Origin of the sequence: Bradyrhizobium sp. (assembly GCF_036735945.1) — a bacterium.
Taxonomy (GTDB): domain Bacteria; phylum Pseudomonadota; class Alphaproteobacteria; order Rhizobiales; family Xanthobacteraceae; genus Bradyrhizobium.
This window is the reverse complement of sequence record NZ_DAINNI010000038.1, coordinates 1-41,158: the sequence shown is the minus strand read 5'-3', so window position 1 is coordinate 41,158 and position 41,158 is coordinate 1. Positions and strand designations below refer to the sequence as shown.

The 41,158-nt window shown below is 64.3% G+C and carries 40 protein-coding genes; 16 read left to right on the top strand and 24 right to left on the bottom strand.

Features of this window, described 5'->3' with window-relative positions:
- On the bottom strand, window positions 1-1,183 hold a 1,183-nt coding region (atpA, locus tag V7E26_RS15130; RefSeq protein ID WP_324417345.1), incomplete at its 3' end, for a F0F1 ATP synthase subunit alpha.
- The gene (locus V7E26_RS15125) at window positions 1,183-1,743 is read right to left on the bottom strand and encodes a F0F1 ATP synthase subunit delta (protein WP_324417343.1); all 561 of its coding nucleotides are present in this window, start codon (window positions 1,741-1,743) and stop codon (window positions 1,183-1,185) included. The genes atpA and V7E26_RS15125, both read right to left, overlap by 1 nt.
- A 655-nt stretch (window positions 1,744-2,398) precedes the next feature.
- Between V7E26_RS15125 and V7E26_RS15120 the strand changes: the two genes are divergently transcribed.
- On the top strand, window positions 2,399-2,896 hold the full coding sequence (locus tag V7E26_RS15120; RefSeq protein WP_324417339.1) for a septal ring lytic transglycosylase RlpA family protein: 498 nt from the start codon (window positions 2,399-2,401) through the stop codon (window positions 2,894-2,896).
- Window positions 2,897-2,967: 71 nt separating this feature from the next.
- Here V7E26_RS15120 and V7E26_RS15115 read toward each other — a convergent pair whose 3' ends face one another.
- Entirely contained in the window at window positions 2,968-5,178 is a 2,211-nt protein-coding gene (locus tag V7E26_RS15115) for a primosomal protein N' (RefSeq protein WP_324417337.1), read from the bottom strand.
- A 123-nt stretch (window positions 5,179-5,301) separates the two neighbouring features.
- Between V7E26_RS15115 and V7E26_RS15110 the strand changes: the two genes are divergently transcribed.
- Window positions 5,302-6,267 (top strand): tyrosine recombinase XerC, encoded by a 966-nt coding sequence (locus V7E26_RS15110; protein ID WP_324417335.1) that lies wholly within the window; start codon window positions 5,302-5,304, stop codon window positions 6,265-6,267.
- Window positions 6,268-6,473: 206 nt separating this feature from the next.
- Complete coding sequence (locus tag V7E26_RS15105) at window positions 6,474-7,064, top strand: DUF4337 domain-containing protein (protein WP_324417333.1); 591 nt, start codon at window positions 6,474-6,476, stop codon at window positions 7,062-7,064.
- 155 nt (window positions 7,065-7,219) lie between these two features.
- Here V7E26_RS15105 and V7E26_RS15100 read toward each other — a convergent pair whose 3' ends face one another.
- The 14 genes from V7E26_RS15100 to V7E26_RS15035 form a co-directional block, all read right to left on the bottom strand.
- Window positions 7,220-7,750, bottom strand: coding sequence for a hypothetical protein (locus tag V7E26_RS15100; RefSeq protein WP_324417331.1), 531 nt, complete (start codon window positions 7,748-7,750; stop codon window positions 7,220-7,222).
- A 139-nt stretch (window positions 7,751-7,889) separates the two neighbouring features.
- Window positions 7,890-9,290 (bottom strand): dihydrolipoyl dehydrogenase, encoded by a 1,401-nt coding sequence (gene lpdA, locus V7E26_RS15095; protein ID WP_324417329.1) that lies wholly within the window; start codon window positions 9,288-9,290, stop codon window positions 7,890-7,892.
- Between the two features lie 35 nt (window positions 9,291-9,325).
- A complete protein-coding gene (locus V7E26_RS15090) occupies window positions 9,326-10,075 on the bottom strand; it encodes an SDR family oxidoreductase (RefSeq protein ID WP_324417327.1) in 750 nt (249 codons plus the stop codon).
- A 54-nt stretch (window positions 10,076-10,129) separates the two neighbouring features.
- A complete protein-coding gene (locus V7E26_RS15085; RefSeq protein WP_324417325.1) occupies window positions 10,130-10,441 on the bottom strand; it encodes a pentapeptide repeat-containing protein in 312 nt (103 codons plus the stop codon).
- Window positions 10,428-10,835: a hypothetical protein gene (locus V7E26_RS15080; RefSeq protein WP_324417323.1), complete on the bottom strand. Its 408-nt coding sequence runs from the start codon at window positions 10,833-10,835 to the stop codon at window positions 10,428-10,430. Before V7E26_RS15080 ends, V7E26_RS15085 begins: the two co-directional genes overlap by 14 nt.
- A gap of 15 nt (window positions 10,836-10,850) precedes the next feature.
- On the bottom strand, window positions 10,851-12,089 hold the full coding sequence (gene odhB, locus V7E26_RS15075) for a 2-oxoglutarate dehydrogenase complex dihydrolipoyllysine-residue succinyltransferase (protein WP_324417321.1): 1,239 nt from the start codon (window positions 12,087-12,089) through the stop codon (window positions 10,851-10,853).
- Window positions 12,090-12,246: 157 nt separating this feature from the next.
- On the bottom strand, window positions 12,247-15,204 hold the full coding sequence (locus V7E26_RS15070; protein ID WP_324417319.1) for a 2-oxoglutarate dehydrogenase E1 component: 2,958 nt from the start codon (window positions 15,202-15,204) through the stop codon (window positions 12,247-12,249).
- A gap of 135 nt (window positions 15,205-15,339) precedes the next feature.
- A complete protein-coding gene (sucD, locus tag V7E26_RS15065) occupies window positions 15,340-16,224 on the bottom strand; it encodes a succinate--CoA ligase subunit alpha (RefSeq protein ID WP_324417317.1) in 885 nt (294 codons plus the stop codon).
- Between the two features lie 38 nt (window positions 16,225-16,262).
- Window positions 16,263-16,739, bottom strand: coding sequence for a DUF1579 family protein (locus V7E26_RS15060; RefSeq protein WP_324417315.1), 477 nt, complete (start codon window positions 16,737-16,739; stop codon window positions 16,263-16,265).
- A 2-nt stretch (window positions 16,740-16,741) separates the two neighbouring features.
- Window positions 16,742-17,941 (bottom strand): ADP-forming succinate--CoA ligase subunit beta, encoded by a 1,200-nt coding sequence (gene sucC / locus V7E26_RS15055; protein ID WP_324417313.1) that lies wholly within the window; start codon window positions 17,939-17,941, stop codon window positions 16,742-16,744.
- A gap of 132 nt (window positions 17,942-18,073) precedes the next feature.
- Window positions 18,074-19,042, bottom strand: a complete 969-nt coding sequence (gene mdh / locus V7E26_RS15050) for a malate dehydrogenase (RefSeq protein WP_324417311.1) — start codon at window positions 19,040-19,042, stop codon at window positions 18,074-18,076.
- Between the two features lie 237 nt (window positions 19,043-19,279).
- On the bottom strand, window positions 19,280-20,464 hold the full coding sequence (zapE, locus tag V7E26_RS15045) for a cell division protein ZapE (RefSeq protein ID WP_324417309.1): 1,185 nt from the start codon (window positions 20,462-20,464) through the stop codon (window positions 19,280-19,282).
- Window positions 20,465-20,582: 118 nt separating this feature from the next.
- A complete protein-coding gene (thpR, locus tag V7E26_RS15040) occupies window positions 20,583-21,119 on the bottom strand; it encodes an RNA 2',3'-cyclic phosphodiesterase (RefSeq protein ID WP_324417307.1) in 537 nt (178 codons plus the stop codon).
- 178 nt (window positions 21,120-21,297) lie between these two features.
- The gene (locus V7E26_RS15035; RefSeq protein ID WP_442893404.1) at window positions 21,298-22,002 is read right to left on the bottom strand and encodes an arylesterase; all 705 of its coding nucleotides are present in this window, start codon (window positions 22,000-22,002) and stop codon (window positions 21,298-21,300) included.
- On the opposite strand from V7E26_RS15035, the gene V7E26_RS15030 reads away from it, so the two are divergent.
- From V7E26_RS15030 to V7E26_RS15015, 4 genes are all read left to right on the top strand, one after another.
- The gene (locus tag V7E26_RS15030) at window positions 22,001-22,714 is read left to right on the top strand and encodes an ABC transporter ATP-binding protein (protein ID WP_324417303.1); all 714 of its coding nucleotides are present in this window, start codon (window positions 22,001-22,003) and stop codon (window positions 22,712-22,714) included. The two genes, V7E26_RS15035 and V7E26_RS15030, sit on opposite strands and share 2 nt — an antisense overlap.
- Window positions 22,711-25,281, top strand: coding sequence for an ABC transporter permease (locus V7E26_RS15025; protein ID WP_324417301.1), 2,571 nt, complete (start codon window positions 22,711-22,713; stop codon window positions 25,279-25,281). The genes V7E26_RS15030 and V7E26_RS15025 overlap by 4 nt, the downstream gene beginning before the upstream one ends.
- Before the next feature lie 244 nt (window positions 25,282-25,525).
- Window positions 25,526-26,317, top strand: a complete 792-nt coding sequence (locus tag V7E26_RS15020; protein ID WP_324417299.1) for a Bax inhibitor-1/YccA family protein — start codon at window positions 25,526-25,528, stop codon at window positions 26,315-26,317.
- An 84-nt stretch (window positions 26,318-26,401) separates the two neighbouring features.
- On the top strand, window positions 26,402-26,935 hold the full coding sequence (locus tag V7E26_RS15015; protein WP_324417297.1) for a GNAT family N-acetyltransferase: 534 nt from the start codon (window positions 26,402-26,404) through the stop codon (window positions 26,933-26,935).
- Between the two features lie 108 nt (window positions 26,936-27,043).
- Here the strand turns inward: V7E26_RS15015 and V7E26_RS15010 are convergent, their stop codons facing one another.
- From V7E26_RS15010 to acnA, 3 genes are all read right to left on the bottom strand, one after another.
- A complete protein-coding gene (locus V7E26_RS15010) occupies window positions 27,044-27,415 on the bottom strand; it encodes a DUF2794 domain-containing protein (RefSeq protein ID WP_324417295.1) in 372 nt (123 codons plus the stop codon).
- Window positions 27,416-27,869: 454 nt separating this feature from the next.
- Window positions 27,870-28,649, bottom strand: a complete 780-nt coding sequence (locus V7E26_RS15005) for a DUF1223 domain-containing protein (RefSeq protein WP_324417293.1) — start codon at window positions 28,647-28,649, stop codon at window positions 27,870-27,872.
- 221 nt (window positions 28,650-28,870) lie between these two features.
- A complete protein-coding gene (gene acnA / locus V7E26_RS15000) occupies window positions 28,871-31,591 on the bottom strand; it encodes an aconitate hydratase AcnA (RefSeq protein WP_324417291.1) in 2,721 nt (906 codons plus the stop codon).
- A 223-nt stretch (window positions 31,592-31,814) separates the two neighbouring features.
- On the opposite strand from acnA, the gene ccmA reads away from it, so the two are divergent.
- From ccmA to V7E26_RS14970, 6 genes are all read left to right on the top strand, one after another.
- Window positions 31,815-32,417, top strand: a complete 603-nt coding sequence (ccmA, locus tag V7E26_RS14995) for a heme ABC exporter ATP-binding protein CcmA (RefSeq protein ID WP_324417289.1) — start codon at window positions 31,815-31,817, stop codon at window positions 32,415-32,417.
- Window positions 32,414-33,082 (top strand): heme exporter protein CcmB, encoded by a 669-nt coding sequence (ccmB, locus tag V7E26_RS14990; protein WP_324417287.1) that lies wholly within the window; start codon window positions 32,414-32,416, stop codon window positions 33,080-33,082. Before ccmA ends, ccmB begins: the two co-directional genes overlap by 4 nt.
- 93 nt (window positions 33,083-33,175) lie before the next feature.
- Entirely contained in the window at window positions 33,176-33,907 is a 732-nt protein-coding gene (locus V7E26_RS14985) for a heme ABC transporter permease (RefSeq protein WP_324417285.1), read from the top strand.
- A gap of 2 nt (window positions 33,908-33,909) precedes the next feature.
- Window positions 33,910-34,089 carry a heme exporter protein CcmD gene (gene ccmD, locus V7E26_RS14980; protein ID WP_324417283.1) on the top strand — a complete coding sequence of 60 codons (180 nt, stop codon included), beginning with the start codon at window positions 33,910-33,912 and terminating at the stop codon, window positions 34,087-34,089.
- A complete protein-coding gene (locus V7E26_RS14975) occupies window positions 34,086-34,682 on the top strand; it encodes a DsbE family thiol:disulfide interchange protein (protein ID WP_324417281.1) in 597 nt (198 codons plus the stop codon). Before ccmD ends, V7E26_RS14975 begins: the two co-directional genes overlap by 4 nt.
- A 151-nt stretch (window positions 34,683-34,833) precedes the next feature.
- Entirely contained in the window at window positions 34,834-35,193 is a 360-nt protein-coding gene (locus V7E26_RS14970) for a ComEA family DNA-binding protein (protein WP_324417279.1), read from the top strand.
- A gap of 58 nt (window positions 35,194-35,251) precedes the next feature.
- On the opposite strand, the gene V7E26_RS14965 is transcribed toward V7E26_RS14970, so the two are convergent.
- Window positions 35,252-35,854 carry a septation protein A gene (locus V7E26_RS14965; protein WP_324417276.1) on the bottom strand — a complete coding sequence of 201 codons (603 nt, stop codon included), beginning with the start codon at window positions 35,852-35,854 and terminating at the stop codon, window positions 35,252-35,254.
- A gap of 16 nt (window positions 35,855-35,870) precedes the next feature.
- Window positions 35,871-36,818: a signal recognition particle-docking protein FtsY gene (gene ftsY / locus V7E26_RS14960; protein ID WP_324417274.1), complete on the bottom strand. Its 948-nt coding sequence runs from the start codon at window positions 36,816-36,818 to the stop codon at window positions 35,871-35,873.
- 178 nt (window positions 36,819-36,996) lie between these two features.
- Here ftsY and V7E26_RS14955 point away from each other — a divergent pair, with 178 nt between their 5' ends.
- On the top strand, window positions 36,997-37,668 hold the full coding sequence (locus tag V7E26_RS14955; RefSeq protein WP_324417347.1) for an RluA family pseudouridine synthase: 672 nt from the start codon (window positions 36,997-36,999) through the stop codon (window positions 37,666-37,668).
- Between the two features lie 166 nt (window positions 37,669-37,834).
- Here the strand turns inward: V7E26_RS14955 and mtaB are convergent, their stop codons facing one another.
- Window positions 37,835-39,100, bottom strand: a complete 1,266-nt coding sequence (mtaB, locus tag V7E26_RS14950) for a tRNA (N(6)-L-threonylcarbamoyladenosine(37)-C(2))-methylthiotransferase MtaB (protein WP_324417272.1) — start codon at window positions 39,098-39,100, stop codon at window positions 37,835-37,837.
- Window positions 39,101-39,105: 5 nt separating this feature from the next.
- Window positions 39,106-39,978: a diaminopimelate epimerase gene (gene dapF / locus V7E26_RS14945; RefSeq protein ID WP_324417270.1), complete on the bottom strand. Its 873-nt coding sequence runs from the start codon at window positions 39,976-39,978 to the stop codon at window positions 39,106-39,108.
- Window positions 39,979-40,171: 193 nt separating this feature from the next.
- Between dapF and V7E26_RS14940 the strand changes: the two genes are divergently transcribed.
- The gene (locus tag V7E26_RS14940) at window positions 40,172-40,888 is read left to right on the top strand and encodes a GyrI-like domain-containing protein (RefSeq protein WP_324417268.1); all 717 of its coding nucleotides are present in this window, start codon (window positions 40,172-40,174) and stop codon (window positions 40,886-40,888) included.
- 5 nt (window positions 40,889-40,893) lie between these two features.
- A partial coding sequence (locus V7E26_RS14935; RefSeq protein WP_324417266.1) for an SIMPL domain-containing protein occupies window positions 40,894-41,158 on the top strand: 265 nt, incomplete at its 3' end.

Below are 41,158 nucleotides of genomic sequence, written 5' to 3'. Positions count from 1 at the left end.
CCAGCTCGCCCTTGATCTTGCCGGCGACCTTCTTCATCGCCTTGGTCTGCGCCGACGAACCCACGCGCGACACCGACAGGCCGACGTTCACCGCGGGACGGATGCCCTGGAAGAACAGGTCGGTCTCCAGGAAGATCTGGCCGTCGGTGATCGAGATGACGTTGGTCGGGATGTAGGCCGACACGTCGTTGGCCTGGGTTTCGATGACCGGCAGCGCGGTCAGCGAGCCGGAGCCCTGATCCTTGTTGAGCTTCGCGGCTCGCTCGAGCAGGCGGGAGTGCAAATAGAACACGTCGCCCGGATAGGCTTCGCGGCCCGGCGGGCGGCGCAGCAGCAGCGACATCTGGCGGTAGGCGACGGCCTGCTTGGACAGATCGTCATAGATGATCACGGCGTGCATGCCGTTGTCGCGGAAGTATTCGCCCATGGTGCAGCCGGTGAACGGCGCGATGTACTGCATCGGCGCCGGGTCGGAAGCGGTGGCGGCGACCACGATCGAGTATTCCAGCGCGCCCTGCTCTTCCAGCACCTTGACGAACTGGGCAACGGTCGAACGCTTCTGGCCGATCGCGACGTAGACGCAATACAGCTTGATGTTCTCGTCCGGCTGCGCGTTGAGCGGCTTCTGGTTCAGGATGGTGTCGAGCGCGATCGCGGTCTTGCCGGTCTGGCGGTCGCCGATGATCAGCTCGCGCTGGCCGCGGCCGACCGGGATCAGGGCGTCGATCGCCTTGAGGCCGGTCGCCATCGGCTCGCTCACCGACTTGCGCGGAATGATGCCGGGCGCCTTGACGTCGACGCGCATGCGCTTGTCGGCCTGGATCGGACCCTTGCCGTCGATCGGGTTGCCCAGCGCGTCGACGACGCGGCCGAGCAGGCCCTTGCCGACCGGGGTGTCCACGATGGCGCGGGTGCGCTTGACGGTCTGGCCTTCCTTGATCTCGCGGTCGGCGCCGAAAATCACGATACCGACGTTGTCGGTTTCGAGGTTGAGCGCCATGCCGCGGGTGCCGTTCTCGAACTCGACCATTTCACCGGCCTGGACGTTGTCCAGACCGTAGACGCGGGCGATACCGTCACCGACAGACAGCACCTGCCCGACTTCGGTGACCTCGGCCTCCTGGCCGAAATTCTTGATCTGGTCCTTGAGGATCGCGGAAATTTCCGCGGCGCGGATGTCCATCAGCCTGCCTCTTTCATCGCGTGCTTGATCGAATTGAGTTTGGTGCGAAGCGAACTATCCACCATGCGGCTGCCGAGCTTGACCACAAGACCGCCAATGATGGAGGGATCGACATTCACGTTGAGCGCGACGTCCTTGCCCGTCACCGACTTCAGTGCGGTCTTCAGCGCGTCGAGATTCTTGTCACTGAGCTGTTCGGCGACGGTGACGTCGGCCGTCACCTCGCCCTTGAACTTCGCCACCAGCGCGCGGAAGGCGCGGATCACATCGGCCACGGCGAACAGCCGGCGATTGGCGGTCAGGACCTTGAGGAATTTGGCCGATGTGCCGGAGAGGCCGGCCTTGTCGAGCACGGCATTGAGCGCCTTCGATTGCGTCTCCGCCGAGAAAACCGGGCTGCGGACGAGGCGCTTGAGATCGGCGCTCTCGTTCAGCATGGCCTCGAATTTATCGAGATCGGCCTTCACCGCGTCGATGGATTTCTCCTCGCGGGCCAACTCGAACAAGGCCGTAGCATAACGGCCGGACACTCCCGAAACGGACGGATCTTCAGCAGCCACAGAGTCGCTCTTTTCAGCTGTCAAATTCGCAAGGGAAAAACCGTCGCCACAGGTAGCGGCGCCTAGCGATCCAAGCCCTTGGAATTCAAGCGGGACTTCGATTTTCGACCGGCACGCGAGGTGTCGGGATCGTTAAAATCGCGGCTTTGCTATCATAGCGAACGCGCAGGTGCAACATGACCGCGCAATCGGGCGATGCCTTGTCGCACGTCGCGTTGCGAAGCCTGTGAAGCGCGGCTGTTTGTGCCGGATCAGTGCGCCCGAATTTTGGCTCCCCCAAGGGCCGCTGATCGCCGCCCCCCGATCCCACCAAGCGCATTTGTTCCGACCGTATTTGCATGGCGGCCATGAGCGCGCACGCTCGGGACGAACCGGCTCCTCCATTTGGCCATTACTTGTCTAAATCTTTCCACTCCTGAGGATGACTGTATTCGCCAGTTATTCGAAGTACTGGATTAGTTAAAAGTTCGTTAAAGCATAAGATTACGGAACATCGTTTGATTAGTTGCTGGCGGTAACAAGATATGTCAGCCAGCGACAATCAGGATTTACTGCCCAATTCATGCCTCATTGCCTGCCCAAACGGCATCCACAAAACTGGGACGGGGGTTCCATTTGTCACGCTTGTGGCAATACTGTCTGAGGGACTAGTTTAATGTTGAATATCAACAATGTGGCGCCGGGAACTCCAACCCGGTCGCGTACGGCTTTCGCCTTGATTGCCGCAACCCTTCTGGTCGGCGGCACCGTTTCCGAGGCCTCCGCCAAGTCCAGGCATCATCGCCACCACCATCACGCGCACCACCACGCCCACAAGGCGGCGGGCAGCGCCTGGCTGAACGCCAATGCCTCGATGGGCCCGACGGGCGGCCGCAGCTTTTCGGGCAGGGCTTCCTACTACGGCAATGAATCCGGCAGCCGCACGGCCTCCGGCCAGCGCTTCAACCAGAACGCCATGACCGCAGCCCACCGCTCGCTGCCGTTCGGCACCAAGCTCCGCGTCACCCATCGTGGCCAGAGCGTGATCGTCACCGTCAACGACCGTGGTCCGTTCATCCGTGGCCGCGTGCTCGACCTCTCCAAGGGCGCCGCCCGTGCCATCGGCCTGACCGGCGCGGGCGTCGGCCACGTCACCGCCGAGGTCGTTTCCTAACGGCGCAAATTTGCTGCGCTCCAAAAGCCTGCCGTGGCAATCGCGGCAGGCTTTTTGTTTTTCGAATTCGGCTACAAAAAGCTCTGCGGATCGACGTCGACTTCGAGCTTGAGATTGCCCTTGGGCTTCGGCCCGGCGGCGAGCCATTCGCGCAAATATTCCGACAGGTCGACATTGCGCAGCGACTTCACCAGGATCCGGAAGCGGTAACGCCCCTTGATGACGGCGAGCGGCGCCTCCGCCGGCCCCAGCACCTGGATGCGCTCGTCGAGCGGCGCCAGCGAGGTGAGACGGCGCGCAAAGCCTTCCGCGCTCGGCCGGTCGCCCGCGGAAATGATCAGGCTGGCGAGCCGGCCGAACGGCGGATAGCCGGTGCGTTCGCGGGACTCGATCTCGCTGGCGTAGAACGCCTCGCGGTCGCTTGCGACCAGCGCCTTCATGACGGGATGCTCGGGCTGGTGGGTCTGCAGAAAGCCGACGCCACGGCCCTGCTCGCGCCCGGCGCGCCCGATCACCTGGTTGAGCAATTGAAACGTCCGCTCGGCGGCGCGCGGATCGCCATTGCCGAGGCCGAGATCGGCATCGACCACGCCGACCAGATTGAGCCGCGGGAAGTTATGTCCCTTCGCCACCAGCTGCGTGCCGATGATGATGTCGACGCGGCCTTCGGCGATTTCGTTCAGCTCGCTGCGCATGGTCTCGATCGAGGTGATGAGATCGCTCGACAGCACCATGGTGCGCGCGTTCGGAAACAGCGCCGCCGCCTCTTCCTGCAGGCGCTCGACGCCAGGCCCGATCGCAGCCAGCGATTCCTCGGCCTGGCAGTGCGGGCAGATGTTCGGCCGCGCCATCGAGAACCCGCAATGGTGGCAGACCAGGCGCTGGCGGAATCGGTGATCGACCAGCCAGGCGTCGCAGATGGTGCAGGCAAAACGATGCCCGCAGGCACGGCATAGCGTCAGCGGCGCATAGCCGCGCCGGTTGAGGAACAGCAGGGCCTGTTCGCGCTTCTCGATCGCGAACTGCACCTGTTCGGCAAGCGGCGGCGAGATGAAGCGGCCACGCGGCGGCGGCGCGCGGCGCAGGTCGACCGCCTCGATATGCGGCATGTGCTGGCCGCCGAAGCGCGACGGCAGCGCGACGCGCTGGTAGCGCCCCTTCCGTGCGTTGACCTCGGATTCCACCGAAGGCGTGGCGGACGCCAGCACGATCGGAATTTTGGCGATATGCGCGCGCACCACGGCCATGTCGCGGGCGTGGTAGTGCGCGCCTTCATCCTGCTTGTAGGCCTGATCGTGCTCCTCATCGACGATGATCAACCCGAGATCCGCATAGGGCAGAAACAGCGCCGAGCGCGCGCCGACCACGACCGGCGCCTCGCCCGTCGATATTGCGGCCCAATTGCGCTGCCGCGTCCGCGGCGTCAGCTCGGAATGCCATTCCAACGGACGCACGCCGAAGCGCTGGGCGAAGCGGTCGAGGAATTGTCCGGTCAGCGCGATCTCCGGCATCAGGATCAGGCATTGCTTGCCGCGCCGGATCACTTCCGCAATCGCCTCGAAATAAACTTCCGTCTTGCCCGAACCGGTCACGCCGTCGAGCAGCGCGACATGGAAGGTGCCATTGGCGGCAAGCGCGCGCATCGCATCCACAGCCGCGCGCTGCTGGCTGGAAAATTCAGGCTGCGCAAAGGACGGATCGGGCGCCGGCGGCGGCAGCGGCGGCGGCATCGCCTCGACGGTCAGCGTGCCCTCGTCGACGAGACCGTCGACCACGCCGGAGCTGACACCGGCCTCCCGCGCCGCCTCGGACTTGCCGTGCAGCAGCCCGTCCGACAACACCTCGATCAGCCGCCGCCGCGCCGGGGTCAGGCGCCGCGGCGGTTCGCCGACCAGACGAACGCCAAGCCGCATCCGTTCGGGCCCGAGATTGTCGCCCATCCGCAAGGCCATCCGCAGCACCATGCCGCGGGCGGACAGCGTGTAATTGGCGACCCAGTCGACGAGGCTGCGCAGTTCGGGCTTCAGCGGCGGCACGTCGAGTTTTTCGCCGACGTCCTTCAGGCGGTTGTGCAGCCGCGGATCGGGCTTGGCGTTCTCCGCCCACACCACCGCGACCACCTCGCGCGGCCCGAGCGGCACGCAGACGACATCGCCGGGCTTCAGCTCCATGCCGCGCGGCACGCGGTAGGAATAGGCCTGATCGAGCGCGACCGGCACCAGCACATCGACGACGCGGGTCGAGGATGCCGAGGAGCCGGTTTGGCGGGTGGCGTGGTCCATCAGGGGAATCAGGCTCGAGATAGTTTGAGCAAAGGCTAGCGCCCCGCTGCCCGGTTAGCGAACGGTAAACGAAAGAAGTGCGATATAATCGACTGAAGCATCGCCTCCAAGACCGGGAAGGCCATGGGCAAGCAAGTTCCGCAAGGCCTCGAACTCGATTGCGCCGACGACGGCTTCGCGCAGCAGATGGCGCGCTGGCTGACGCATCTGCGCGCCGAGCGACGGCTGTCGCCGAAGACGCTGGAAGCCTATGCCCGCGATCTCCGCCAATGCCTCACCTTCCTCGCCGAACATTGGGGCGAGAAGGTCACGCTGAAGCGGTTTGCCGCACTGGAGGCCACCGACGTCAGGGCCTTCATGGCGATGCGCCGCGCCGATGATATCGCCGGACGCTCGTTGATGCGGGCACTGGCGGGGCTCAGATCGTTCGGCCGCTATCTCGAGCGCGAAGGCAAGGGCAAGGTCGGCGCGCTGTCCGCGATCCGCGCGCCCAAGGTGGCGAAGAGCCTGCCGAAGCCGATCCAGATGGCAGCCGCCAAGCGTTTTGCCGACGCCGATGAGCGCGCCGGCGAGGAACGCGAACCCTGGATTCTGGCGCGCGACGCCGCCGTGATGGCGCTGCTCTATGGCTCGGGCCTGCGCATCTCCGAGGCGCTGGGGCTGAAGCGGCGCGACGTGCCGAAACCCGGCGAAGGCGATGTCCTCATCGTCACCGGCAAGGGCAACAAGACCCGCATGGTGCCGGTGCTGCAGAATGTGCTGGCGCTGATCGCCGACTACGTCGCGATGTGCCCGCATTCATTGCCGCCGGCCGGACCGATTTTCGTCGGCGCCCGCGGCGGGCCGCTTTCGCCACGGATCATTCAGCTTACGATGGAGCGGCTGCGCGGCGCGCTCGGCCTGCCCGACAGTGCCACCCCGCACGCGCTGCGGCATTCCTTCGCTACCCATCTGCTCAGCCGTGGCGGCGATCTGCGCGCGATCCAGGAATTGCTCGGCCACGCCTCGCTCTCGACGACGCAGATCTACACCGGCATCGACAGCGAGCGGCTCTTGGAAGTGTATCGCTCCGCGCATCCGCGCGGGTGAGGCTCCCAGACACAAAATATCGAAAACAACCCCATGCAAAGTAGGATGGGCGCGGCACGCCGCGGCCCAATCGGCGGCTGTCATACTGAGAGCTAAAAATACGGATAGAGCAACCGTTGAACGGACGCGCCCAAAATCCGCTTAACTCTTGCGTTGAACGGGCCGTTCGGCAATCGTGGCCGCGGTCGACTTTTGGGGAGATGAACATGGGCGCACATGAAAGCATGGAGCATGCCGAGCATGCCGAGCACGCGTCGGGCTCGAACAAGAGGATCGCGTTGCTGATCGCCGTGATCGCCCTGTTCCTGGCGCTGTCGGAAACGCTGGGCAAGGGCGCGCAGACCGAAGCGATCAGCAAGAATGTCGAGGCATCGAATCTCTGGGCGTTCTTCCAGGCCAAGAGCATCCGCCGCACCGTGGTGCAGGCGACCGCCGAGCACGCCAGGCTGAGCATGGGCACGGTCGGCGACGAGGCCGCCAGGGCGGCGCTGCAGAAGCAGATCGACGACTGGAACAAGACCGCGCAGCGTTATCGCTCGGAGCCGGAAACCGGCGAGGGCTCGGAAGAACTCGCCAAGCGCGCCAAGCATGCCGAGCATGAACGCGACGAGGCGACCGCGAAGTATCACCACTACGAGATCGCTTCGGCCGCTTTCCAGATCGGCATCGTGCTGGCATCCGCCACCATCATCACCGGCATGATGGCTCTGGCCTGGGTGTCAGGCCTGCTGGCAATCGTAGGCATCGCGATCACCGGCCTCGGCCTTTACGCGCCGCATCTGCTGCATCTGCATTGAGGGTTCGCGAAGCGGCCGCCTCTGTCATGCCCTGCGAAGGCAGGGCATCCAGTACGCTGCGGCCCTTCGGTCAAGCACTACTTTCTCTGGAATACTGGATCGCCCGCCCAGTGCGCAAATTGCGCACAAGGCGGGCGATGACAGGGCGAAGCAGGCTAACGCGCCTGGTGCACGCTCTTGCGGAAGCGCGCGATCAGCCGCAGCGTGCGCGATGACCAGCTATCACCGTCACCGCGCAGGATTTCGCGGATGCGCTGCTTGATCGGCTGGACAATGGCGGCCGCCTTGGCGCGCATCGCCATGATGAATTCATAGGTCTTCCTGAACCACGCCATCTGCAGCAGCTTGGGGCGCGTCACGTCGAAGATGAAGGCGGTGACGCCGAGGCCGAGGAACTTTCCGGCGACGATGACCGCGGCGGCACCCAGCCAATATTGATTCGCGAGCAGCCACAGGCCGATCAGCTTCAGCGGGAACAGCGGGATTACCGGCACCGCGAACACGATCAGCGTCATCGCCGGCGACAGCGCATCGACGCGGTCAGCAAGCCATTGCTTGAAGGCGCGAAGCGGAATCGCCGCGACGACGCGCGCGACGATCGGCTCGAGATGATCCCACAGCCAGGCTTCGATCAGGAAGACGATCGCAAGCAAAACCCAGAGCGGCTGTAACAGGCGGCGCATCATCGGTTTGTAATCTCTGGAGCGGAACGACGTCGATGGATCGGTCGCCGCGCTCCGATTTGGCGTTCAAAGCATGGCCTTTTCGAGAAGCGGGATACAGGCTTCTTCCTCCATGCTCTACCCGGAATGTTCCGGGTTCCGATCACATATGGATGGCACGTTTGCCGACCGCAAGCGCGGCCTCCTTGACGGCCTCCGAGCGTGTCGGGTGCGCGTGGCAGGTGCGCGCGAGATCCTCGGCGGAACCGCCGAATTCCATCAGAACGCAGGCTTCATGGATCATTTCGCCCGCTTCGCGGCCGATGATGTGCACGCCGAGCACGCGGTCGGTTTTCGCATCTGCGAGAATCTTCACGAAGCCGTCAGTGGTCTGATTGACCTTGGAACGACCGTTGGCGGTAAACGGAAACTTGCCTGACGTATAGGCGACGCCCGCCTGCTTCAGTTCCTCCTCGGTCTTGCCGACTGACGACACTTCCGGCGTGGTATACACGACGCCTGGAATGACATCGTAGTTCACATGGCCGGCCTGGCCCGCGATGATTTCGGCGCAGGCGACGCCTTCGTCCTCGGCCTTGTGCGCGAGCATCGGTCCCGCCACCACGTCGCCGATCGCATAGACGCCCTTCACGCTGGTCGCGAAATGCTTATCGATCTGCACACGGCCGCGATTGTCGAGCGCGATGCCGGCTTCCTTGAGGCCCAGCCCTTCGGTGTAGGGCACGCGGCCGATGCAGACGAGAACCACGTCGGCCTCCAGCGTCTCCGCCGCGCCGCCGGCGGCCGGTTCGACACTGACCTTCAGCGTCTTGCCCGACGTGTCGACGCTGGTGACCTTGGCACCGAGCTTGAATGCAAAGCCCTGCTTCTCGAGCATGCGCTGGAATTGCTTCGCCACTTCGCCGTCCATACCGGGCAGGATACGGTCGAGGAATTCGACAACCATGACCTCCGATCCCAGCCGGCGCCATACCGACCCGAGTTCGAGCCCGATCACGCCGGCGCCGACGATCAGCATCTTTTCCGGCACTTTTTCCAACGAAAGCGCGCCGGTCGACGACACGATGCGCTTTTCGTCGATCTCGATGCCTTTCAGCCGCGCGATATCGGAGCCGGTGGCAATGACGACGTTCTTGGTTTCAACCGTTTCGGTCTTGCCGCCACCACTGACTTCAACCTTGCCGGCACCGAGGATCTTGCCGGTGCCCTTCAGCACGTCGACCTTGTTCTTCTTCATCAGGAACTCGACGCCCTTGACGTTGCCGTCGATGCCCTGCTGCTTGAAGTTCATCATCGCGGGCAGATCGAGCTTCGGCGCGGAAACGCTGACGCCCATTTTGGCAAAGGAATGCGCGGCTTCCTCGAACATTTCGGAGGCGTGCAGCAATGCCTTCGACGGCATGCAGCCGACGTTCAGGCAGGTGCCGCCGAGCGTCGCATTCTTCTCGACCACGGCGACCTTCATGCCGAGTTGCGCCGCGCGCACCGCGCAGACATATCCGCCCGGGCCGGTGCCGATGACGACGAGATCGTAGGTAGCCATGATTGAAGTCCTGTAGCTGGGAAGCGTGTCAGGCGTTAGCGCCCGCCCGACACATCAAGAGTGGTACCGGTGACGTAGGAGGCTTCGTCCGACATCAGCCAGACGATGGCATTGGCGATTTCTTCGGCCTTGCCGACGCGCTTCATCGGCACCATCGGCGCAAGACGCTGCGCCCGATCGGGCTCGCCGCCGGAGGCGTGAATCTCGGTATCGATCAGCCCGGGGCGGATGCCTGCAACGCGAATGCCGTCGGTGGCGACCTCGTGGCTGAGGCCGACCGTGAGCGCATCGATCGCGGCCTTCGAGGCGGCATAGTCGACATAGGTGTTGGCCGAGCCGAGCCGGGCTGCGACCGACGAGATGTTGACGATGACGCCGCCCTTGCCGCCGAACTTGGTCGACATGCGCTTCACCGCCTCGCGCGCGCACAGGATGGCACCGGTCACGTTGACCGCCATCACTTCCTGGATCCGTTCAGCCGTCATGTCCTCGACGCGCACGCCGCTCTTGCCGACGATGCCGGCATTGTTGACGAGCGCACCCAGCGTGCCGAAGCCGTCCGCCGCCTTGAACAGCGCGAGGATGTCGCTCTCATGACCAACGTCGCATTTCACGGCGATGGCCTTGCCGTTCTTGCCTTCGATCATGCCGACGACTTCGTCTGCCGCGGTCTTGTTGCTGGCGTAGCCGACCACGACACGATAACCGCGCGCGGCCGCAGCAAGCGCGGCCGCGCGGCCGATGCCGCGACTGCCGCCGGTGATCACAACAACCCTGTCCGTCACATCAGCCCCCAACTACAGAACGTGGCCGCCCACACGTAGAATACGCTTTTACATTCAGTTACCGATGCCTGAACTCCGTAGCTCCGCTCGGTCGATATAAGCAGGCAGTATTGTGCGACTGTCGATAATCGCGCGCGAAAGCTGCTGGACTGTGAGATTCTTCGCTCCACTGAGGTCGGCGCCTCGCAGAATAGTTCCGTTGAGAACCGCTCCCTCAAAGTCAGCATCGCGAAGGATTGCATTTGTCGCGTCGGTCCCTGTCATATTCGCGCCGCGGAGCGAAGCCCCGCTAAGATCAGTTCGTCGGACAAAGGCGCCGTGCAGATCTAGTGTACGAACCGAAGCCGATTCTTTAACTTTCCGCATCGGGAGCTCCTAACCTGTTCCTGAGTGTCGCGATGATTTCTTTGATGTCTATAGGCGGATCTTCGTCTCCATAGTCGACCTTGTTAGCGCGCAGGTGAGCCTGCAAGAGCTCGAATACAGGGTTTGAAAGGTCAGGGAAATCTTTCGCAACCTCCCGCAATACATAGATGGCCGCGAGCCTGACCTCAAGATTGGGATCCCGCAGTTGCCCGACAGCCCGGTTAAACAATTCGGTAACATGTGCCCGCCTCGCCAGATTTGCCTGCATATTCGCCGAACGAGCCTGCAGTGCCGCAGGCGACAATTGCCGCCATGCGAGCGCCGCACCAACGAGCGCAGCTAGAGTCAGGGCCGCGTTCCGAATGATTTCCGAAAATGCGACCCACTCCGACATTGTGACGATCGATCCTCAGAGATCCAGCACCAGCCGCGCCGGGTCTTCCAGGCTTTCCTTGACGCGGACCAGGAAGGTCACCGCTTCCTTGCCGTCGATCACGCGGTGATCGTAGGACAGCGCCAGATACATCATCGGGCGCACCTCGATCTTGCCGCCGACCACCATCGGCCGCTCCTGGATCTTGTGCATGCCGAGAATGCCCGACTGCGGCGCGTTCAGGATCGGCGTCGACATCAGCGAACCGTAGATGCCGCCATTGGTGATCGTGAACGTGCCGCCCTGCATCTCGTCGATCTTGAGATGGCCGTCGCGGGCGCGGCGGCCGAAATCGGCGATGCCCTTTTCGATGTCGGAGATCGACTTGTGGTCGCAGTCGCGCACCACGGGCACGACGAGGCCCTTGTCGGTGCCGACGGCAATGCCGACGTGGTAGTAATTCTTGAAGATCAGGTCGGTGCCGTCGATCTCGGCGTTGACGGCGGGAATGTCCTTCAGCGCCTGCACGCAGGCCTTGGTGAAGAAGCCCATGAAGCCGAGCTTGGTGCCGTGCTTCTTCTCGAACACGTCCTTGTACTGCGAGCGCAGCGCCATCACGTTGGTCATGTCGACCTCGTTGAAGGTCGTCAGCATCGCGGCGGTGTTCTGCACGTCCTTGAGGCGGCGCGCGATGGTCTGGCGCAGCCGCGTCATCTTCACCCGCTCCTCGCGCGCGGCGTCGTCGGCCGGCGACGGCGCACGGACCTGCACCGCGGCGGCCGGCTGATTGACCGGGGTCGGCGCGGACGCCGCCTTCTCGATCGCGGCCAGCATGTCGCCCTTGGTGACGCGGCCGTCCTTGCCGGAGCCGGGAACGGTTGACGCATCGATGCCGCTCTCGGCGGAGAGCTTGCGGACCGACGGCGCCAGCGGCGCATCCGCCGCGACGGTCTTCGACGGCGCAGACGCGGCGGCGGGCGCGACAGCCGGCGCAGCGGCCTTGGCAGGCGCGGCGGCGGCCGGCTTCGCCGCCGCGGGGGCGCCGTCGGTGATCTGGCCGAGCAGTGCGCCTACGGCGACCGTCTCGCCATCCTTGGCGGAGATTTCGCCGAGCACGCCTGCAGACGGCGCCGGCACTTCGATGGTGACCTTGTCGGTCTCGAGTTCCACCAGCGGCTCGTCCACCGCCACCGCGTCGCCGGCCTTCTTGAACCAGCGGCCGATGGTGGCTTCCGTTACGGACTCACCGAGTGTCGGAACACGAATTTCAGTCATGGTATTTTTCCCTCAATCGTTGGTGCGTCATCGTCCGGCTTGCGCGCGATTGCGCGCTGGGGCGGACGATCCAGTACTCCGGGACGGTCGTGATCAAAACGCACGGCACGGCGTACTGGATGCCCCGCTTTCGCGGAGCATGACAAATGACAAAATGCTAGCTCAGCGCCTCATCCAGGAAAGCCCTGAGCTGCGCCTGGTGCTTCGACATCAAACCGGTGGCCGTCGCCGCCGATGCCGCGCGGCCCGCGTATCGCGGACGGCGGTTCGGCGCGTGGATCTGGTTCAGCACCCATTCGAGATAGGGCTCGATGAAGTGCCACGCGCCCATGTTGCGCGGCTCTTCCTGGCACCAGACCACTTCGGCGTTCTTGAAGCGGCCGAGCTCCTGCACCAGCGCCTTCAGCGGCACCGGATAGAGCTGCTCGACGCGCAGGATGTAGATGTCGTCGATGCCGCGCTTCTCGCGCTCCTCGTAGAGGTCGTAATAGACCTTGCCCGAGCACAGCACGACGCGACGGATATTGGCATCGGGCACCAGCTTGATCTTCTCGTCGGGCAGCATCTGCGCGTCATCGTACAGGATGCGGTGGAAGGTCGCGTCCTTGCCGAGCTCGTCGAGCCGCGATACCGCGCGCTTGTGGCGCAGCAGCGACTTCGGCGTCATCATGATCAGCGGCTTGCGGATCTCGCGATGCAGCTGCCGGCGCAGCGCATGGAAGTAATTCGCCGGCGTGGTCGGGTAGACCACCTGCATGTTGTCTTCCGCGCACATCTGCAGGAAACGCTCGAGGCGCGCCGAGGAGTGCTCCGGCCCCTGGCCTTCATAGCCGTGCGGCAACAGGCAGACGAGGCCGGACATGCGCAGCCATTTACGCTCGCCCGAGGAAATGAACTGGTCGAACACCACCTGCGCACCGTTGGCGAAATCGCCGAACTGCGCTTCCCACATCGCCAGCGCGTTCGGCTCGGCGAGCGAATAGCCGTACTCGAAGCCGAGCACCGCCTCTTCCGACAATAGCGAGTTGATGACCTCGTAATGACCCTGGTCGTGGCCGAGATGGTTGAAGGGCGTATAGCGGCTCTCGTCTTCCTGATCGATCAGCACCGAATGGCGCTGCGAGAACGTGCCGCGCTCGGAGTCCTGGCCCGACAGGCGGACGTGGTGACCCTCCTGCAGCAGCGTGCAGAACGCCAGCGCCTCGCCGGTCGCCCAGTCGATGCCGACGCCATTGTCGATCGCCTTGGCGCGGTTCTCCAGGAAACGCTGGATGGTGCGGTGAACCCGGAAGCCGTCCGGCACCTTGGTGATCTTGCGGCCGATATCCTTGAGAATATTGACATCGACGCCGGTGACGCCGCGACGGGCATCCTCTTCCTGGTCGGCGGACTTGAAGCCGGCCCACTTGCCATCGAGCCAGTCGGCCTTGTTCGGCTTGTAGCCGGTACCAGCCTCGAGTTCGGCATCGAGCCGCGCGCGCCAATCGGCCTTGGCCTTCTCGACCTCGCCCTCGGTCAGCACGCCGTCGGCGACGAGGCGCTTGGAATAGATCTCGACCGTACCGGGATGCGTTGCAATCCTCTTGTACATCACCGGCTGGGTGAACGCCGGCTCGTCGCCTTCGTTGTGGCCATGCCTGCGGTAGCAGAACATGTCGATGACGACAGGCTTGTGGAATTTCTGGCGGAATTCGATCGCGACCTTGGCGGCGAACACCACCGCTTCCGGATCGTCGCCGTTGACGTGGAAGATCGGCGCGTCGATCATCTTCGCGACGTCGGACGGATAGGGCGAGGAGCGCGAATAGCGCGGATAGGTGGTGAAGCCGATCTGGTTGTTGACGATGAAATGCAGCGAGCCGCCGGTTCGATAGCCCTTCAGGTCCGAAAGGCCGAAGCATTCGGCCACCACGCCCTGGCCGGCGAACGCCGCATCGCCATGCATCAGCAGCGGCAGCACCGAGATGCGCATATCGGGCGGATCGCCGTGCTGGTCCTGCTTGGCGCGCACCTTGCCGAGCACGACGGGGTCGACGATTTCCAGATGCGACGGGTTGGCGGTCAGCGACAGATGGATCTTGTTGCCGTCGAACTCGCGGTCGCTCGATGCGCCCAGATGATATTTGACGTCGCCGGAGCCTTCGACGTCCTCGGGGTTGGCCGAGCCGCCCTTGAACTCGTGGAACAGTGCGCGGTGCGACTTGGCCATCACCTGGGTAAGCACGTTGAGGCGGCCGCGATGCGGCATGCCGAGCACGATTTCCTTCACGCCGAGATTGCCGCCGCGCTTGATGATCTGCTCCAGCGCCGGGATCAGCGACTCGCCGCCGTCGAGGCCGAAGCGCTTGGTGCCGGTGAACTTGAGGTCGCAGAATTTTTCGAAGCCCTCGGCTTCGATCAGCTTGTTGAGGATGGCGCGGCGACCTTCCGGCGTGAAGCTGATTTCCTTGTCCGGCCCCTCGATCCGCTCCTGGATCCAGGCTTTCTGCGCCGCGTTGGAGATGTGCATGAACTCGACGCCGAGCGTCTGGCAGTAGGTGCGCTCGCAGATCGCGACGATCTCGCGCAGGCTGCCGTATTCGAGGCCGAGCACGTGGTCGAGGAAGATCTTGCGGTCGAAATCGGCCTCGGTGAAGCCGTAGGTGCGCGGATCGAGCTCTTCGCGGTCGCGCGGCGCCTCGATGCCGAGCGGATCAAGCTTGGCGTGGAAATGACCGCGCATGCGGTAGGCCCGGATCAGCATCAGGGCGCGGACGGAATCGCGCGTCGCCTGGTTGACGTCGGCGGGCGACAGTTCGGCGCCCTTGGTCTGCGCCCTGGCGGCGAGCTTGGCCCCGACCGCCTTCTCGACCTGGGCCCAGTTGCCGTCCAGCGCCGAGGTCAGGTCGTCCTGCGGGGTGAGCGGCCAGTTGTCCCGGCCCCAGGAGGGGCCTTCGGCGTTCTTCCGGACGTCCGCCGGGGTGTCTTTCAGGCTCTTGAAGAATTCCTGCCATTCGCCGTCGACAGAGCCGGGGTCCTGCTCGTAGCGGGCATAGAGCTCGTCAATATACGTGGCGTTGGTGCCCTGCAAAAAGGAGGAGAGGGCAAATGCTGCGTTCGCGTCCTGGCGAGACATGATGGCGTCCTGGGTAATGTCGCTTTGCGCGTGGAAAACGGCGCTTTAGCCGGTCCGGAAGCCCGAACCAGCTCGGTTGAGAAGCTTTACCCTATTTAGGACGGATATTCGCGCCTAAAAGAACCAAAAAATGAATTAAGATTTCAATTTTTCGGCAAGCGTATGTCCGAGCCGTGCCGGGGACGGCGAGACGGCGATTCCGGCGGCTTCCATGGCCGCGGTCTTGGATCCGGCGTCGCCCTTGCCGCCGGAGATGATCGCGCCGGCATGGCCCATGCGGCGGCCGGGAGGGGCGGTGACGCCGGCGATGAAGCCGACCATCGGCTTCTTGCGGCCGCGCCTGGCCTCGTCCTTGATGAACTGGGCGGCGTCCTCTTCGGCCGAGCCGCCGATTTCGCCGATCATGATGATCGAGGTGGTGTTGTCGTCCTTGAGGAACATCTCGAGCACGTCGATGAACTCGGTGCCCTTGACCGGGTCGCCGCCGATGCCGACCGCGGTGGTCTGGCCGAGGCCTTCCTGCGTGGTCTGGAACACGGCTTCATAGGTCAACGTGCCGGAGCGGGAAACGATCCCGACGCTGCCCGGCTTGAAGATGTTGGCCGGCATGATGCCGATCTTGCATTCGCCCGCGGTCATCACGCCCGGGCAGTTCGGCCCGATCAGGCGCGACTTCGATCCGCTCAACGATCTCTTGACGCGGACCATGTCGAGCACCGGGATGCCCTCGGTGATGCAGACGATCAGCGGGATCTCCGCATCGATCGCTTCGCAGATCGCATCCGCCGCGCCCGGCGGCGGCACGTAGATCACACTGGCGTCGGCGCCGGTCTTCTCGCGCGCCTCGCGAACGGTGTCGAACACCGGCAGGCCGAGATGCTGGGAGCCGCCTTTTCCGGGCGAGGTGCCGCCGACCATCCTGGTGCCGTAAGCGATTGCGGCTTCCGAGTGGAACGTTCCGTTCTTACCGGTAAAACCCTGGCAGATGACTTTGGTATTCTTGTCGATCAGAACGGACATGGTTGATGACGCTTTCGTAAGTGATCGGGAACGATGGGTTAGAGAATGCGCCGGTAAACGCCGGTGAGCACGTCGGCCCATCCTTCGGCATCGGGCGAGAACTGGATCTTCATGGTGTAGTTGTCGTTGTCGACGACTTCATAGACATGGCGGGCGTTGCCGCGCAGCGAGCCGCGCACCAGTGTCAGCTTGTTGCCGACCCAGGCGCCGGAGGCCGGCGACGGCGGGTAGTAGCCGAGCGAATCGTGCCAGAACAATTTGTAGGTCCGGTCTTCGCGGTCGTAGGTGAACACGCCGTGGGTCGCGAAGCTCTCCTTGCCGTCGCGCATCTGGCGGGTGTCCTGGATCAGGTAGAAGCCGTTGAGATCCACGCGCGCGACCACATGCGAGGTTGCCGGACCGCCGGCGTTCCATCGCGACGGATAGACCATTTCCTCGCCGGCCCATTCACCCGCGAAAGCCGCGAGCTTGCGGTGTTCGTCCAGCGGTGTCGGTGCGGCGAGATGGTCAGCCATCGCTAGCCTCCCTTGACGGCTTTCACGATCTTCTGTGCGGCGTCGTCGAGATTGTCGGCCGGCACCACGTTGAGGCCGGATTCGCGGATGATCTGCTTGCCGGCATCGACATTGGTGCCTTCGAGCCGAACCACCAGCGGCACCTTGAGGCCGACCTGCTTCACCGCGGCCACCACGCCCTCGGCGATGACGTCGCACTTCATGATGCCGCCGAAGATGTTGACGAGGATGCCCTTCACGTTGGGATCGGCGGTGATGATCTTGAAGGCCGCCGCGACTTTTTCCACACTGGCGCCGCCGCCGACGTCGAGGAAGTTCGCGGGCTCCATGCCGTAGAGCTTGATGATGTCCATCGTCGCCATGGCGAGGCCGGCGCCGTTGACCATGCAGCCGATGGTGCCGTCGAGGGTCACGTAGTTGAGGTCGTATTTGGACGCCTCGACTTCCTTGGCGTCCTCCTCGGTCAAATCGCGCAACGACACCGCGATCTCGGGGTGGCGGAACAGCGCGTTGTCGTCGAACGATACCTTGGCATCGAGCACCCGCAACTGGCCCTGCTTGGTGACGACGAGCGGATTGATCTCCAGCATCGCCATGTCCTTGCCGGTGAAGGCCGCGTAGAGCTGCGCCACCAGCTTCTCGGCTTGCCGGGCGAGATCGCCGGTGAGATTGAGCGCCTTGGCCACCGTGCGGCCGTGATGGCCCATGATGCCGGTTGCCGGATCGACCGAGAAGGTCACGATCTTCTCGGGCGTGTTGTGCGCGACTTCCTCGATATTGACGCCGCCTTCGGTCGAAACCACAAACGACACTTTCGAAGTTTCGCGGTCGACCAGGATCGAGAGGTAGAACTCCTTGTCGATGTCGGAGCCTTCCTCGATGTAGAGGCGGTTGACCTGCTTGCCGGCCGGGCCGGTCTGCACTGTCACGAGGGTTGCGCCCAGCATCTGCTTGGCGAACTCGTTGACTTCCGCTACCGACTTGGCGATGCGGACGCCGCCCTTGTCGCCGGCTGAGGCTTCCTTGAACTTGCCCTTGCCGCGGCCGCCGGCGTGGATCTGGCTCTTCACCACCCAGACCGGACCGGGAAGCTGCTTGGCGGCAGCGTCCGAATCCGAGGCCTTCAGCACCGCCACGCCACGCGAAATCGGCACGCCGAATTCGTGCAGCAGAGCCTTGGCCTGGTATTCATGGATATTCATCTGGACGCTCCCCAAAACCCTTCGCGGCGAGTTCTACAGTTCACCGGCATTGGTAGTTGGCATACCATATACCAATATAACTGCAACCCTGAAAGCATTTTCGCCCCACGAGGGGGCGAAAGCTAAGCAAAATCAACGGCCGAGAAGATCGGGCGCGATCTTTTTGCAGGCATCGACCAATCCCTGGACCGCACCGACCGACTTGTCGAAGGCTTCGCGATCCTTGCCGGCCAGCTCGATCTCGACGACGCGCTCGACACCCCTCGAGCCGATCACGACGGGAACACCGACATACATGTCCTTCACATTGTATTCGCCGTTGAGATAGGCGGCGCAGGGCAGCACGCGCTTCTTGTCCTTCAGGTAGCTCTCGGCCATCGCAATGGCGGAAGCCGCCGGCGCATAGAAGGCGGAACCGGTCTTCAGCAGGTTGACGATCTCGGCGCCGCCGTTGCGGGTGCGGTCGACGATCTCGTCGATGCGGGCCTGCGAGGTCCAGCCCATCTTGACGAGGTCGGGCAGCGGAATGCCGGCAACGGTGGAATAGCGCGTCAGCGGCACCATGGTGTCGCCGTGGCCCCCCAGCACGAAGGCGGTGACGTCCTCGACCGAGACGTTGAATTCATCGGCCAGGAAGTAGCGGAAGCGCGCGGAGTCCAGCACCCCGGCCATGCCGACCACCTTCTTGTGCGGCATGCCCGAAGCCTTCTGCAGCGCCCAGACCATCGCATCCAGCGGGTTGGTGATGCAGATGACAAAGGAATCGGGGGCGTATTTCTTGATGCCGGCGCCGACCTGCTCCATGACCTTGAGGTTGATGCTCAGGAGGTCATCGCGGCTCATGCCGGGCTTGCGCGGCACGCCGGCGGTGACGATGCAGACCTTGGCGCCGTCGAGCGCCTCGTAGGAATTGGCGCCGGTGAGGTTGGAGTCGAAGCCGTCGACCGGGGAGGACTGGGCGATGTCGAGCGCTTTACCCTGGGGGACGCCCTCGGCGATGTCGAACATCACGACGTCGCCGAGCTCCTTCAGGCCGATGAGGTGAGCCAGCGTTCCGCCGATCTGACCGGAGCCAATCAAGGCAATCTTGTCGCGCGCCATGGGAAATTTGTCCTTCTGAGCCGAAGCGTGTGAGGGTGAATTGTCAGTCGGAAGGCTGGTTATCCCTTTCGATTGGCCGGTTCAAGACGGACTATGCCCAATTGTAAGGCCTAGCCTTGATTTCGGTCAGGTACTCTTCAAGCACCGTCATTCCGGGATGGTGCGCCAGCACCAGACCCGGAATCTCGAGATTCCGGGTTCGATGCTACGCATCGCCCCGGAATGACGGCTTCGCCGTCAGGTCTCCACCAACCCCGTGCTCGACCCGCTGGCCGCGGAATCCTTCCGGCCATGCGGCAGCGCCAGGTAGGACTCCGAGCTCATCTCGATCAGGCGCGAGGCGGTCCGCTTGAACTCCATCGCCTCGATCCCCTCGGTCGCCAGGTACAGCGACACCGGATCGGCCTCGGCCGACGCCATCAGCTTCACGGCGTTATCGTAGAGCGTGTCGATCAGCGAGATGAAGCGCTTGGCGGCGTTGCGCTCAGGATAATCCATCACCGGAATGCGGTCGATCAGGATGGTGTGATAGTCATGTGCCAGCCGCAGATAGTCGGATGCGGCGAGCGGCCTTTCGCAGATATCGGCAAAGGAAAACCGCGCGACGCCATGCGCCGAGCAGGGCACGCGCAGGACGCGGCCCTTGATCGAGATGTCGCGCGGCTTGCAGGGCGAGTTGCCCGTCATCTTGCGCCAGGCGCGGTCGAGCGCGGCGCCGGCTTCGTCATCCGGCGGCACCAGCCACATCTTCACGCCTGCGAGTTTTTCCAGCCGGAAATCGGTGCGCGCATCGAGCCGCAGCACGTCCATGCGGCCCTCGATCTGCGCAATGAAGGGCAGGAACAGCGCGCGGTTGAGACCGCCCTTGTAGAGATCCTCGGGCGCGACATTCGACGTCGCCACGACCACGGTGCCGAGCTCGAACAGTTTCGAGAACAGCCGGCCCAGGATCATGGCGTCGGCAATATCGGTGACGTGAAACTCGTCGAAACATAACAGCCACGCCTCGTCGAAGATGGCGTTCGCCGTCAGTTCGATCACGTCGCCGTCGGCGATTTCGCCGCGCGCGATGTTCTGGCGATAGCCGTAGATCTTCTCATGCGCCTCGGCCATGAATTCATGGAAATGGGCGCGGCGCTTGTGCTGGACCGGCGAGTGCTGAAAGAACAGATCCATCAGCATGGTCTTGCCGCGGCCGACCTCGCCATGGACGTAGAGCCCGTTCGGCGGCGTATCGCTCTTGTCGCCAAAGAGGCGGCCGAGCAGGCTCAGCTTGCGTGCCGGCTTGTAGCTGGAAAGCCGCCCTTCAAGCGCTGAAAATGCCTCGGCGGCGTCCGCCTGCGCGGGATCGGCATCGATCGCTCCGGAGGAAACCAGAGCCTGATACTGCGCGCGGAACGAGGTGGGGTCAGTCGACAGCATGGCCCCCTTTCGGCCTCAGCGCGCCGAAAATTGCAAGCGGCTAATTGGTCTGGACCTATGCAAAGCACGACGCGCCCTGCCCGGTTGGGAGGGGGTGCCCGCTACGCCGCAACTCCTTTCACGCGCTCAGCGCGTAGGAATCCTCGACCACGTAGGGGCCGCCGCCGGTGGAGGCGCGGGACGAGAACAGCACGAAGCGCGAGGCCATGAACGTGCGGCTCGGGAAATAGCCGCGCACCGAGAGATAATCGGCAACGTCCTGGCTGGAGGCATCGTGCAGCCGCGCCAGCGTCACATGCGGGGTGAATTTGCGGCCCTCGGGATCGAGCCCGAGCCTTTGCAACAGCCGCTCGAGTTCGGCCTGAAGCTCGATCAGCGGCCGGCTCGGCTCGACGGAAGCGACCACCGCGCGCGGTTTCCTGCCGCCAAAGCTTTGCAGGCCCTGCACCTTGACCTCGAACGGCTTGCGGTTGATCCGAAACAGCATCGAGGCGATTTCATTCGCCGACATGCCGTCGATGTCGCCGATGAAGCGCAAGGTGACGTGATAATTTTCGGGATCGATCCAGCGTGCGCCCGGAAGGCCGCCACGCAAATTGGAAAGGCTCTGGCCGATCTCGGCCGGAATTTCCAGTCCAGCAAACAAACGCGGCATCGCAAAATCCTCGATGCAGAGGCGCAAACCCGAAGGGCTTGCGCCTGGAAGCAGCCCGGCGACGAATCACCGATCGCTCAATTCCTACCTGACTTATATGACCCTGCGAAGCACGCGGGGCGAGCAGTCCGAAAAGCTATGGGAAAACCTTTGGGTAACCTCCTCCGTTGCCGCTTTTTCAACTCCGCTGCCCGGAGATCGTGCCAATAAATGCCTCCACCATGGGCAGAATGTTCTTCACGATGATATCGACGCCCTCGGCGGTCGGATGGATTCCGTCGGCCTGGTTCAGTTTTGCATCGGCCGCGACCCCTTCCAGAAAGAACGGGTAGAGCGGAACGCCGAAGGATTTTGCGAGCTCCGGATAGATCGCGTTGAAGCGCGCGGCGTAGTCGCTGCCGTAATTCGGCGGCGCCAGCATGCCGCACAGGAGAACCGCGATATTGCGCGCCTTCAGCCGCGTCAGGATATCGCTCAGGGCTGTGCGGGTAACGGCGGGGTCGATCCCGCGAAGCGCGTCGTTGGCGCCGAGTTCGACAATCACGGCCTCGGTTCCCTCCGGCACCGACCAGTCCAGCCGGTCGCGGCCGCCCGAGGTGGTATCGCCGGACACCCCGGCATTGATCATGTCGACCTTTATCCCCTTGTCAGCCAACGCTTTTTGCAGACGGGCGGGGAACGCCGCCGAGCCCTGCAGACCGAGCCCGGCGCTCAACGAATCGCCCAACACGACCATTTTTAATGGCTTGGCCGGTACGGCAGCCGGCGTCTGAGCCAAGGCCAGGCTGGCCGTCATCAAAGCCATAATCAACACGGGTATGTGCGCAAACATTCGTTTCAAGCCCTCGACCCGAGCGGCGGAAGTGCCATATGACCGAGCCATGGACAGTCGCATCGAATCCTCTTCCCTGACCGGCCTCCAGCCGGACACCATTTCCATCTCCAACGTCAACCTCTCGCTCGGCTCGGGCGCTGCCCGCGTTCATATCCTGAAGGATATCAGCCTTCGTGTGGCATCGGGCGAAGCGATCGGGCTGATCGGACCATCAGGCTCGGGCAAATCGACCCTGCTGATGGTGATGGCGGGGCTGGAACGTCCTGACAGCGGAGAAGTGGTGGTCAACGGCACGCCGTTCAATGCCCTCGACGAGGATGGGCTGGCGCGCTTCCGCGGCCGCCAGGTCGGCATCGTGTTCCAGTCGTTTCATTTGATTCCGACCATGACGGCGCTGGAGAACGTCGCGGTGCCGCTGGAGCTTGCCGGCAATCCCGACGCGGCGGAGCGCGCGGCAAAGGAGCTTGCCTCCGTAGGCCTCGGCGAGCGCCTGCACCATTATCCGACGCAATTGTCCGGCGGCGAGCAGCAGCGCGTGGCGCTTGCCCGCGCGCTGGCGCCCGACCCCGCCATTCTCGTCGCGGACGAGCCGACCGGCAATCTCGACGAGACCACCGGCAGGCAGATCGTTGACATGCTCTTCACCAAGCACGCCGAGCGCGGCATGACGCTGGTGCTGGTGACGCATGACAGCTCGCTCGCACAGCGCTGCGACCGCGTGGTGCGGCTGCGCTCGGGCCGCATCGACGGAGTTTCATGACCGCCATTTCCGAACCGGTTTACCGCAGCCGCGCCTCGTCGCTTGCGCTCCGTTACGCGCTGCGCGAATTGCGCGGCGGCCTGCGCGGCTTCTACGTCTTCATCGCCTGCATCGCGCTTGGCGTGATGGCGATTGCCGGCGTCGGTTCGGTCGCCGCCAGCCTCAGCGAGGGCCTCGAACGCGAGGGCCGCACATTGCTCGGCGGCGACGTCGCGTTCTCGCTGATCCAGCGCGAAGCCAGGCCGGAGGAGATCGCCTTCCTGCGCACACGCGGCCAGGTCTCAGTCGCAGCAACGTTGCGCGTGATGGCGCGCAGCCCGGACGGCAAGCTGGCGCTGGTCGAACTCAAGGCGGTGGACGACAACTACCCGATGCTCGGGGAAGTCACGCTCGATCCCAAAATGCCCATGACGGATGTGCTGGCCGAGCGTGACGGCGCGTTCGGCGCCGCGGTCGATTCCACGCTGCTGGCGCGGCTTGATCTGAAAATCGGGGACCGCATCACGATCGGCAATGCCACGATCCAGATCCGCAGCGTGGTCAACGCCGAGCCGGACAAGCTCGCCGGCAATGTCGGACTGGGGCCGCGGGTCCTGGTCAGCGAAGCCAGCCTGCGCGCCACCGGACTGCTGCAACCCGGCAGCCTGGTGCGCTGGATCTACCGGCTCAAGCTGCCGGACAACGCCGCCGACGAGCGCGCCGCCGCCCAGTTGATCGAGAACGCGCGCAGCGCCTTGCCGGAAGCCGGCTGGGAGATCCGCAGCCGCAGCAACGCCTCGCCGCAGCTCGAACGCAGCATCAACCGTTTCACCCAGTTCCTGACGCTGGTCGGCCTCGCCGCGCTGCTGGTCGGCGGCGTCGGCGTCGCCAATGCGGTCAAGAGTCACATCGATCGGCGACGCGACGTGATCGCCTCGTTCAAGGCGCTCGGCGCCACCGGCCGCGACGTCTTCACGATCTACCTGACGCAGGTGATCGTGCTGGCCGGCATCGGCTCGGTGATCGGGCTCGCCGCCGGCGCCGCCCTGCCCTTCGCCATCGTCGGCGCATTCGGCAAGCTGCTGCCGCTGCCGGTGATCCCGGCTTTGCATGCGGATGAACTGGCGCTGTCCTTCATCTATGGCCTGCTCACCGCGCTGGCGTTCGGATTGTGGCCGCTCGGCCGGGTCCATGACGTGCCGGTCGCGGCGCTGTTCCGCGAAGAGGTCGCGCGCGAATGGCACCGCCCGCGCTGGAGCTACCTTGTGCTGATGGCGGTGGTGATCGCACTCCTGGTCGCGGTCGCGATCGGCCTTGCCTACGACAAGCGGGTCGCCGCGATCTTCGTCGTCTCCTCGATCGCGGTGTTCGCCCTGCTCCGCGCCGTCGCCGCCGGCCTGATGGCGCTGGCACGGCGGATGCCGCGCAGCCGCATCACCATGCTGCGGCTGGCGATCGCCAACATCTACCGTCCCGGCGCACTGACGCCTTCGGTCGTGATGTCGCTCGGACTCGGGCTCGCGGTGCTCGTCACGATTACCCAGATCGACGGCAACCTGCGCCGGCAGTTCCTCGCCGCGCTGCCGGACCGGGCGCCCTCCTTCTATTTCATCGACATCCCGACCGCCGATGCCGACCGCTTCGGCGCTTTCCTGAAGCAGGTCGCGCCGCAATCGACCGTCGAGGACGTGCCGATGCTGCGCGGGCGCATCGTCGCCGCCCGTGGCCTCAAGGCCGACCGGCTCAATCCGTCGCAGGATTCCGAATGGGTGCTGCAGAGCGACCGCGGCCTGACCTATACTGGCGAGATTCCCAAGGGTTCCAAGATCGTCGAGGGCGAATGGTGGAGCGCGGACTATAGCGGTCCGCCGCTGGTCTCGATGGAAAAGAAGATCGCCGACGGACTGAAGCTGAAGATCGGCGACGAGATCGTGGTCAATGTGCTCGGCCGCGATATCCCGGCCAGGATCAGCAATCTGCGCAACATCGACTGGCAGGGGCTCGGCATCAATTTCGTGCTGGTGTTCTCGCCCAACGCCTTCAAGGGCGCGCCGCACACCCATGTCGCGACCCTGTCCGAGGCCCACGCGGACCCCTCAGGCGACGCCCGCATCATCAAGCAGGTGGCGGACGCCTTCCCGATGGTGACCAGTGTGCGGGTACGCGAGGCACTGGAAACCGTCGGCACTGTCATTACCAACCTCGTGCTCGCCATCCGCGGCGCCAGCGCGGTGACGCTGATCTCGGCGATACTGGTGCTCGGCGGCGCGCTGGCGGCCGGCCACCGTCACCGAGTCTACGACGCCGTCATCCTGAAGACGCTTGGCGCAACCCGGGCACGTCTGCTCGGCGCCTACGCGCTGGAATACCTGCTGATCGGCCTCGCCACGGCGGTGTTCGGCGTGATCGCAGGCTCAATCGCCGCCTGGCTGATCGTCACCCGCCTGATGACGCTGAGTTTCATCTGGCAGGCCGGCAGCGCGGCGGGCGTGGTCGCCGCCGCCCTGCTCGTCACGGTGGGGCTCGGACTCGCCGGCACGTTGCTGGCGCTGAACCAGAAGCCGGCGAGCGTGTTGCGGAATTTGTGACAATTTGTAGCGGCGAAAAGCAGGGTTAACCCTGCCTTTACCGCTGAAATGGCACCGGAAGCGACATTCAGCCGCGCGTGGAAGCTTGCGCCGAATGTGTTAGTTTCCCACATACCAGCCAAGATCAGTGGCCGGGTTCATGACGTAAAATTAACGTCGGCAGATCAGGACATCTGAGCTAAGAAATCTAACCGACGCCGCAAAACCCTTTGCGCTCCGCCGGGCAACCAACGGGAATTCGACCATGTCGGACCTAGACCGTAACTACGTATCTCCTTTCGGCCGGGCCGCCGGACGCGTTGACGCCGCGGCCGTCGATGCCGGTCTGCGCGCCTACATGCTGCGCATCTACAACTACATGAGCATCGGCCTGGCCATCACCGGCCTTGCGGCGCTCGGCGTCTACATGGCCGCGGTGACCACCGACCAGGCCGGCGCCGTCGCCAAGTTCGGCAACGCCTACCTGACACAGTTCGGCTATGCGATGTTCGTCAGCCCGCTGAAGTGGCTGTTCATCCTCGCGCCGCTCGTCATGGTGTTCGCGATCTCGGCCGGCATCAACCGGCTGCGGCCGGCGACCGCCCAGATGCTGTTCTGGGTGTTCTCCGCGTTGATGGGCATTTCGCTGTCGTCGATCTTCCTGGTGTACACGCACACCTCGATTGTGCGGGTGTTCTTCATCACCGCGGCGACCTTCGGCGCGCTGAGCCTTTACGGCTACACCACCAAGCGTGACATGAGCGGCATGGGTTCGTTCCTGTTCATGGGCCTGATCGGCGTCATCATCGCGAGCCTGGTCAACCTGTTCCTGGCGAGCTCGATGCTGCAGTTCATCGTCTCGGTGGTCGGCGTGCTGGTGTTCGCGGGCCTCACCGCCTGGGATACCCAGCGGCTGAAGAACGACTACATCTACGGCTACGCCTCCCAGGGTGGCGAGATCGCGGAAAAGGCGGCAATCACCGGTGCCCTGTCGCTGTACCTGAACTTCATCAACCTGTTCACGCTGCTCCTGCAGCTCCTCGGCCAGCGCGACTAAGCGCCACCGACCAGGTTCTCAAGTTGAAGCCCCGGCCTTGCGCCGGGGCTTTTCTTTTGCCCGCCGCAAAAATACTCTGCACCCATGTCCACGCCCGAAATCCGGCCCGCCACCGAGGCCGACCTCCCCGCCATCACCGAAATCTACGAGCACGCGGTGCGCTACGGCACCGCGACGTTCGAGCTGACCCCGCCCGATCTCGCCGAGATGACCCGGCGGTTCAGGGCGCTGTCGGACGGCTGCTTTCCCTATTTCGTCGCCGCCGTCGACGGCGAGGTGATCGGCTACGCCTATGCGGGGCCGTTTCGCCCGCGGCCGGCCTACCGCTTCACGGTTGAGAATTCGGTCTATCTGCGGCCCGCCATTCACCGCCGCGGCATCGGTTTTCAGCTCATGCAGCGGCTGATCGCCGCGTGCGAGGCGCGCGGCTACCGGCAGATGATCGCGGTGATCGGCGATTCCGCCAACGCCGGTTCGATCGGCGTTCACGGCAAATGCGGTTTCCAGATGATCGGAACCCATCCCAATGTCGGGCTCAAATTCGGCCGCTGGCTCGATACCGTTATGATGCAGCTAGCGCTCGGAGAAGGCGCCACGACGGTGCCGGGGGATACGTGAATTCAAAGAATTCGTAGCCCGGATGGAGCGCAGCGCGATCCGGGAAACTGTATCCGCTTGAGCGACCGTCCCGGATTTCGCTTTCGCTCCATCCGGGCTACAAGGCCCTCACACCACCGCCAGCTTGCGGTCGATCACCAGCAGCACGCGCTCGAGCTCGTGGCCGCGGCGCAGGATCAGTCCGGTCGCCGAGATCACGCTGTACATGCCCTGCTTGCGCGCCAGCCGCGGGTCCTTCTCGATGCGGTAGAGCGGAACCTCGGAAGCGCGCCGGAATACCGAAAACACCGCGCGGTCTTTCATGAAGTCGATGGCGTAGTCGCGCCATTCGCCATCGGCGACCATGCGCCCATACAGATTGAGGATACGGTTGAGTTCGAGACGGTTGAAGGTGACGCGATTCGGCGCTGGAACCGCAGTGGCGGGGCGCGCCACTGCGCGGCCCTCGCTCGGATCGGTGTCCTCCGATATCAAATTCATGGGGCGCCTCCTGTCATCCAACCGACATGATCGCGCTAACCCGAGGTGGCCGCAAGGGGGGTGCAAATACGAGGGAGACCGGCCGGGGGAACCGGAATTGCCGGAAATTTCGATTCACGGGATCGTTAGCGGAATCTTATTGCTGCCCCACTTCTGCCAACCGCCCGCCCCGCTGAGTTGCGAAAAGATAACCCTGCGTTGGCCCGGTCCTTTCGGTTCCGGATTCCTCAGCCCCCAGCCCCCCGGGGCCGTCGGGATCGGGCCTGTTCGCAGAGGGAGTTAATCCCGATACTGGGCCAACGAAAGTTGGTCCTTTTTCGTTTATGGCTTCTTTCGTTTGTGGCTTTGGCTTGCGACCTGGGCTTGCGGTCTGGCCGGTCCCAGACGGCATTTGGCGCGGCGGGACCACGCGCGCCGCAACCGGCATCCGTTCAGCAAATCCCCAGATGTGGAGCTACTGGCGCAGTTCGGTGATCGCAGCGCCGAGCATCGCGCCGGGCTTTTCGCGATTGCCGTCCTGGACGTAGACCACCGCGGCGTCGACGCCCTCGCGCGAAATGCTATCGAGCGGAATGGTCCAGCTTCCCGCTCCGCCGTTCCAGTCACCGACCTTCACGAGATTGCGCACCACATTGTAGTAGGTGAGATCGCGGCCGCGGTTCTCGCCGCGCCCGATCGAAATCGGCACCGCGCGCGAAACCGAGCAGAGCCACACTTCGCCGCGGCCAGTCGCCGGCGCCTTGCTCGCCTCGACCGACACGTTGAGCTGCTTGTCCGATAATTTCATCGTCACCGGCACCGACATCACGCCTTCGGTGTTGCTCGTGCTCTTGATGGCGCCGTCGATGGCGGCGCGATCGCTGCCGATCACCTGCGCCGAACCGTTGATGATCATCTGCGGCGTGTAGAGGTTACGATCGCCGCGCACATGCGAATAGGCTTTCTGGCGCGCACTGAAACGGGAGTCCGCCAGCGTGTCCTTCCAGCCGAGATAATCCCAATAGTCGATCGGCATGCTGAGCGCGATCACCGACGGATCCTTGGCGAGTTCGCCGACGATCCGGTCAGCCGGCGGACATGACGAGCAGCCTTGCGAGGTGAACAGTTCGACCACGGCGCGCGGATCGGCATGGGCCGGGCGAATGACGGCAATGATCGCGCAGACTCCGAGTGCACCGGCACCGAGCGTACCTGACCATCGCGACAGGCAGTTGTAAGCCATCACCGCGGGCATCTTGCGAACCCGTCGTAGCGTCCATCCGTAATGGTACGGGGCATAATCGATCTCCTGAACAGCGTGCCCCAAACACGCGAAAGCGGCCTTGTCATAGGCCGCCTTCTCCCTGGTCGCCACTCACTTCGAAGTGAGACACTGATCACAAATCCGCGTTTCAAAGCGTTTTCAAGCGAAGTAGTTACCGGTTCGCATGAAGAAAACGCGTCAAAGAGAGAACTCTATGCCGCCAGTTTGCGCAGCACATAATGCAGAATGCCGCCATTCCGGTAGTAATCGAGCTCGTCGAGGGTATCGATGCGGCACAGCAACGGCACGCGCTGCAGCGAGCCGTCGTTCGAGACGATCTCGGCCGTCAGGGTCTGGCGCGGCTTCAGGTCGCCCTGCAGGCCCCGGATCGTCACCTTCTCGTCGCCCTTCAGCCCCAGCGAGCTCCACGACGTGCCGTCCTCGAAGGTGAGCGGCAACACACCCATGCCGACCAGGTTGGAGCGATGGATACGCTCGAAGCTCTGGCAGATCACGGCGCGGACTCCGAGCAGGCGGGTGCCTTTCGCGGCCCAGTCGCGCGACGAGCCGTTGCCGTATTCGGCGCCGGCGAACACCACCAGCGGCACGTTCTCCTGCTGGTACTTCATCGCGGCGTCGTAGATCGACATCTCTTCGCCGTCCGGCCAGTGCTTGGTGAGGCCACCCTCCGGAATGTTGCCGTCGGCGCCCTTCAGCATGAAGTTCTTGATGCGGATGTTGGCGAAGGTGCCGCGCATCATGATTTCATGGTTGCCGCGCCGCGTGCCGTACTGGTTGAAGTCGGCGGGACGCACCTGGTGCTCGCTGAGGAATCTTCCGGCCGGCGAGGTCAGCTTGATCGAGCCGGCAGGCGAGATGTGGTCGGTGGTGATCTTGTCGCCGAACATCGCCAGGATCCGCGCATCGACGACGTCGGTGACCGGATCGGGCTGTTTCTTCATGCCTTCGAAGTAAGGCGGATTCTGCACATAGGTCGAGCTCATGTTCCAGCGGTAGGTCTCGCTCGCGACCGTCTTGATCTTGCGCCAGTTGGTGTCGCCCTTGAACACGTCGGCGTAACGCTTCTTGAAGATCGTCGCGGTGACGTACTTCTTCATAAAGGCGTTGATCTCCTTCGTGGTCGGCCAGATGTCCTTCAGGTAGACCGGCTTGCCGTCCTTGCCGGTGCCGATCGGCTCGGCCGCGAGATCCTTGGTCACGGTGCCGGCCAGCGCGTAGGCCACGACCAGCGGCGGCGAGGCCAGATAGTTCGCCTGCACGTCCGGCGAGACGCGCCCCTCGAAGTTGCGGTTGCCGGACAGCACGGCCGCGGCGACGATGCCGTTGTCGTTGACCGACTTCGAAATCTCTTCCGGCAGCGGACCCGAATTGCCGATGCAGGTGGTGCAGCCGAAGCCGACCAGGTTGAAGCCGACCTTGTCGAGATCCTTCTGCAGGCCGGAATTGGAGAGATATTCCGCAACGACCTGGCTTCCGGGTGCGAGCGAGGTCTTCACCCACGGTTTGGCGGTCAGGCCCTTGGCGGCGGCATTGCGCGCGAGCAGGCCGGCGCCGATCAGGACGCTCGGGTTCGAGGTGTTGGTGCAGGAGGTGATCGCGGCGATCACCACGTCGCCATGGCCGAGATCGAAATCGCGGCCCTCGACCGCATAGCGGTTCGACCCGCCCTCGGGCTTCTTGTACTCGCCGGCGAGCGCGGTCGCAAAACCATCGGCAACCGCGGGCAGCGCGATGCGGCCTTCGGGACGCTTCGGGCCGGCCATCGACGGCACGACGTCCTTGAGGTCGAGCGTCAGCGTTTCCGTGAACACGGGATCGGCGGACTTCGCCGTGCGGAACAGGCCCTGCGCCTTGGCGTAGGCCGACACCAGTGCGACGCGATCGTTCTTGCGGCCGGACGTCTTGAGATAATCGATGGTCGCGGCATCGACCGGGAAGAAGCCGCAAGTCGCGCCATATTCCGGCGCCATGTTGCCGATGGTCGCCTTGTCCGCGACCGAGAGATAATCGAGGCCGGGGCCGAAGAATTCGACGAACTTGCCGACCACGCCCTGCTTGCGCAGCATCTGCGTGACCGTCAGCACGAGGTCGGTCGCGGTGACGCCTTCCTTGAGCTGGCCCTTGAGCTTGAAGCCGACCACTTCCGGCAGCAGCATCGACAGCGGCTGGCCGAGCATGCAGGCTTCCGCCTCGATGCCGCCGACGCCCCAGCCGAGCACGGCGAGGCCGTTGACCATCGTGGTGTGCGAGTCGGTGCCGACGAGCGAGTCCGGGTAGGCGACCTCGAAGGTGCCGGTCTTCTTGCCGACCGTCATCTTCTCCTTCTTCGTCCACACCGTCTGCGCGAGATATTCGAGATTGACCTGGTGGCAGATGCCGGTGCCGGGCGGCACCACCGAGAAGTTCGAAAACGCCTTCTGGCCCCACTTCAGGAATTCGTAGCGTTCCTGGTTCTGCTTGTATTCCTCGACGACGTTCTTGCCGAACGCCTTGTTGTCACCGAAGAAGTTGACGATGACGGAGTGGTCGATGACGAGATCGACCGGCACCAGCGGATTGATCTTCTCGGCATCGCCGCCGAGCTTCTGCATCGCGTTGCGCATCGCGGCGAGATCGACCACCGCCGGCACGCCGGTGAAATCCTGCATCAGCACACGCGCGGGGCGGAATGCGATTTCATGCTCGAGCTTGCGCTTGCGCAGCCATTTCGAGACCGCGACGATGTCCTCTTTCTTGACCGTGCGGCCGTCCTCGTTGCGCAGCAGGTTTTCCAGCAGCACCTTCATCGAGTAGGGCAGCCTGGAAATCCCCTTCAGACCGTTCTTCTCGGCGGCGGGCAGGCTGTAATACACGTAGGTCTTGGCGCCGACCTTGAGGGTTTTGCGGCATTTGAAGCTGTCGAGCGAGGTCATTGTCAGGAATCCCAAATTCTAGTTATACCCGGCAGGGTACTTGAACACCTTCAGCGAGGCTTGGCCTGATGGCTTGCAGCCGCCGGTCGTGTGCTGCATCAAGTTCCGGGCTTATAGAATCTTTCTAGAAGCGCCGCCACACCGACAAACGTGCTGCAGCAATGCGGTACCCACAAATTCTGACGCGGTAGCCATCAATTTCAGAGGGCTGTGACGACCTAAAATGCGGCTCTCGGGACGCCAAATCGACTGTATCAGGGGCGGCCGCGGCGTGTTCGCCGGCCTCGATTTCCAGGCCTCGTCCGGCGAGGTGCTGGCCGTGGTCGGGCCGAACGGCTCGGGCAAGACCTCGCTGCTGCGCCTGCTGGCGGGTCTTCTGGTGCCGGCGGGCGGCTCGGTCGTGCTGGAAGGCGGCGACGCCGAACTGACCTTGCCGGAGCAGGCCCACTATCTCGGCCATCGCGACGCGCTGAAACCTGCCCTGAGCGTGCATGAAAACCTCTCCTTCTGGCGAGATTTTCTTGGCGGGAAGGCCGGCGATGTCGGCCAGTGCCTTGCCGCCGTCGGACTAGCCCATGCCACAAACCTGCCGGCGGCCTACCTCTCGGCCGGCCAGCGGCGGCGGCTTTCGATTGCGCGCCTTCTGGTGGTGCGGCGGCCGGTCTGGCTGCTGGACGAGCCGACCTCGGCGCTCGATACCGCCGGCCAGGAGCTGTTCGTGGGGGTCATGCGCGAGCATATCGGCGGCGGCGGCATCATCGTGGCGGCAACGCACACCCCGCTCGGGATCGAAGCGCGGGAACTGCGGATGGGGCGCCCGTCATGACCGCCCTCGCCGCACTGATTCGCCGGGACATCAGAATCGCGCTCCGTGTCGGTGGCGGGGCGCTGATCGGGGTGCTGTTCTTCCTCACCGTCACCGTGCTGATGCCGTTCGCGATCGGCCCGGACCTGCCGCTGCTGGCGCGGCTCGGCCCGGCGATCCTGTGGCTCGGCGCCCTGCTCGCCAGCCTGCTTACGCTCGACCGCCTGTTCACGGCCGATCATGAGGACGGATCGCTCGACCTGATCGTGATGGGGCGAATGCCGCTGGAACTGGCCTGCGCCGCCAAGGCGCTGGCGCACTGGCTGGCTGCCGGCGTGCCGCTGATCGTGGCAACGCCCGCGCTCGGCCTGTTGCTCAACCTCGACGCCGCGGCGACGTCGGCGGTGGCCTTGACACTATTAGTGGGAACGCCGGCGCTGACGTTCACCGGCATGATCGGGGCTGCGCTCGCCGTGACACTACACCGCGGCGGCCTGCTGCTGGCCGTGCTGGTGCTGCCGCTCTCGATCCCGGTGCTGATCTTCGGGGTTGCGGCATCGCAGGCGGCCATCTCCGGCCCGCTGTCGTTTGGAACGCCGTTTTCGATCCTTTGCGCGTTGTCGCTGGTCAGCCTCGTGGTCGGGCCGTTTGCCGCCGCGGCCAGCCTGCGGCACGGCCTGGACTGACGATGACTTGACGCCGATCAACTCTCGCGGAAGGCGTTGTGAAACAAACCGAGCCGCATTGCCTGCCCCGCCGTTGACGACTATCAGGATGCCATGACGCTGATCGATCTCGCCAATCCCTCGAAATTCCTGTCGCTGGCGGCGCGCGCGCTGCCGTGGCTGGCGGGCGCGACCGCGATCCTGCTGCTGATCGGCCTGTATCAGGTGGCGACGGCGCCCGACGACTACCAGCAGGGCGCCACCGTCAAGATCATGTTCATTCATGTGCCGAACGCGTGGCTGTCGATGTTCGTCTGGGGCGTCATGAGCATCGCGGCGCTGGGCACGCTGGTGTGGCGGCATCCGCTGGCCGATGTCGCGGCCAAGACGGCGGCGCCGATCGGCGCGGCCTTCACCTTTCTCGCGCTGGTCACGGGATCGCTGTGGGGCCGGCCGATGTGGGGCACCTATTGGGAATGGGATGCGCGGCTGACCTCGGTGCTGATCCTGTTCCTGATGTATCTCGGCCTGATGGCGTTGTGGCGCTCGGTCGATGATCCGTCGCGGGCGGCGCGCGCCGCCGCAGTGCTGACGCTGGTCGGCGCGATCAACCTGCCGATCATCAAATTCTCGGTCGATTGGTGGAACACGCTGCACCAGCCCGCATCGGTGATGCGGATGGGCGGCCCTTCGCTCGACAGCGCATTCCTGATTCCGTTGCTGGTGATGGCGATCGGCTTCTCGCTGTTGTTCGTGACGTTGCACGTGGCGGCGATGCGCAACGAGATCCTGCGACGGCGCGTGCGCAGCCTGCAGATGATGCAAGCCAGCCAGCAGGCGGCGTGAGCATGGCGCTCGGACCCTATGCTTCGTTTATCGTGACGTCCTACGCGCTGGTGGCGGCGACCGTATTGCTGCTCATCGTGTGGATCGCCATCGATTACCGCAACCAGAAGGAACGCCTGCGCGAGCTCGAGGCCTCCGGCGTGACCCGGCGCTCCGGCCGCCAGGCGACGGACATCCGATGAGCGCGCCCGCAAAGACGGATGGCACGCCGGCCAGCCGGCGCTGGCTGGTCGCGCTGCCGCTGTTCGGCTTCCTGGCCGTCGCCGCCCTGTTCCTGCTGCGGCTTTACGGCGGCGATCCCTCAAGAATTCCCTCGGCCCTGATCGGCCGCCCGGCGCCGCAAACCACGCTGCCGGCGCTGGACGGCCTCCTCCATAACGGCGGGCAAGTCCCCGGGCTCGACTCCGCTACGTTCAAGGGCAAGGTCTCCGTCGTCAATGTCTGGGCATCCTGGTGCGTGCCCTGTCATGACGAAGCGCCGCTGTTGACCGCGCTCGCCAGGGATACGCGGCTGCAGATCGTCGGCATCAACTACAAGGATTCGCCCGACAACGCCCGCCGCTTCCTCGGCCGCTACGGCAATCCGTTCGCCGCCGTCGGCGTCGACAGCAACGGCCGGGCCTCGATCGAATGGGGCGTCTACGGCGTGCCCGAAACCTTCGTGGTCGGCCGCGACGGCACCATCCGTTACAAGCTGGTCGGGCCGGTAACGCCGGCCAATCTCGACAGCGTGCTCAAGGTCGAGATCGAGAAGGCGCTGCGCGCGGGAAGCTGATCTCGCCCCTCATCCCGGGAGAGAAACGTTCCTCGCCATGGGAGAAAATATTCCTCCGCTTTTATCTGCCGTTCATTTTACAGCCATGGCGCCGCCACGAATCCGCAGCTAGCTTTATGGCGTTACTTGAACCGTCCTTGGAGGGACACCCATGCGTCATTTCACGCTCGCTTCTCTTCTCGCAACCGCGCTGACCCTGGGGCTGCTGACGGCAACGCCGTCGATGGCCCAGACCGCGCAGCCCGCGGCAAAATCCGACAGCAAGATGGCTCCCGCGCCGAAGGCCTCGGAATCGAAGATGGCGCCGGCGCCGAAGGCGGAGCTGCTCGACATCAACTCGGCGACCGCCGATCAGCTCGACGCGCTGCCGGGCGTCGGCAAGGCCTATTCGGCAAAGATCATCGCGGGCCGCCCGTACAAGGGCAAGGACGAGCTGGTGCAGAAGAGCATCGTGCCGCAGGCGACCTACGACAAGATCAAGGACAAGATCATCGCCAAGCAGAAAAGCTGAGGCGCTTCTCTCTGACCTCTCCCCGCACGTTGCGTGGAGAGGGAGCTAGCGGCCCGACCTAGCCCTTGCTGACATCCCCGGCTTCCGCCTCGCTCGCCTCGAGCGTGGCGGGCTCCAGATGGTAGCGCTTCATCAGCGGCATCTGGGCGATGGCAAAGATCATCGTGATCGGGACCGCGCCGAATACCTTGAAGTTGACCCAGAAATCGGTCGACTGCGTGCGCCAGACAATTTCGTTCAGGACCGCCATTCCCATAAAGAACAGCGCCCAGCGCATGGTCAGCACCCGCCAGCCTGTCGGCGTCAGGTTGAACATCTGATCGAACACGATCGCGATGAAGGAACGGCCGAACAACAGCCCGCCGCCGAGGATCGCCGCGAACAGGCCGTAGACGATGGTGGGCTTGACCTTGATGAAGGTCTCATCGTGCAGCAGCAGCGTCAGCGAGCCGAACACCAGCACGATCACGGCGGTGACGATCGCCATCACGGGCACATGCCGCACCACGATATAGGAAGCGATCATCGCGGCCACGATCGCCACCATGAAGGCGCCGGTCGCGACGAACAGGTTGAACTTGGCGTTGGCGAAAAAGAATACGATCAGCGGGCCGATCTCGGTCGCAAACTTGAACAGCGGATGCGGCTGTTTCTTGTCCATGTCCAGCTTTCGATTTCTAGTTTTCGATTCCTGCGATCGCCCTGGCGAAATCCCGCGCGGTGAACGGCGCGAGGTCGTCGACGCCTTCGCCGACGCCGATGAAGTGCACCGGCAATTTGAACTTCTCCGCCAGCGCGACCAGGATGCCGCCCCGCGCCGTGCCGTCGAGCTTCGTCATCACCAGACCGGTGACGCCAGCGGTACGATGAAATGCCTCGACTTGCGACAGCGCATTTTGTCCCACCGTGGCATCGAGCACCAGCAGCACCGCATGCGGCGCCGAGGCATCGACCTTCCTGATCACGCGAACGACCTTCTCCAGTTCGTTCATCAGCTCGGCCTTGTTCTGCAGGCGGCCGGCGGTATCGACCAGCAGCACATCGAGCTTCTGCTCCTTCGCCGCGCTCAGCGCATTGAAGGCGAGGCTCGCCGAGTCCGAGCCCTGCGCGCCCGCGATCACCGGCGATCCGGTGCGTTCGCCCCAGACCTTGAGCTGCTCGATCGCGGCGGCGCGGAAGGTGTCGCCGGCCGCCAGCATCACCTTGCGGCCCTCGGCGCTGAATTTCGCGGCGAGCTTGCCGATGGTGGTGGTCTTGCCCGAGCCGTTGACACCGACCACGAGGACCACGAACGGCTTCTGTGCCGCATCGATCGCGAGCGGCTGCGCCACCGGCGCCAGCACCTTCTCGACTTCGCTGGCGACAACCGTCTTCACCTCGTCGGCCGAGATCGCCTTGTCGTAGCGGCCGGCGCCGACCGCATCCGCGATCCTGACCGCAACCGTGGTGCCGAGATCGGCGCGCAGCAGCACATCCTCGATATCGTCGAGCATGGCGCGGTCGAGCTTGCGCTTGGTAACGAGGTCGGCAACGGCCGTGCCGAGCGAACTGGACGTCCGCTTCAGGCCGCTCGAAAGCCGCCGCCACCAGCTCAGCTTGGGGGTTTCGGGAGTGGTATCGTTCATGTCGGGGACGTGTTAGCGGTTTCGCGCCATGAGCGGAAGTCACAACGAACCTATTACCGTTCCCGGATTGTCCTTCGATGTTCCCGGAGCGTCCCGTGATGTCTCCAGGACAGCTTTTGATGTTCCGGGACTGACGGTTGACGAAATCCAGGCCCGCGTGCTCCACCGCGACGGGCTGATGCTCATCATCGACAAACCGGCGGGGCTGCCGGTGCATCGCGGTCCCAAGGGCGGCGCCAATCTGGAGGCGTCTTTCGACGCCCTGCGGTTCGGTCTGCCGCGACCGCCGGTGCTGGCCCACCGGCTCGACAAGGATACCTCGGGCTGCCTCGTGCTCGGGCGCCATCGCAAGGCGACCGCCTCGCTCGGCCTGCTATTCAAGCACGGCAAGGTCGGCAAGACCTATTGGGCGGTGGTCGAGGGCGGGCCCGGCGAGGACGAAGGCACCATCGACATGCCGCTGGGTCGGCTGAACGCCGAGCGTGGCTGGTGGCAGAAGCCGGACCCCGACGGCCAGAAAGCCGTCACCACCTGGAAAGTGCGCGGCCGTGGCGATGGCCTCGCCTGGCTGGCGCTGGAGCCGGTCACAGGCCGCACCCATCAATTGCGCGTGCATACGTCGGCGATGGGCTGGCCGATCGTCGGCGACAACATCTACGGCACGCAGGCAAGTTTACGCCGCCTGCGCAACGAAAAATTCACCCCGCGCTTCGGCGAACCGATCCTCCACCTGCATTCCCGCGAGATCGTGATTCCGATTTCGAAGAACAAGGAGCCGGTGCGCGTGACTGCGCCGGCGCCGGAGCACATGCGGGAGCGATTGAGGAAGTGCGGGTGGAACGGGGAGTAGTCGCGACGCTCGCTTTCTTCCTTCTCCCCTTGTGGGAGAAGGTGGATCGCTGCCGCGCAGCGGCAGCGAGACGGATGAGGGGTCTGTCTCCGCGAGTCGTGCCCGTTGAGAGAACCCCTCATCCGGCGCTTCGCGCCACCTTCTCCCACAAGGGGAGAAGGAAGAACTACACCGTCAACCGCGCGCCGTCATGGCCCTTGATCGCGAACGCCATCACGGCACCGGACTTCTCGCCCGATATCGCCACCGGCAGGAAATGCTCGGTGCGCCCCTGCGTCGCGCTCTCGATCAGCACCTGACGCGTTGAACCAACCTCCGACGCCAGCCGCCTTTGCAGCGCCGCCTCACCTGCGTCCCGCAATCGCTTTGCGCGCTCCCTGATCTCGCCACCCGCGACCTGCGGCATCCGCGCGGCGGGCGTCCCTGGTCGCTTCGAATAGGGAAACACATGCAGGAAGGTGAGATCGCACTCGTCCACGAGCTCCTGCGAACGCGCAAACATGTCTTCGGTCTCGGTCGGAAAGCCTGCGATGATATCGGCACCGAGTGTGATGTTCGGCCGCAGCCGCCGCACCTGCGCGCAGAATTCGATCGCATCCTGCCGCGAGTGCCGCCGCTTCATCCGCTTCAAAATCATGTCGTCGCCGGACTGCAGGGACAGATGCAGATGCGGCATCAGCCGCTCGTCGCTGGCGATGACGTCGAGCAGGTCGCGATCGACCTCGATGGAATCGATCGAGGAAATCCGCAGGCGCTTCAGTTCCGGCACATGCCGCAGGATCTGCTTTGTCAGTTGTCCCAGTTTCGGCGCGCCCGGCAGATCGGCGCCGTAGCTCGTGAGGTCCACGCCGGTCAGCACGATCTCGGCGTGGCCGCGCCCGGCCAGCGTGCGCACCTGCTCGACCACGGCGCCCATCGGCACCGAGCGCGAATTACCGCGTCCGTAGGGAATGATGCAGAAGGTGCAGCGGTGATCGCAGCCGTTCTGCACCTGCACGAAGACGCGCGGCAGGCCGGCCTTGAAACCGTCGAGCAGATGCGGCGCCATCGCCTTCACCGCCATGATATCGGCGACCGCGATCTTCTCGCTGGCCTCGATACCGAAGCCGGCGTCGAACGCAGCGCGCGCCGCGCGCCAGGCCTCGCCGCGCATCTTGTCGTCATTGCCGACGACGCGATCGACCTCGGCCATTCCGGCAAACATTTCTGCCTGCGTCTGCGCCGCACAGCCGGTGACGACGATGCGCAGGTGAGGCCGCTCGCGCTTCAGCCGGCGGATCGATTGCCGCGCCTGCGCCACCGCTTCATTGGTGACCGCGCAACTATTGATGATAACGGTATCGGAAAGTCCGACGCGCTCCGCCTCGCGCGCGATCACCTCGGACTCGAACGCGTTGAGACGGCAGCCAAAGGTAATGACGTCGACGCTCATTATTCTCAGGCGACGCTGGCAAACAGCGCGGGATCGAAGCGGCCCTCATATTCGAAATCGGCGGTGCCGGTCATCAGCACGTGATCGTCGCGCTCGCGCCACTCGATTCCGAGCTTGCCGCCGGGCAACGTGATCTCGACATTGCGGTTGGCGCGCTTCAGGCGGGCCGCGGCGACCGCGGTCGCGCAGGCCGCCGAGCCGCAGGCCCTGGTCAATCCGGCGCCCCGTTCCCAGGTACGGATCGTGATGTGGTCGCGATCGACGATATGGGCGAGCGTGATATTGGCGCGCTCGGGGAAGATCGGATGATTTTCCAGCAGCGGCCCGAAGCGCTCGATATCGTAGGCGTTGACGTCGTCGACCCAGAAGATCGCGTGCGGGTTGCCCATCGAGACCACCGAGGGCGAGTGCAGCACCGGCGCGTCGATCGGCCCGACCTGCAGCTCGATGTAGCGGGTGTCGCGAAACTCTTCCGCGAGCGGAATATCCTGCCAGCCGAACTTCGGCGCGCCCATGTCGACGGTGTAGAGATCGGGCGCCGGGCCCTGCCAGCAGTTCAGCAAGCCGGCGCGGGTCTCGAACGTCACCGAGGTCTGGCCGGTCTCCTCGAACAGGCGGCGCACCACGCAGCGCATGCCGTTGCCGCAGGCGCCGGCTTCCGAGCCGTCATTGTTGTAGATGCGGATGAAGGCCTCGGTGCCCGAGAACCGCGGCGGCTGCAATACCATCAACTGGTCATAGGGAACGCCCGCGGGCGACGCGATCGCGCGCGCATCTTCCGGCGTCACGGCGGCCTTGGAATCGCGCAGGTCAACCACGACGATCTCGTTGCCGATGCCGTTCATCTTGGCAAACGTGTGGTTGGCCAGCGCGCTCATGGAATTTCCCAAATTATGCCTGCCTTATATGGCGAATGATGGCCGATTGCCTAGTGCGCCGGGATAGCAGGGGCATATGACGCATCTGTCATGGGACGAAGGTAGAGCTTGCGTGTTAGGAATGGCTGCGTCCTGGCGGACGTGGGGCGGGACACGCCGCGGCCGCCGTGGGTGGGATGGAGAATACCTGAAAATGAACCTTGTCAGCACTTTCCGGGCCGCGATCGTCGCGCTCCCCATGGTTGTGATCGCGCTTGGCGACACCGTACTGGCGCAATCGCCGGCACCTTCGGCCTCTCCCACCACAAGCCCGTCGGCAACGCCCAGCCCCGCCCCGTCGGCGGTGCCGGTCCCGCCACCGGCCGAAACCAAGTCCCCGGCTGATACCCCCACGGCCGAGAAAGCCCCGGCGCCCACGCCGCCTCCTCCGGCCCCGAGCGTCCAGGCCGCCGATCCCTTCGGCGAGGAGTTCACGCTGCCGCCCAAGAAGGTGGTACAGATGAAGGGCACCGCCAACTGGGATGCAGCGTTCGATACGCTGATCGATTCGTTCAAGGCGCTGACCGCCCTGCTCGACAAGCAGGGCATCAAGGCATCAGGCAATGCGATGATCGTCTACACCTCGACCGACGATACCGGCTTTACCTTCCTGGCGCAGATTCCGGTCGATCAGGACGTCAAGAACCTGACCAAGGACATGACCATGGGCAAGTCGCCCGAGGGCAAGGCGCTGAAGTTCGTCCATCGCGGCTCCTATGACAACATGGACAACACCTATGAGGCGATCACCAACCACCTCGACGACAAGAAGCTCGAAGCCAAAGACACATTCGTCGAGGAATACATCACCGATCCGCTGAAGACGGCGGAGGACAAGCTGGTGATCAACGTCTACGTACCCTTGAGGTGATCGGCATGATGCGCCCGTTCAGCCTTGCGGTTGCCGCAGCGCTCCTGGCCCCGCCCGCGCTGGCCGAGACAACGCCGCCCCCGGCGATTTCCGTGACCGGCGAGGCGAACGTCTCGGTGCCGCCCGATCAGGCCCAGATCGACGCCGGCGTAACCTCGGACGCCAGGACCGCGCGCGAGGCTTCCGACGCCATCAACGCGGCGATGGGCAAGGTGCTGCTGGCGCTGAAGGGCGCCGGCATCGATGAGAAGGACTACCAGACCTCGCGGC

Bases quoted from the DNA above. Each gene is read 5' to 3' on its own strand.
- V7E26_RS15120 (WP_324417339.1), top strand. From the start codon at position 2,399: ATGTTGAATATCAACAATGTGGCGCCGGGAACTCCAACCCGGTCGCGT.
- V7E26_RS15115 (WP_324417337.1), bottom strand. From the start codon at position 5,178: ATGGACCACGCCACCCGCCAAACCGGCTCCTCGGCATCCTCGACCCGC.
- V7E26_RS15110 (WP_324417335.1), top strand. From the start codon at position 5,302: ATGGGCAAGCAAGTTCCGCAAGGCCTCGAACTCGATTGCGCCGACGAC.
- V7E26_RS15105 (WP_324417333.1), top strand. From the start codon at position 6,474: ATGGGCGCACATGAAAGCATGGAGCATGCCGAGCATGCCGAGCACGCG.
- V7E26_RS15100 (WP_324417331.1), bottom strand. From the start codon at position 7,750: ATGATGCGCCGCCTGTTACAGCCGCTCTGGGTTTTGCTTGCGATCGTC.
- lpdA (WP_324417329.1), bottom strand. From the start codon at position 9,290: ATGGCTACCTACGATCTCGTCGTCATCGGCACCGGCCCGGGCGGATAT.
- V7E26_RS15085 (WP_324417325.1), bottom strand. From the start codon at position 10,441: ATGCGGAAAGTTAAAGAATCGGCTTCGGTTCGTACACTAGATCTGCAC.
- V7E26_RS15080 (WP_324417323.1), bottom strand. From the start codon at position 10,835: ATGTCGGAGTGGGTCGCATTTTCGGAAATCATTCGGAACGCGGCCCTG.
- odhB (WP_324417321.1), bottom strand. From the start codon at position 12,089: ATGACTGAAATTCGTGTTCCGACACTCGGTGAGTCCGTAACGGAAGCC.
- V7E26_RS15070 (WP_324417319.1), bottom strand. From the start codon at position 15,204: ATGTCTCGCCAGGACGCGAACGCAGCATTTGCCCTCTCCTCCTTTTTG.
- sucD (WP_324417317.1), bottom strand. From the start codon at position 16,224: ATGTCCGTTCTGATCGACAAGAATACCAAAGTCATCTGCCAGGGTTTT.
- V7E26_RS15060 (WP_324417315.1), bottom strand. From the start codon at position 16,739: ATGGCTGACCATCTCGCCGCACCGACACCGCTGGACGAACACCGCAAG.
- sucC (WP_324417313.1), bottom strand. From the start codon at position 17,941: ATGAATATCCATGAATACCAGGCCAAGGCTCTGCTGCACGAATTCGGC.
- mdh (WP_324417311.1), bottom strand. From the start codon at position 19,042: ATGGCGCGCGACAAGATTGCCTTGATTGGCTCCGGTCAGATCGGCGGA.
- zapE (WP_324417309.1), bottom strand. From the start codon at position 20,464: ATGCTGTCGACTGACCCCACCTCGTTCCGCGCGCAGTATCAGGCTCTG.
- thpR (WP_324417307.1), bottom strand. From the start codon at position 21,119: ATGCCGCGTTTGTTTGCTGGACTGGAAATTCCGGCCGAGATCGGCCAG.
- V7E26_RS15030 (WP_324417303.1), top strand. From the start codon at position 22,001: ATGGACAGTCGCATCGAATCCTCTTCCCTGACCGGCCTCCAGCCGGAC.
- V7E26_RS15035 (WP_442893404.1), bottom strand. From the start codon at position 22,002: ATGGCTCGGTCATATGGCACTTCCGCCGCTCGGGTCGAGGGCTTGAAA.
- V7E26_RS15025 (WP_324417301.1), top strand. From the start codon at position 22,711: ATGACCGCCATTTCCGAACCGGTTTACCGCAGCCGCGCCTCGTCGCTT.
- V7E26_RS15020 (WP_324417299.1), top strand. From the start codon at position 25,526: ATGTCGGACCTAGACCGTAACTACGTATCTCCTTTCGGCCGGGCCGCC.
- V7E26_RS15015 (WP_324417297.1), top strand. From the start codon at position 26,402: ATGTCCACGCCCGAAATCCGGCCCGCCACCGAGGCCGACCTCCCCGCC.
- V7E26_RS15010 (WP_324417295.1), bottom strand. From the start codon at position 27,415: ATGAATTTGATATCGGAGGACACCGATCCGAGCGAGGGCCGCGCAGTG.
- V7E26_RS15005 (WP_324417293.1), bottom strand. From the start codon at position 28,649: ATGCCCGCGGTGATGGCTTACAACTGCCTGTCGCGATGGTCAGGTACG.
- acnA (WP_324417291.1), bottom strand. From the start codon at position 31,591: ATGACCTCGCTCGACAGCTTCAAATGCCGCAAAACCCTCAAGGTCGGC.
- ccmA (WP_324417289.1), top strand. From the start codon at position 31,815: ATGCGGCTCTCGGGACGCCAAATCGACTGTATCAGGGGCGGCCGCGGC.
- ccmB (WP_324417287.1), top strand. From the start codon at position 32,414: ATGACCGCCCTCGCCGCACTGATTCGCCGGGACATCAGAATCGCGCTC.
- V7E26_RS14985 (WP_324417285.1), top strand. From the start codon at position 33,176: ATGACGCTGATCGATCTCGCCAATCCCTCGAAATTCCTGTCGCTGGCG.
- ccmD (WP_324417283.1), top strand. From the start codon at position 33,910: ATGGCGCTCGGACCCTATGCTTCGTTTATCGTGACGTCCTACGCGCTG.
- V7E26_RS14975 (WP_324417281.1), top strand. From the start codon at position 34,086: ATGAGCGCGCCCGCAAAGACGGATGGCACGCCGGCCAGCCGGCGCTGG.
- V7E26_RS14970 (WP_324417279.1), top strand. From the start codon at position 34,834: ATGCGTCATTTCACGCTCGCTTCTCTTCTCGCAACCGCGCTGACCCTG.
- V7E26_RS14965 (WP_324417276.1), bottom strand. From the start codon at position 35,854: ATGGACAAGAAACAGCCGCATCCGCTGTTCAAGTTTGCGACCGAGATC.
- ftsY (WP_324417274.1), bottom strand. From the start codon at position 36,818: ATGAACGATACCACTCCCGAAACCCCCAAGCTGAGCTGGTGGCGGCGG.
- V7E26_RS14955 (WP_324417347.1), top strand. From the start codon at position 36,997: ATGCTCATCATCGACAAACCGGCGGGGCTGCCGGTGCATCGCGGTCCC.
- mtaB (WP_324417272.1), bottom strand. From the start codon at position 39,100: ATGAGCGTCGACGTCATTACCTTTGGCTGCCGTCTCAACGCGTTCGAG.
- dapF (WP_324417270.1), bottom strand. From the start codon at position 39,978: ATGAGCGCGCTGGCCAACCACACGTTTGCCAAGATGAACGGCATCGGC.
- V7E26_RS14940 (WP_324417268.1), top strand. From the start codon at position 40,172: ATGAACCTTGTCAGCACTTTCCGGGCCGCGATCGTCGCGCTCCCCATG.